45 protein-coding genes, 2 tRNA genes, 1 rRNA gene and 1 pseudogene (1 of these 49 running past the window's edge) are annotated in these 57,671 nt (G+C 63.2%); 30 read left to right on the top strand and 19 right to left on the bottom strand.

Annotated elements, in window-relative coordinates; genetic code table 11:
• The first annotated feature begins 9 nt into the window (after positions 1-9).
• Positions 10-123, top strand: a 5S ribosomal RNA gene (rrf, locus tag F3J19_RS25660).
• A gap of 160 nt (positions 124-283) precedes the next feature.
• Here rrf and F3J19_RS25665 read toward each other — a convergent pair.
• Both F3J19_RS25665 and F3J19_RS25670 read right to left on the bottom strand, forming a co-directional pair.
• Positions 284-502 (bottom strand): annotated as a pseudogene (locus F3J19_RS25665) (lipocalin family protein); the annotation flags it as partial.
• Between the two features lie 26 nt (positions 503-528).
• A complete protein-coding gene (locus tag F3J19_RS25670; RefSeq protein WP_167048021.1) occupies positions 529-987 on the bottom strand; it encodes a hypothetical protein in 459 nt (152 codons plus the stop codon).
• Between the two features lie 410 nt (positions 988-1,397).
• Between F3J19_RS25670 and F3J19_RS25675 the strand changes: the two genes are divergently transcribed.
• The 3 genes from F3J19_RS25675 (at position 1,398) to dhaK (ending at position 4,067) form a co-directional block, all read left to right on the top strand.
• A complete protein-coding gene (locus F3J19_RS25675; protein WP_167048023.1) occupies positions 1,398-1,571 on the top strand; it encodes a hypothetical protein in 174 nt (57 codons plus the stop codon).
• Between the two features lie 396 nt (positions 1,572-1,967).
• Positions 1,968-2,044, top strand: a tRNA-Val gene (locus F3J19_RS25680).
• A gap of 313 nt (positions 2,045-2,357) precedes the next feature.
• The gene (gene dhaK, locus F3J19_RS25685) at positions 2,358-4,067 is read left to right on the top strand and encodes a dihydroxyacetone kinase subunit DhaK (protein WP_167048027.1); all 1,710 of its coding nucleotides are present in this window, start codon (positions 2,358-2,360) and stop codon (positions 4,065-4,067) included.
• Positions 4,068-4,091: 24 nt separating this feature from the next.
• Here dhaK and F3J19_RS33020 read toward each other — a convergent pair whose 3' ends face one another.
• From F3J19_RS33020 to selD, 4 genes are all read right to left on the bottom strand, one after another.
• Complete coding sequence (locus F3J19_RS33020; protein ID WP_275692079.1) at positions 4,092-4,226, bottom strand: hypothetical protein; 135 nt, start codon at positions 4,224-4,226, stop codon at positions 4,092-4,094.
• A gap of 26 nt (positions 4,227-4,252) precedes the next feature.
• A complete protein-coding gene (locus F3J19_RS25690; RefSeq protein WP_167048030.1) occupies positions 4,253-5,308 on the bottom strand; it encodes a permease in 1,056 nt (351 codons plus the stop codon).
• A gap of 26 nt (positions 5,309-5,334) precedes the next feature.
• A complete protein-coding gene (gene mnmH / locus F3J19_RS25695) occupies positions 5,335-6,402 on the bottom strand; it encodes a tRNA 2-selenouridine(34) synthase MnmH (protein WP_167048033.1) in 1,068 nt (355 codons plus the stop codon).
• A 122-nt stretch (positions 6,403-6,524) separates the two neighbouring features.
• On the bottom strand, positions 6,525-7,583 hold the full coding sequence (selD, locus tag F3J19_RS25700; protein ID WP_167048036.1) for a selenide, water dikinase SelD: 1,059 nt from the start codon (positions 7,581-7,583) through the stop codon (positions 6,525-6,527).
• A 173-nt stretch (positions 7,584-7,756) separates the two neighbouring features.
• Here selD and fdnG point away from each other — a divergent pair, with 173 nt between their 5' ends.
• The 11 genes from fdnG (at position 7,757) to F3J19_RS25755 (ending at position 23,082) form a co-directional block, all read left to right on the top strand.
• Positions 7,757-10,825 (top strand): formate dehydrogenase-N subunit alpha, encoded by a 3,069-nt coding sequence (gene fdnG / locus F3J19_RS25705; protein ID WP_167048039.1) that lies wholly within the window; start codon positions 7,757-7,759, stop codon positions 10,823-10,825.
• A 9-nt stretch (positions 10,826-10,834) separates the two neighbouring features.
• Entirely contained in the window at positions 10,835-11,758 is a 924-nt protein-coding gene (gene fdxH / locus F3J19_RS25710; protein ID WP_167048042.1) for a formate dehydrogenase subunit beta, read from the top strand.
• Complete coding sequence (locus tag F3J19_RS25715) at positions 11,755-12,411, top strand: formate dehydrogenase subunit gamma (RefSeq protein ID WP_167048045.1); 657 nt, start codon at positions 11,755-11,757, stop codon at positions 12,409-12,411. Before fdxH ends, F3J19_RS25715 begins: the two co-directional genes overlap by 4 nt.
• A 167-nt stretch (positions 12,412-12,578) precedes the next feature.
• Positions 12,579-13,580, top strand: a complete 1,002-nt coding sequence (gene fdhE, locus F3J19_RS25720) for a formate dehydrogenase accessory protein FdhE (protein WP_167048048.1) — start codon at positions 12,579-12,581, stop codon at positions 13,578-13,580.
• Between the two features lie 86 nt (positions 13,581-13,666).
• Positions 13,667-15,109 (top strand): L-seryl-tRNA(Sec) selenium transferase, encoded by a 1,443-nt coding sequence (gene selA / locus F3J19_RS25725; RefSeq protein WP_345891066.1) that lies wholly within the window; start codon positions 13,667-13,669, stop codon positions 15,107-15,109.
• Entirely contained in the window at positions 15,106-17,019 is a 1,914-nt protein-coding gene (gene selB / locus F3J19_RS25730) for a selenocysteine-specific translation elongation factor (protein WP_167048053.1), read from the top strand. The genes selA and selB overlap by 4 nt, the downstream gene beginning before the upstream one ends.
• Before the next feature lie 59 nt (positions 17,020-17,078).
• Positions 17,079-17,174 (top strand) — tRNA-Sec (locus tag F3J19_RS25735).
• A 665-nt stretch (positions 17,175-17,839) separates the two neighbouring features.
• Positions 17,840-19,060, top strand: a complete 1,221-nt coding sequence (locus tag F3J19_RS25740) for a cupin (protein WP_167048056.1) — start codon at positions 17,840-17,842, stop codon at positions 19,058-19,060.
• Between the two features lie 76 nt (positions 19,061-19,136).
• Positions 19,137-20,690: an ethanolamine ammonia-lyase reactivating factor EutA gene (locus tag F3J19_RS25745; protein ID WP_167048059.1), complete on the top strand. Its 1,554-nt coding sequence runs from the start codon at positions 19,137-19,139 to the stop codon at positions 20,688-20,690.
• 193 nt (positions 20,691-20,883) lie between these two features.
• Positions 20,884-21,654, top strand: coding sequence for an alpha/beta fold hydrolase (locus F3J19_RS25750; protein WP_240159238.1), 771 nt, complete (start codon positions 20,884-20,886; stop codon positions 21,652-21,654).
• Positions 21,655-21,747: 93 nt separating this feature from the next.
• Positions 21,748-23,082, top strand: coding sequence for an MFS transporter (locus F3J19_RS25755; protein WP_167048065.1), 1,335 nt, complete (start codon positions 21,748-21,750; stop codon positions 23,080-23,082).
• Between the two features lie 445 nt (positions 23,083-23,527).
• Here F3J19_RS25755 and F3J19_RS25760 read toward each other — a convergent pair whose 3' ends face one another.
• Positions 23,528-23,872, bottom strand: coding sequence for a helix-turn-helix domain-containing protein (locus F3J19_RS25760; RefSeq protein ID WP_167048068.1), 345 nt, complete (start codon positions 23,870-23,872; stop codon positions 23,528-23,530).
• A gap of 152 nt (positions 23,873-24,024) precedes the next feature.
• Between F3J19_RS25760 and F3J19_RS25765 the strand changes: the two genes are divergently transcribed.
• Positions 24,025-24,657: a glutathione binding-like protein gene (locus F3J19_RS25765; RefSeq protein WP_167048071.1), complete on the top strand. Its 633-nt coding sequence runs from the start codon at positions 24,025-24,027 to the stop codon at positions 24,655-24,657.
• Positions 24,658-24,968: 311 nt separating this feature from the next.
• Positions 24,969-26,183, top strand: coding sequence for an MFS transporter (locus F3J19_RS25770; protein ID WP_167048074.1), 1,215 nt, complete (start codon positions 24,969-24,971; stop codon positions 26,181-26,183).
• A gap of 287 nt (positions 26,184-26,470) precedes the next feature.
• Here F3J19_RS25770 and F3J19_RS25775 read toward each other — a convergent pair whose 3' ends face one another.
• Both F3J19_RS25775 and F3J19_RS25780 read right to left on the bottom strand, forming a co-directional pair.
• Positions 26,471-27,022, bottom strand: a complete 552-nt coding sequence (locus F3J19_RS25775; protein WP_167048077.1) for a DUF4256 domain-containing protein — start codon at positions 27,020-27,022, stop codon at positions 26,471-26,473.
• Positions 27,023-27,141: 119 nt separating this feature from the next.
• Positions 27,142-28,587, bottom strand: coding sequence for a DEAD/DEAH box helicase (locus tag F3J19_RS25780; protein WP_167048080.1), 1,446 nt, complete (start codon positions 28,585-28,587; stop codon positions 27,142-27,144).
• 345 nt (positions 28,588-28,932) lie between these two features.
• On the opposite strand from F3J19_RS25780, the gene F3J19_RS25785 reads away from it, so the two are divergent.
• Positions 28,933-29,532 (top strand): hypothetical protein, encoded by a 600-nt coding sequence (locus F3J19_RS25785; RefSeq protein ID WP_167048083.1) that lies wholly within the window; start codon positions 28,933-28,935, stop codon positions 29,530-29,532.
• A 34-nt stretch (positions 29,533-29,566) separates the two neighbouring features.
• Here F3J19_RS25785 and F3J19_RS25790 read toward each other — a convergent pair whose 3' ends face one another.
• Positions 29,567-30,139, bottom strand: a complete 573-nt coding sequence (locus tag F3J19_RS25790) for a RidA family protein (protein WP_167048086.1) — start codon at positions 30,137-30,139, stop codon at positions 29,567-29,569.
• Between the two features lie 115 nt (positions 30,140-30,254).
• Here F3J19_RS25790 and F3J19_RS25795 point away from each other — a divergent pair, with 115 nt between their 5' ends.
• The 9 genes from F3J19_RS25795 (at position 30,255) to F3J19_RS25835 (ending at position 41,678) form a co-directional block, all read left to right on the top strand.
• On the top strand, positions 30,255-31,154 hold the full coding sequence (locus F3J19_RS25795; RefSeq protein WP_167048089.1) for a LysR family transcriptional regulator: 900 nt from the start codon (positions 30,255-30,257) through the stop codon (positions 31,152-31,154).
• A 309-nt stretch (positions 31,155-31,463) separates the two neighbouring features.
• Positions 31,464-33,455 carry a sigma-54-dependent Fis family transcriptional regulator gene (locus F3J19_RS25800; RefSeq protein WP_167048091.1) on the top strand — a complete coding sequence of 664 codons (1,992 nt, stop codon included), beginning with the start codon at positions 31,464-31,466 and terminating at the stop codon, positions 33,453-33,455.
• A 240-nt stretch (positions 33,456-33,695) separates the two neighbouring features.
• Positions 33,696-34,796, top strand: a complete 1,101-nt coding sequence (locus F3J19_RS25805) for an NAD(+)/NADH kinase (protein ID WP_167048244.1) — start codon at positions 33,696-33,698, stop codon at positions 34,794-34,796.
• A 14-nt stretch (positions 34,797-34,810) separates the two neighbouring features.
• The gene (locus tag F3J19_RS25810; RefSeq protein WP_167048094.1) at positions 34,811-35,812 is read left to right on the top strand and encodes a thiamine pyrophosphate-dependent dehydrogenase E1 component subunit alpha; all 1,002 of its coding nucleotides are present in this window, start codon (positions 34,811-34,813) and stop codon (positions 35,810-35,812) included.
• Between the two features lie 48 nt (positions 35,813-35,860).
• The gene (locus F3J19_RS25815; protein WP_167048097.1) at positions 35,861-36,877 is read left to right on the top strand and encodes an alpha-ketoacid dehydrogenase subunit beta; all 1,017 of its coding nucleotides are present in this window, start codon (positions 35,861-35,863) and stop codon (positions 36,875-36,877) included.
• The gene (locus F3J19_RS25820) at positions 36,877-37,989 is read left to right on the top strand and encodes an acetoin dehydrogenase dihydrolipoyllysine-residue acetyltransferase subunit (protein ID WP_167048100.1); all 1,113 of its coding nucleotides are present in this window, start codon (positions 36,877-36,879) and stop codon (positions 37,987-37,989) included. Before F3J19_RS25815 ends, F3J19_RS25820 begins: the two co-directional genes overlap by 1 nt.
• 175 nt (positions 37,990-38,164) lie before the next feature.
• Complete coding sequence (locus tag F3J19_RS25825; RefSeq protein WP_167048103.1) at positions 38,165-39,232, top strand: 2,3-butanediol dehydrogenase; 1,068 nt, start codon at positions 38,165-38,167, stop codon at positions 39,230-39,232.
• Positions 39,233-39,307: 75 nt separating this feature from the next.
• Positions 39,308-40,063: a lipoate--protein ligase family protein gene (locus tag F3J19_RS25830; RefSeq protein WP_167048106.1), complete on the top strand. Its 756-nt coding sequence runs from the start codon at positions 39,308-39,310 to the stop codon at positions 40,061-40,063.
• An 88-nt stretch (positions 40,064-40,151) separates the two neighbouring features.
• Positions 40,152-41,678, top strand: coding sequence for an aldehyde dehydrogenase family protein (locus F3J19_RS25835; RefSeq protein ID WP_167048109.1), 1,527 nt, complete (start codon positions 40,152-40,154; stop codon positions 41,676-41,678).
• 173 nt (positions 41,679-41,851) lie between these two features.
• Here the strand turns inward: F3J19_RS25835 and F3J19_RS25840 are convergent, their stop codons facing one another.
• From F3J19_RS25840 to F3J19_RS25880, 9 genes are all read right to left on the bottom strand, one after another.
• Positions 41,852-42,991, bottom strand: a complete 1,140-nt coding sequence (locus F3J19_RS25840) for a porin (protein WP_167048111.1) — start codon at positions 42,989-42,991, stop codon at positions 41,852-41,854.
• A 148-nt stretch (positions 42,992-43,139) separates the two neighbouring features.
• A complete protein-coding gene (aldA, locus tag F3J19_RS25845; RefSeq protein ID WP_167048113.1) occupies positions 43,140-44,576 on the bottom strand; it encodes an aldehyde dehydrogenase in 1,437 nt (478 codons plus the stop codon).
• Between the two features lie 75 nt (positions 44,577-44,651).
• Positions 44,652-45,944, bottom strand: coding sequence for an MFS transporter (locus F3J19_RS25850; RefSeq protein ID WP_167048115.1), 1,293 nt, complete (start codon positions 45,942-45,944; stop codon positions 44,652-44,654).
• Between the two features lie 63 nt (positions 45,945-46,007).
• Positions 46,008-47,171, bottom strand: coding sequence for a mandelate racemase/muconate lactonizing enzyme family protein (locus tag F3J19_RS25855; RefSeq protein ID WP_167048117.1), 1,164 nt, complete (start codon positions 47,169-47,171; stop codon positions 46,008-46,010).
• A complete protein-coding gene (locus F3J19_RS25860) occupies positions 47,168-48,052 on the bottom strand; it encodes a DeoR/GlpR family DNA-binding transcription regulator (RefSeq protein ID WP_167048119.1) in 885 nt (294 codons plus the stop codon). The genes F3J19_RS25855 and F3J19_RS25860 overlap by 4 nt, the downstream gene beginning before the upstream one ends.
• Before the next feature lie 143 nt (positions 48,053-48,195).
• Positions 48,196-48,624 (bottom strand): RidA family protein, encoded by a 429-nt coding sequence (locus F3J19_RS25865; protein WP_167048122.1) that lies wholly within the window; start codon positions 48,622-48,624, stop codon positions 48,196-48,198.
• Positions 48,625-48,671: 47 nt separating this feature from the next.
• Positions 48,672-50,312 carry a hydantoinase B/oxoprolinase family protein gene (locus F3J19_RS25870; RefSeq protein ID WP_167048125.1) on the bottom strand — a complete coding sequence of 547 codons (1,641 nt, stop codon included), beginning with the start codon at positions 50,310-50,312 and terminating at the stop codon, positions 48,672-48,674.
• Positions 50,309-52,363 carry a hydantoinase/oxoprolinase family protein gene (locus tag F3J19_RS25875; protein ID WP_167048128.1) on the bottom strand — a complete coding sequence of 685 codons (2,055 nt, stop codon included), beginning with the start codon at positions 52,361-52,363 and terminating at the stop codon, positions 50,309-50,311. The genes F3J19_RS25870 and F3J19_RS25875 overlap by 4 nt, the downstream gene beginning before the upstream one ends.
• Before the next feature lie 25 nt (positions 52,364-52,388).
• Positions 52,389-54,020, bottom strand: a complete 1,632-nt coding sequence (locus F3J19_RS25880) for an FAD-binding oxidoreductase (RefSeq protein ID WP_240159229.1) — start codon at positions 54,018-54,020, stop codon at positions 52,389-52,391.
• 591 nt (positions 54,021-54,611) lie between these two features.
• Between F3J19_RS25880 and F3J19_RS25885 the strand changes: the two genes are divergently transcribed.
• From F3J19_RS25885 to F3J19_RS25895, 3 genes are all read left to right on the top strand, one after another.
• Positions 54,612-55,556: a LysR family transcriptional regulator gene (locus tag F3J19_RS25885; RefSeq protein ID WP_167048131.1), complete on the top strand. Its 945-nt coding sequence runs from the start codon at positions 54,612-54,614 to the stop codon at positions 55,554-55,556.
• 76 nt (positions 55,557-55,632) lie between these two features.
• Positions 55,633-56,787, top strand: a complete 1,155-nt coding sequence (locus F3J19_RS25890; protein ID WP_167048135.1) for a mandelate racemase/muconate lactonizing enzyme family protein — start codon at positions 55,633-55,635, stop codon at positions 56,785-56,787.
• Between the two features lie 165 nt (positions 56,788-56,952).
• Positions 56,953-57,671, top strand: the 5' portion of a protein-coding gene (locus F3J19_RS25895) for a mandelate racemase/muconate lactonizing enzyme family protein (RefSeq protein WP_167048138.1). Its footprint extends 388 nt past the window's final position; only the first 719 of its 1,107 coding nucleotides appear in the window; the start codon lies at positions 56,953-56,955; its stop codon lies off the right edge, out of view.

A 57,671-nucleotide genomic window follows, 5' to 3' on the forward strand; every position in this document is an offset into this window, starting at 1 on the left:
CCCGTCATGCCTGATGACCATAGCGAGTCGGTCCCACCCCTTCCCATCCCGAACAGGACCGTGAAACGACTCCACGCCGATGATAGTGCGGATTGCCCGTGTGAAAGTAGGTAATCGTCAGGCTCCTCATGCTGTAACACGGACCCCGGCTTCTCACTCTGAGTGCCGGGGTCCGGCCGTTTACGGCGTCAGGGATACGCCGCCGGATCCCGAAGCCGCAGCGTTCGAACGGACCCGGGCGTCATGCCGCCCGCGTTCTCCACAATCCCCCGTCGCGCAGTCTTCAGTGCTGCCCAGCCCGCTGTGCGTCCGCGTAACCGGTCAGTTCGAGATACGCGCGGCCCATCTCCACGCCCTCACGGCTCACCCTCTCCGCACCTTCCCAGTACACCGCGCCGGTCGATTGCCGTGAGTCGAGTTCCTGATCGTCCATCAGCGGATCGAACTGCCACGTCAACGGACCTGTCCTGACCTTCATCGAGACCGGGTACGAAGCGCTTGTATTCAGAGTACCTCACGCAAAGCCGGCTAAGCTTGCTTGCGCGTTGGCTCAGATCGGCCAGCAATAAAACGATCGAGTCGTTCGCTTGCTTCCGCGATGGCCCAAAGCGGTGCTCGGTGCAGTTGTCGATCGTAATTCGTCGCGATCGACGAAAAAAGCGAGAATCCCGTGTCGTCGAGCTGCCATGTATCGTTTTCTCTGCCGGTGTCGAATACCGCTGCCGCCGTGCGATCCGCGGCGCAGAACTCTTCGTGGTTCATCGAACCGAAGCCGGCTTCTGCCAGATAACCGGTTAGCAGCATGATCTGCGTGAGCGTCTGCGCGTCGGTTTTGCTGCCGGCACCGCGCCGCAACGCGTCGAGCGACAGATGTACCCGCAACGCGAGATCGTCGGCGATCTGACGAGGCATGGGCAACAGCATGACTTTGGCATGCCGCGCGCGGGCGGCGCCTGTGTGGCGGGACAAGGGAATGCATTGTGCCATGAAGGTCTAATCAGTTTGCCTGAGCACATGCAATAACGGCGCGCTCCGAAAAAGATTGAGCCCTCACCACGCATACTTGGCAGAATCGTTTGCACAGCCCACAGCCCACAGCCCACAGCCCACAGCCCACAGCCCACAGCCCACAGCCCACAGCCCACAGCCCGCAGCCCGCAGCCCACAGCCCGCAGCCCGCAGCCCGCAGCCCGCAGCCCATAGCGCTCGCGCGTAGCGTCGATAACCCCGACCTGCTGCTCGACTACGGCGACAACGGCATGTCGGACGGCACGTACGACACGATAGTTTTGCTCGAAGAAAGGTTGCGAGAACCTCGAAGGCATCGCCAGTGGGCCGTTGTGCGATCCGCAGGCCGTCGTTGCGCTGATAGCGGCGGGCGTTGACAGCATGGCACCGTGACCATCGGCAACAAGCTCACGGGCGACGCGCGGAGGCTGCGCCCACCGCTCGCAGTGACGGGCATCGTGCGCGCGCTGACCGACGGCGAACACGCGATCAGCGCTCCAACCTGCACCGGGCCACGCGCGTTCATCGCGCCTGCCGAGCGATACGCGACACCGGCACCGTGAAGCTTGTCGTTACCGGGCACACACATGAATGAGCCAGGTGATCGCTGCATGTCTGAAAGCGGTCGATATCGATCCGCGTCGCGCGCGTTTCCTGCCGCTCAGATCACACAGGTATTGCAGCCCGGTTCTCGTGCCGATTGCCGCAGCACTCGTCGAATACGATCGCCGCCGCCTCACGCGTTCGGACTACGGCCTTTCATCCAGTTGGAGCCTATGCCACGGCCGGTTTATCCGCTCGATACGCAGACCGCGCGAACGTACCAATGCGTCACGCCTGTCGTTCAGGCGGCTCACCACGAACAGCACCACACACACGACGCAACGTACCGCGCGATAAATTGCGCGGAGGGCTTGTGCGGTGCGCAAGGAGTCTCTATAATTCGCGCCTCTCTCTAAAGGCTCGTAGCTCAGTTGGTTAGAGCACCACCTTGACATGGTGGGGGTCGTTGGTTCGAATCCAATCGAGCCTACCAACGCATCTGTGACGTAGACGAAAGCGGTTCCGCTTTCGTCTACGCTCCTGTCAATTCAGGCAGCAGCAGGCCTCGTAATCTTTCGGTAGTTTCTCGAATCCGCAGTACATCCCCCCGTTTTCTTTGCTTGCATGCGACTCGGCGCCAGCACAAGTAACGCATAGCGAGTACTTCGGTGCACCCGCACCAGCGCTTCACCGTATCGCGTCGTCTTGCGCCAATGCGCGGTACAGTTAGGCTTCGTGCTTTCGTCACCGACTCAACTGCCGTCCGCCTGCATGCGATGCCGGCAGCTTCACAGGGAGCTGACGCAATGAAGAAGCTCATCAACGACGTGTCCACCGTGGTCCCCGACATGCTCGACGGACTCGTGGCGCTCAATCCTCATCTTTCGCTCCTGCAGGGCGGCACGATCGTCGTGCGCGCCGATGCCGAAGCCGTGGCCGCGCGCGGCGAAGTCGCGTTGATCTCGGGTGGCGGCTCGGGTCACGAGCCCGCGCACGGCGGCTATGTGGGCCACGGCATGCTGAGCGCGGCGGTGGCCGGCGAGGTGTTCACGTCGCCGTCGACAGATGCCGTGCTCGACGCGATACGCGCGGTGGCCGGCCCCGCGGGCGTGTTGCTGATCGTGAAGAACTACACGGGCGACCGCTTCAACTTCGGCCTCGCCGCCGAGATTGCGCGCGCCGAGGGCATCCCCGTCGACATGGTGATCGTCGCCGACGACGTCGCGCTGACCGCGCGTGGCGATCACGCCGGCCGTCGCGGACTCGCGGGCACGGTGCTGGTTCACAAGATCGCCGGCGCGGCGGCCGCGCGCGGCATGCCGCTCGCCGAGGTCGCGCGGATCGCACGCGAGACGGCTGCGTCGCTCGGCACGATGGGCGTCGCGCTGACGCCATGCACAGTGCCGGCAGCGGGCAAGCCGGGCTTCGAGCTGGCCGACGGCGAAATCGAATGGGGCCTCGGCATTCACGGCGAACCGGGCGTCGCGCGCGGCATGCTCGAGCCGGCCGAGGCGATCGTCGGCAAGCTGCTTGCGAAGATCGTCGACGATCTTGTATTGCAGGCAGGCGAGCGCGTGACGCTGCTCGTGAACAACCTCGGCGGCACGCCGTCGAGCGAATTGAACGTGGTGGCCGGCGTCGCGTTGCGCGAGCTGGACAGGCGAGGCATCAAGGTCGAGCGCGCATGGGCCGGCACGTTCCTGAGCGCACTGGAAATGGCCGGCGTCTCGCTGACGCTGCTGCGCGTGGACGACGAGCGGCTTGCGTGGCTCGATGCGGCCGCGCACACGAGCGCATGGCCCGCGTTGAGCGGCCGCGTCGCGCAGGTGTCCGTACGATTCGCGCCCGCCGCGCCGCAACAGGCGAGCAGCGCGACGCTCGCGCGCGAGGCCACGCTGCGTCGGGTGATCGAAGCCGTTTGCGCGTGTCTGCTCGAAGCGGAGCCGACGCTGACCGAGATGGATCAGCGCGTCGGCGATGGCGATCTCGGCATCAGCCTCGCGCGCGGCGCCCGCGCCGTGCAGCACGAACTCGATTCGTATGCGGCGGAGTCGTCCCCGGGGGCCGTGTTGCGCGGCATGTCCGCGACGTTGCGGCGCGTGGTCGGCGGCACGTCGGGGCCGCTGTACGCGGTGATGCTGCTGCGTGCGGCGGCCGCGCTCGAATCGTCGGGCGCGCCTACGGCGCAGCAGTGGGCGGCGGCCTTCAGCGCGGGTGTCGATGGATTGATGGAACTGGGTGGCGCGAAGCCCGGCGACCGCACGATGGTCGATGCGCTCAAGCCCGCCGCCGATGCGTTGCACAGTGCGCTCGCGCAAGCGGCGACGACGGATGCTGCCTTGAACGCGGCTGTCGCCGCAGCGGCCGACGGTACTTCGCGCACCGCATCGATGCATCCGCGCCGCGGGCGTTCGAGCTATGTCGGCGAGCGCGCGCTCGGTTACGCGGACCCGGGCGCGCATGCAGTGGCGCTGTGGCTCGCCGCGATTCGCGAGGCGCTGGCCGGTCGAGCGTAGGGTGGGCGCAGACCGCAAACCCCCTTACGGCCGCAGCAGATCGAATCCCGCCAGCACCACGACGCCGCTCAACGCGATCAGCACCACCGAGTGCTGCCCGCTATACAGCAGCCCGGCAGCCGACCAGCAGGTCACGGCGAATGCGGCGATACGTTTCATCGTTCGGTAGAGCAGGCAACGTCGCTTCAGAACCCCAACGCCACGGCCAGCAAGCCACTCACGACACCGCACAGCGCGACCGCCACCGCGACCACGGTCAGCACGCGCTTCGGAAACGAGCGCGACAGCATTGCGAGCGACGGCACGCTGACGAGCGGCAGCGTCATCAGCAGCGCGCCGGCGGGGCCTGCCGCCATGCCGAACGACAGCATTGCCTGAATGATCGGCACTTCGCCGGCGGTCGGGATCACGAACAGCGTGCCGGCAATCGAGAGCGCGATGATCCACAGGAGGCTGTTGTCGATGTCCGGGCCGATGTGCGGAAACAGCCACGCGCGCGCCGCGCCGAGCACCAGCACGAGCACGATGTACTCGGGCACGAGGCGCAGCGTCATCCGGCCGAGAATCTTGATCCAGCGCGTGAACGCGGTGCCCGGATCATCGCGGTTGATCAGCTCGGCCACGGCCGCCTGCGACGCTTGCGCTTCCTGCGGCGTGACCATGCGGTTCACCAGATAGCCGAGGCCGAACACCATCACGAGGCCGAGCGCGAGGCGCAGGCCCATCCACTGCCAGCCGAGCACGAAGCCCATGAAAATCAGCGTGGCCGGATTGAGCGCGGTGTTGCCGAGCCAGAACGCGATCGCCGCGCCCGGCGCCGCCTCGCGCGCCCGCAAACCGGCGACCACCGGCGCCGCGCAGCACGTGCACATCATGCCCGGCAGCGACATCAGGCCGCCCTTCACGACGCTGCCGAAATCGGTGCGGCCGAGCGCGCGCGCGACCCACTGCGGCGGAATCAGCGCCTGCACCGCGGAGCCGAGCAAGAGGCCGAGCACCATGGCCTGCCAGATCGCCTTGCCGTAGGCGAGCGCGTAGTCGATCGCGGCTTGCCACGACGCGGCCGGCGCGTTCGCGGACGAGCCCATCAGGATCGACTTGCCGATCGAGTGCTGGCTCGCGGCGACGAACGCGCGGTTGTAGTACGGGAACCACTTCACATAGAAGAGGCCGATGACGGCGATCAGCAAAAAGACGATCCAGCCGAGCGCGACGCGAGGTTGCCGAAGGGTAGATTGCATGTGGGTCCAGAGGTCGTTCGTTTGGATTAGCCGGCGACGAGCGTTCGGCTTTCGAGCTGCGCGAGCAGCGTTTTTGCCTGCTCGACGACGTCGGCGTCGTTCGGGCGGAAATCGAGTGGCAGCGCGTTCGGCAACTGCTCGAAGTGCTGACCGCTGCTGCGCGCATAGGCGGGGTCGTAATGCCGTTCGATCAGTTCGCCCGCGAGTTCGGCGCGGCGGTTTTCGTCGACGAGCAGCAGCCAGCCCGTCACGCGCTCGCGGCTATGCAGGCCGATCAGCCGTTGCAACTGCGCCTTCAGGTACTCGGGATGGTCGAACAGGTGCGCGTAGTCGTGCAGCAGGAAGGCCGCGCGGTCCTCGCGGCTCGAACGCACCTCGACGCACGCGCCGCGATGGAACGTGTCGAGCAGCGCGAGCGGCAGCGTGATCGAGCCGATGCGGCGGCTTTCCGCCTCGACGAACACCGGCCGGCCCGGGTCGAAACCGCGCAGCGCGGTGACGAGCAGCGTGTCGAAGCGCTTTTGCGACGGCTGCGGCACGCCGGCCCACGCGCCGAGCAGCGAGCCGCGATGCGAGGCGAGCGCTTCGAGGTCGAGCGTCTGCGCGCCCGCCTGCGCGAGCGCCGACAGCAGACGCGTCTTGCCGCTGCCGGTCGGGCCGACCAGCGCGATGTAGCCGAAGGTTTGCGGCAGCGTGTCGAGCGTATCGAGCGTCGCGCGCCGGTAGCTCTTGTAGCCGCCGTCGAGTTGCCGCGCCGGCCAGCCGATCATGTTGAACAGCGTCGTGACCGAGCCCGAGCGCTTGCCGCCGCGCCAGCAGTAGATGAGCGGCCGCCAGCTGCGCGGGCGGTCCGCGAAGGTCGTTTCCAGGTGATGCGCGATGTTGCGCGCGACGAGCGCCGCGCCGAGCCGCGTGCCCTCGAAGGGCGAGACCTGCTTGTAGGTCGTGCCGACCAGCACGCGTTCCTCGTTGCTCAGCACCGGCGCGCTGATGGCGCCCGGAATATGGTCTTCCGCGAACTCGAGCGGGGTGCGTACGTCGACGATTTCATCGAAATCGCCGGCTTTGTCGAGCGTGACGAGAAGATTTTTCAAGGGAATAGGGACGAAGCGGACGGCGGGAAGAGCGAAATTATCGCATGGACGGCCCGGGCGGGCCGGGCCGCTCATCCGCTTCTGGCCGTTTCAGACCCGCTCCAGACCGCGTCAGAACCGTGTCAGACCACCTCGACGCGCGCGGCTCCGCTCACCATCTCGCCGATCACGCGCGCCTCGCCGAACCCGTCGGCGTGGAACAGCGCGAGCACTTCGTCGACCGCCTCGGGCGCGCACGACACCAGCAGCCCGCCCGACGTCTGCGGATCGGTCAGCAGCGCGCGGGCGGCTGGCGGCAGCGTCGCGGGCAGCATGACGTCTTGACCGTACGCGTCCCAGTTGCGGCCCGACGCACCGGTAAAGATGCCGGCTTCCGCGAGACTCGCGACGTGCGGCAGCCACGGCAGGTCCGCATAGCGCACGCGCGCGGTCAGCTGCGAGCCGCGCGCCAGTTCCAGCGTATGGCCGAGCAGGCCGAAGCCGGTGACGTCGGTCAGCGCATGCACGCCGTCGAGACGGGCCAGCTCCGCGCCCGGGCGGTTCAGCTGGGTGGTCGCGCCGAGCATCGCCGCGTAGCCGGCCGCGTCGAGCCGGTCTTTCTTGAGCGCGGCCGACAGAATGCCGACGCCGAGCGGCTTGCCGAGGATCAGCACGTCGCCGGCCCGGCCGCCCGCATTGCGCTTGACGCGCTTCGGATCGACGACGCCGAGCGCGACGAGGCCGTAGATCGGCTCGACCGAATCGATCGAATGGCCGCCCGCGAGCGGGATGCCGGCATCGGCGCAGACCGATTCGCCGCCTTTCAGCACGGCCGCGATCACGTCGTGCGGCAGCACGTTGATCGGCATGCCGACGATCGCCAGCGCCATGATCGGCTTGCCGCCCATCGCGTAGACGTCGGATAGCGCGTTGGTCGCGGCGATGCGGCCGAAGTCGTACGGATCGTCGACGATCGGCATGAAGAAGTCGGTGGTCGCGACGATCGCCTGCTCGTCGTTGAGCCGGTAGACGGCGGCGTCGTCGGCGGTGTCGTTGCCGACCAGCAGGTCGGGGAAGAACGGCAGCGGGGCGCTGCGTCTGAGCAGGTCGGCGAGCAGGCCGGGAGCGATCTTGCAGCCGCAGCCGCCGCCATGCGACAGGCTCGTGAGACGGGGCGGCTGGTTTGCTTGGGCTTGGGTCATGAGGGCGCGGGGTCCGGGGCTTCGAATCACCGCATTATGAAGCCTGTGCCGGCACCGTGCAGCGCCGCGGGGCGCCGGTTCTGCCCGCGCGGAGCGTGGCTGACGATCTCGCTGCAGGTCGCGAAACCGGCATCTATAATCAAATTTGTCCCCAAAAGAGCCGAGGCCATTCAATGACCCAGATGACCCGGCGACAATTCCTGAAGGTCTCCGCCACCACGCTTGCCGGATCGAGCCTCGCCCTGATGGGCTTCTCGCCGACCCCCGCGCTGGCCGAAGTCCGTCAGTACAAATTGTCGCGCACAACCGAAACCCGCAACACCTGCCCGTACTGCTCGGTGGGCTGCGGCATCCTCATGTACGGACTCGGCGACGGCGCGAAGAACGCGAAGTCGAGCATCATCCACATCGAGGGCGACCCCGACCATCCGGTCAATCGCGGCACGCTGTGCCCGAAGGGGGCGAGCCTGATCGATTTCATCCATAGCGAAAGCCGCCTGCATTACCCCGAGTACCGCGCGCCCGGCTCGAACGAGTGGAAACGCATGTCGTGGCAGGACGCGCTCGACCGCATCGCGAAGCTCATGAAGGAAGACCGCGACGCGAACTTCGTCGAGACGACCGCGGACGGCAAGAAGGTCAACCGCTGGCTGACCACCGGCATGCTGGCGGCATCGGCCGGCAGCAACGAAGTCGGTTATCTGACGCACAAGGCTGTCCGCAGCCTTGGCATGCTCGCATTCGACAATCAGGCGCGTGTCTGACATGGCCCGACGGTGGCAGGTCTTGCCCCGACGTTTGGCCGTGGAGCGATGACGAACCATTGGGTCGACATCAGAAACGCGGATGTGATTCTCGTGATGGGCGGCAATGCGGCCGAGGCGCACCCGTGCGGTTTCAAATGGGTCACCGAAGCCAAGGCGCACCGCAAGGCGCGTCTGATCGTGGTCGACCCGCGCTTTACGCGCACGGCTTCGGTCGCGGACTACTACGCGCCGATCCGTACCGGCTCGGACATTACGTTCCTCGGCGGGGTGATCAATTACCTGCTGACGAACGACAAGATTCAGCACGAGTACGTGAAGAACTACACGGACATGTCGTTCATCGTCCGTGAAGATTTCGCCTTCAACGACGGTCTCTATTCCGGCTACGATGCCGACAAGCGCAGCTACGACAAGACCTCGTGGGACTACGAGCGCGGCGCCGACGGCTTCGTCAAGGTCGATCCGACGCTGCAGGACCCGCGCTGCGTCTATCAGCTGATGAAGCAGCACTACTCGCGCTACACGCCCGAGCAGGTCGAGAAAATCTGCGGCACGCCGAAGGAAAAATTCCTGCACGTGTGCGAAATGCTCGCCTCGACGGCGGTGCCCGGACGCGCCGGCACGATCATGTACGCGCTCGGCTGGACGCATCACTCGGTCGGCTCGCAGATCATCCGCACCGGCGCGATGGTGCAATTGCTGCTTGGCAACATCGGCATCGCGGGCGGCGGCATGAACGCGCTGCGCGGCCACTCGAACATCCAGGGCCTGACGGACCTCGGCCTGATGTCGAACCTGCTGCCGGGCTACATGACGCTGCCGATGGAAGCGGAGCAGGACTTCGACGCCTATATCGCGAAGCGCGCCACGCAGCCGCTGCGGCCGAACCAGTTGAGCTACTGGCGCAACTATCGCGCGTTCCACGTCAGTTTCATGAAGTCGTGGTGGGGCGACAAGGCGAGCGCCGACAACAACTTCGGCTACGACTATCTGCCGAAGCTCGACAAGTCCTACGACATGCTGCAGGTCTTCGAGCTGATGAACCAGGGCAAGATGACTGGCTATATCGCGCAGGGCTTCAACCCGCTCGCGGCGGCGCCGAACAAGGCGAAGATCGGCGCGAGCCTGGCCAGGCTCAAGTGGCTCGTCATCATGGACCCGCTCGCGACCGAAACCTCCGAGTTCTGGAAGAACCACGGCGCGTTCAACGACGTCGATGCGGCGTCGATCCAGACCGAGGTGTTCCGTCTGCCGACCACCTGCTTCGCCGAAGAGCGCGGCTCGCTCGTCAGTTCGAGTCGCGTGCTGCAATGGCACTGGCAGGGCGCGGACGGCCCCGGCGAGGCGAAGAGCGATCTCGAGATCATGTCGGGGCTGTGGCTGCGCATCCGCGAGGCGTATCGCAAGGACGGCGGCAAGTATCCCGATCCGATCCTCAACATGAGCTGGCCGTATTCGAACCCGGAAAGCCCGACGCCCGAAGAACTCGCGATGGAGTTCAATGGCAAGGCGCTCGCCGACGTCACCGATCCGACGGATAAGACCAAGGTGCTCGCGAAGAAGGGCGAACAGCTCGCGGGCTTCGCCTTGCTGCGCGACGACGGCAGCACCGCGAGCGGCTGCTGGATCTTCTGCGGCTCGTGGACCCAGGCGGGCAACCAGATGGGCCGCCGCGACAACTCGGACCCGACCGGCATCGGCAATACGCTGAACTGGGCGTGGGCATGGCCCGCGAACCGGCGCGTGCTGTACAACCGCGCGTCGTGCGATGTGAACGGCAAGCCGTTCGATCCGACTCGCAAGCTGATCGCGTGGAACGGCAGCAGCTGGTCGGGTGCCGACGTGCCGGACTTCAAGATCGACGAGCCGCCTGAAAACGGCATGAATCCGTTCATCATGAATCCGGAAGGCGTCGCGCGGTTCTTCGCGCGCGACGGTCTCGTCGAGGGGCCGTTCCCCGAGCACTACGAGCCGTTCGAAACGCCGCTCGGCTACAACCCGCTGCATCCGGACAACAAGGCGGTCGTCAGCAATCCGGCGGCCCGAGTGTTCCCGGACGACCAGGCCGCGTTCGGCACGCACGAGAACTTCCCGCATACGGCGACGACCTACCGGCTCACCGAGCATTTCCATTACTGGACCAAGCACGCGCGCCTGAACTCGATCATCCAGCCGGAGCAGTTCGTGGAGATCGGCGAAGACCTCGCGAAGGAAGTCGGCGTGGTGGCCGGCGACCGCATCAAGGTGAGTTCGAACCGCGGGCATGTGATTGCCGTGGCGCTCGTCACGAAGCGCATCAAACCGCTGATGATCGAGGGGAAAAAGGTTCAGACAGTCGGCCTGCCGCTGCATTGGGGCTTCAAGGGGCTCACGAGGCCGGGCTATCTCGTCAATACGCTGACGCCTTCCGTGGGCGACGGGAATTCGCAGACACCGGAATTCAAGTCGTTCCTCGTCAAGGTCGAAAAGGCATAAGGAAAAGAGATGGCACTGCAATCACTAGACATCAGACGTATCTCGGCCACGACCGTGCCCGCGCCGCAGGTGCGCGAGCCGGTCACGGGCTCGGTCGCCAAGCTCATCGACGTGTCGAAGTGCATCGGCTGCAAGGCGTGTCAGACGGCCTGCATGGAGTGGAACGACCTGCGCGACGAGATCGGCCACAACGTGGGCGTCTACGACAATCCGGCCGACCTGAGCGAGCATTCGTGGACCGTCATGCGCTTTTCGGAACACGAGAACGACGCCGGCGATCTCGAATGGCTGATCCGCAAGGACGGCTGCATGCACTGCGAGGACCCAGGCTGCCTGAAGGCCTGTCCGTCGCCGGGCGCGATCGTGCAGTACACGAACGGCATTGTCGATTTCCACGAGGAAAACTGCATCGGCTGCGGCTACTGCATCACCGGCTGTCCGTTCAACGTGCCGCGTCTGTCGAAGAAGGATCACCGCGCGTACAAGTGCACGCTGTGCTCGGACCGCGTGGCGGTCGGCCAGGAGCCCGCGTGCGTGAAGACCTGCCCGACCGGCGCGATCATGTTCGGCACCAAGGAAGACATGAAGCAGCAGGCCGAGGATCGCATCGAGGACCTGAAAGACCGCGGTTTCCAGAACGCGGGCCTGTACGATCCGGCGGGCGTCGGCGGCACGCACGTGATGTACGTGCTGCATCATGCCGACCGGCCTTCGCTGTATCACGGCTTGCCGGACAATCCGCGCATCAGTCCGATGGTCAAGCTGTGGAAGGGTATCGCGAAGCCGCTCGCGCTGGCCGGCATGGCGCTCGCGGCGGTGGCCGGCTTCTTCCACTACACGCGCGTCGGGCCGAACGAGGTGAGCGAGGCCGACGAAGCCGAGGCCAGTCAGGAAGCCGATGAAGCACGCCGTTCGCAGGAGGACGCGCAATGAAACACTTCGAGCATACCGTGCTGACGGACGCGAAGGGCAACCGCCTGATCGTGCGCTACACGCCGAACGAGCGCACCAATCACTGGATCATCGCGATCGCGTTCGTGCTGCTTGCGCTGTCCGGCCTCGCGATGTTTCATCCGGCGATGTCGTTTCTGTATTTCGTGCTCGGCGGCGGGCAATGGACGCGAATTCTGCATCCGTTCATCGGCTGCGTGATGTTCCTCTCGTTCCTGATACTGGCGCTGCGTTTCTGGCATCACAACTATCTCGACCGGGCGGACATCCAGTGGATGCGGCAGATTGACGACGTGCTGAACAATCGCGAGGAAAAGCTCCCCGCGATCGGACGCTACAACGCTGGCCAGAAGCTGCTGTTCTTCGTGATGGTGGTCTGCCTCGTGCTGCTGCTCGCGAGTGGCATCGTGATCTGGCGGCGCTACTTCTCGCTCTATTTCCCGATCGGGGTGATCCGGCTCGCGGCGCTCGTGCATGCGGCGGCGGCGTTCGTGCTGATCGTCGGCATCATCGTGCATGTCTATGCGGCGCTGTGGGTCAAGGGCTCGATCGGCGCGATGACGCGCGGCACCGTCACGTATGGCTGGGCGCGCAAGCATCATCCGAACTGGTTCCGGGAAACGATCGGCAAGTGAGTGGCAAGTGAGTAGCCAACGCGTGGCCGACGAGCCGCGAATAAGCAACGGATAAACGCGGATAATCCGTCATCGAGGCGCGTTTCGCCGCGCCGTTCGCAGCGCACCGGGCCGCCGCTCCCCGTCGATGACGGGCGGCGGCCCTTCAGTTTTCAGAGGTCGACACCTTGGTTCAACGCATTCTCGAAGCCGGCGACATCGAATCGCTCGATCACACGGCGATCCCCCGCATCCGCATGCCCGAGCGGCTCGCCGTGTTCGCGCCGCGCGCCGCGCGTCTGCGGCAACTCGCGGCACTCAACAATCCGATCGCCGGCTATCTGCGCCTGATGGCCGTGCTCGCCGACGCGCAGCAGGCCGTGATCGCGACCTTCAAGGCGCAGCCGCCGAGCGCCGAGCTGATCGCGAGCGCGCAGCAGCATTCGATGCCGCTGATCCCGGCGTTTTCCGGCGTGCGCGATCCCGCGTGGCAGGACGTGCTGCGCCAGTTGCTCGACAAGGTCGAAGCGGCCGGTCCGCTCACGCCGCCGCTCGCCGCGCTGATCGCGCGGCTGCGCACGCTCGATGCCGCCGTGCTCGACACCCAGGCCGACGCGATCTTCGCGCAGCGCTTCGAGGACGTCGATCCGGCGAGCGCGCCGTTCATCATGGCCGCGCTGCAGGTCGTGTGGACCGACCTCGCCGCCGACATCGACAAACGCGCGGTGCCCTACGTCGAGACGCCGGGGCTGTGTCCCGTGTGCGGCTCGCATCCGGTCGCGAGCACGGTGCGCGTGGGCGGCGCCTACGACAACTACCGCTATCTGCAATGCGGGCTGTGCGCGACCGAGTGGCATATGGTGCGCGCCAAATGCTCGAATTGCGATTCGACCAGGGGCATCGCCTATCATGTGGTCGGCTCGCCCGATGCCGACGCGGCTGCACGCGAGGCCGAATCGAAACATGCCGCGCTGAAGGCGGAGTCGTGCGACGAATGCCATACTTACCGCAAGATCGGCTTTCTGGCGAAAGACTTCGACTTCGATCCGTTCGCGGACGATCTCGCAAGCCTCACGCTCGATCTGCTGATGGGCGCGGAAGGCTATCGGCGCGCGTCGCCGCATCCGTGGCTGTGGCCGGAGCAGAGCGCCGGCGCGGTCGAGCCGGACAGCGGCGCATCGGCGGAATAGGTAACGGCGAGGCAACAGCGAGGCAGCCGCCAGGCCGCAACCAGTCAGCAGCCTGGCGCAAGTTCAAAACGACACAAGGATTGCCCGTGAGCGATGTGAGCGGCTCGGAATTGCGCGCGCTGATGGCGCGCGTGCCGTCGGTGGAAAAGGTCATGGCGTCGGAGCCATTCGCGGCGCTCGTGAGCGAATACGGACGCACCCAGGTGCTCAACGCGCTGCGCGCCGCGCTCGATGCCTGGCGGCTGCACGCGCAATCGGGCCACGCGGCCGATAATCCGCCGGTCGGCGCGCTCGATACCGGGCAATTGCAGGGCACGGTCGAAGCGGCGCTGCGCGCGCGCAACGCGCCGCGTCTGCGCAGCGTGTTCAATCTCACCGGCACGGTGCTGCACACGAACCTCGGCCGCGCGCTGTTGCCCGACGAAGCGGTGCGCGCCGTGATGAGCGCGCTCACGCAGCCGGCGAATCTCGAATTCGATCTCGCCACCGGCAAGCGCGGCGACCGCGACGATCTGATCGACGAACTGATCTGCGAGCTGACCGGCGCCGAAGCCGCGACCGTGGTCAACAACAACGCGGCCGCGGTGCTGCTCACGCTGTCCGCGCTGGCGGCGAAGAAGGAAGTCGTGGTGTCGCGCGGCGAACTCGTCGAAATCGGCGGTGCGTTTCGCATTCCCGACATCATGAGCCGCGCGGGCGCGAAGCTGCGCGAAGTCGGCACGACGAACCGCACGCATCTGAAGGACTACGACGAAGCGATCAACGCACGCACCGCGCTGCTGATGAAAGTCCACGCGAGCAATTACGCGATCAGCGGCTTCACGAAGGAAGCCAGCCTCGCGGAAATCGCGCCGCTCGCGCATGCGCGCGGTCTCGCGGTCGCCGTCGATCTCGGCAGCGGCACGCTCGTCGATCTCAGCGAATGGGGCTTGCCGCGCGAGCCGACCGTGCGCGAGACCGTCGAGGCCGGCGCCGACGTCGTCACGTTCAGCGGCGACAAACTGCTCGGCGGCCCGCAAGCCGGGTTGATCGTCGGGCGGCGCGATCTGATCGCGAAGATCAAGAAGCATCCGCTAAAGCGCGCGCTGCGCGTCGGCAAGCTCACGCTCGCGGCGCTGGAACCGGTGTTGCAGCTGTATCGCGCGCCGGAGAAGCTGACCGAGCGGCTCACCACGCTGCGCCTGCTTACGCGGGCCGCCGACGAGATTCACGGCGCCGCGCAACGCGTGCAGCCGGCGTTGCAGCAGGCGCTCGGCGCGCGCTACACGGTGAGCGCCGAGCCGATGTTCAGCCAGATCGGCAGCGGCGCGTTGCCGGTCGACGTGCTGCCGAGCTATGGGCTCGTCGTCAGGCTGGCGGACGGCAAGCGCGGCGGCCGGCAACTGCTCGCGCTCGAAAAGCAGTTGCGCGAGATGGCGCGGCCGGTGATCGGCCGGATCGCGGACGACGCGTTGCGTCTCGATCTGCGCTGCCTCGAAGCGGGCGACGAGGCGCAACTGATCGCGCAACTGAAGGGCCAGCACGCATGATCGTCGGCACGGCGGGGCATATCGACCACGGCAAAACGAGTCTCGTGAAGGCGCTGACGGGCGTCGATACGGACCGCCTCAAGGAAGAAAAAGCGCGCGGCATTTCCATTGAACTCGGCTATGCATACGTGCCGCTCGAAAACGGCGACGTGCTCGGCCTGATCGACGTGCCGGGTCACGAAAAGCTCGTGCATACGATGACAGCCGGCGCGAGCGGCATCGACTTCGCGCTGCTCGTGATCGCCGCCGACGACGGCGTGATGCCGCAAACGCGCGAGCATCTCGCGATCGTCGAACTGCTCGGCATCAAGCGCGGCGCGATTGCGCTGACGAAGGTCGATCGCGTCGATGCGCAGCGTCTTCAGGACGCGCATGCGGAGGTGGCGGCGTTCGTCGGCGGCAGCGTGCTGCGCGATGCGCCCGTCTTCGACACCTGCGCGACGCGCGCGGACGACGCGGGCGTGGCCGCGCTGAATGCGTATCTGCGCGAGCAGGCCGCGGCATGGCGCATGAAGCGCGACGACGGGCTGTTCCGTCTCGCCGTCGATCGCGTGTTCACGCTGGCGGGGCAGGGCACGATCGTCACCGGGACCGTGGTGGCGGGCAGCGTGAGCGTCGGCGAGACGATGCTGCTCGCGCCGAAGAACGAGCCCGTGCGCGTGCGCAGCATTCACGCGCAGAATCGTCCCGCCGAAACCGGCCGCGCCGGCGAGCGCTGCGCGTTGAATCTCGCGGGCATCGAGAAGAGCGCGATCGATCGCGGCGACTGGATCGTCGATGCGCGTTTGTCGCAAGCGAGCGAGCGCATCGACGTGATGCTGACGCTGCTCGCCGACGCGCCGCATGCGCTCGAACATTGGACGCCGCTGCACGTGCATCTCGGCACGCAGCATCAGGTCGCGCACGTCGCGCTACTCGATGGCGACACGCTTGGCGCGGGACAGTGTGCGCGCGTGCAACTGGTGTTCGAGCGGCCGCTGTGCGCGGTGCCCGGTGATCGCTTCGTCGTGCGCAATGCGCAGGCTAATCGCACGGTGGGCGGCGGCCATGTACTCGATCCGTTCGCGCCCGCGCGCAAGCGGCGCGCGGCGGAACGGCTCGCGTGGCTCGATGCCATCGAAACGATGCTCGACACCGGCTCGCTCGATGCGCTGTTTGCGTGCGCGCCGCGCGGCCTGTCGCGCACGCTGCTCGAACGTCTGACGGGCAGGCCCACCGCCGCGCTCGCGTTGCCGGCCGATACGCGCACGATCGAATTGCCGGGGCACGATGCCTTGCTGTTTGCGGGCGCGGCATGGGACGCGCTTGCCGAACGATTGACGGGGGCGCTTGCGCAATATCACGAACGCTCGCCCGACGAACTCGGCCCGGACGTGTCGCGGTTGAGGCGTATCGCGGCGCCGCTCGCCGACGATGCGCTATGGCGCGCGCTGGTGGACGCCGCGGCGGCGCGTGGCGAGATCGTCAAACGCGGGCCGTGGCTGCATTTGCCCGGGCACACGGTGACGCTCGACGACGCCGATCGCGCGCTTGCCACCGCGCTGCTGCCCGAGATTGAGGCGGGGCGCTTCGATCCGCCGTGGGTGCGCGATCTCGCGAAGGCACACGGCGTGACCGAGGAGCGCATGCGTCAGTTGCTGCGCAAGCTCGCGCGGCAGGGCGAGCTGTTCCAGGTCGTGCACGATCTGTTCTATCACCAGGATGTGGTTCGCGAACTCGCTGCGATTGCGGCGGTTGAAGCGCGGAAAAACGCGGGCACGGTGGCGGCGGCACCGTTTCGCGACGTCACCGGACTCGGCAGAAAACGCGCGATCCAGCTTTTGGAGTTCTTCGACCGGGTTGGGTATACTCGCTTCCACCGTGGGTTGCACCTGCTGCGCACGGATAGCCGCTGGCTCGATATGCTTTGAGCGGCGGCGTGCAGTCGATCGATGCTTCATCATCGACTCGTCGTTTTGCAATCACCGAAGGAAGACATTCGTATCCGGTGGTGCGGCTGGGCTTCAAACCCAGTTGAGGGCGTCAGACGCTCTCAGGTCGGTTCGACTCCGGCTGTCTTCCGCCAGCAGGGCCTTTGGGGATAACCGAGCTTGGCTGCATGGCGCACGCACAACGCAAATTCCTCGATCTGCACGCGGAAAAAAACGAAATTACCTGGCTGCGCTGCAATACGTCGCCCAGATCCAGGACGTCGCACTCGAGGTGCAACCGCTCGCACCCCATTGCCGATACGCTTCATCAATGGATGACGCCGCAACGGGCACGTGCCAGTGAAGGTTCGGCAAGACACAGGTACTGATCGATAACAACGGGTGTAAAAACCTCAAGGATGTGCTCGCACGCTTGCCGACACATCCTGCTTCCCGTATCGATAAATTGTTGCCGCAGCGGTAGCGGGTAGCCGCATCCATCTAACTTGCACGTCGTCAATACGGAATTGCCGTGTGCCGACCATTCACCTTTCCGGCGCGCGGCATGAAATCCATGAGGATCACTGACATTCAACCCGGATATGAACTCGCCCGTCAAGGGAAGTGGGTAATGACAAGCCACGTGAGCCGTTTACGGAAAAACCCCGATGGAAAAATCTATACGTCGATCCGTCATTGACACCCGTTACGGTATCGTGATTCAATCATGTCGTTCCATATAAGCGTATGTCGTTCCTTATAAAGGAACAACTGAGGCGGTCTTTGCCTGAAAGATCAGCCCGTAAAAGGAGAGATAGCGATGCCGCATGAAAAAGACCTTGCCCACTGGCATGAACCCGCTGGACACAAGAAAGCCGGTTTTGGCGAGTTCAAGAAGCAACCGACGCCCTATGACATTTTCATGGAAAGCGAAGGTGTTCCGGTCTTCCGTGACATCGGTATCAAGGACGTGCGCGATCTGCCGATGGTGGAATGGAAGCGTAAGGGCGGCCGTGGCCACTACATCCAGCTGCTGGGCACAGAAACGAAGTGGGGCTGCTATGTGGTTGAAGTGCCCGCAGGCGGTGCACTGAACCCCGAAAAGCACATGTTCGAAGAAATCTACTGGGTGGTCGAAGGCCGCGGCACCACCGAGGTTTGGCTCGAAGGCGAAGGCCGCAAGCACGTCTTCGAATGGCAAGCCGGTTCGATGTTCTCGATTCCGATGAACGCATGGTTCCGCATCGTCGACGGCTCGAACTCGGGCGCGATCCTGCTCGCCGGCAACACGGCACCGAATGTGATGAACCAGATCAACAACGTCGAAGCGGTGTTTAACAACCCGTTCGTGTTCCGTGATCGCTTCAGCGCAGACGAAGACTTCTACAAGCCGCGCGACGAGATCGAAACGGATCCGGTCCGCGGTCTTGCCCGTCGTCGTACCAACCTGATTACCGATGCGGTTAACTGCGATCTGCCGCTGGACAACCGTCGTTCGCCGGGCTATCGCCGCGTTGAGCCGTTTATGACGGAAAACTGCTTCTATTTCTGGATCGGCCAGCACGAACAGGGCCGCTACTCGAAGGCCCACGCTCACACGTCGGCAGCAATCCTCATCTGCCTGAAGGGCGAAGGCTATACGTACACGTGGCCGGAAGAATGCGGCGAAAACCCGTGGGCCGACGGTCACGCAGACAAGGTTCGTCGCCTCGACTACGGTTACGGCGGTATGGTTACCGCGGCGCCGGGCGGCGCACGCTGGTACCACCAGCACTTCAGCACGTCCAGGGAGCCGTTCCGTCTGACGGCATGGTTTGGGCCGCACAACCCGGGCCGCGATCCGGGTGCCCCGGGTTCGAAGCACAACGACTACACGGCTCAGGACGTCGGTTCTGGCGGCACGGCTATCCCTTACTGGATGGAAGATCCGTACATTCGTCAAGAGTACGAAGCACGCCTCACGAAGAACGGGGTCCAAAGTCGTATGGATTCGTCGTGGTACGTCAAGCCGGAAAAGAATGTCGGTGACTCGGTGGTCTAACGCGTTCGCGTAGTTAGTCCATAGGGCTGTGTTCTTTCGGGGACACAGCCCTAACTTTTATGTATTGGAGACAAGCATGAACAGTGAGACGCAAGAAGGTCGCATCTTCTTTACCGATACCGGCCGGAGCCTGGAGGAAGAAGACGAAATCGAACTAACCAGCGTGGGCATCGACGTCGGGTCCTCCACTTCCCACATGGTCGTTTCGCGCATCGTTCTCGAACGCACGACCACGCGTTACATCGTTGCGGAACGTACGATTCTTCACGAATCGGATATCTTGCTTACACCCTATACCGACGACCTGACTATCGATGAGGCCCGGCTGGGTGCGTTCATTGATGAGCAATACCAGAAGGCAGGGGTCACGCCCGAACAGATTGATACCGGCGCCCTGATCCTCACCGGGTTGGCGGTCCGCCGTCGTAACGCACGCGCAATCGCGGATCTGTTTGCCGCGCAGGCGGGCAAATTCGTTTCGGTCTCGGCTGGCGACGGCCTCGAATCCATGCTGGCGGCATTCGGTTCCGGCGCGGTCTTGCGAGCACTGCGTCAAGGCACCCGTCTCCTCCACCTGGATATTGGCGGCGGGACCACGAAGATCGCTATCTGTGAAGAAGGCGAGGTCAAAAGCGTTACCGCTATCGACATCGGCGCCCGCATCATTACCCTCGACGAAAAAGGCCGAATTGCTCGTGTCGAAGCCGCAGGCGAGCGTTTTGCCCGCGAGCTTGGCGCCACGCTGACCGTGGGTGATCCTCCGCTTCCAGGTGTACTGGAGGCCATCGTTGACCGCATGGCCGAGCGCCTGTGTGACGCGTCGATGAAAAACGGCGCGGAACTCGATCCGGCAACTGCTTCATTGCTGCGTCTCCCGCCACTGGCAGGCGCTCGGGTCCCCGATCTCGTCACGTTCTCCGGTGGTGTTTCGGAATACGTTTACGGCCGCGAAACGCGGGTATTCGGTGACTTGGGCTTGATGTTGGCCGCCGCTGTTCGCAAGCGCATCGAAGCCTCGGGAGCCGAAATCAAGGAAACGGATGAGGGTATCCGGGCTACGGTCGTCGGCGCCTCGCAATACACGGTTCAAGTGAGCGGCAGCACAGTTTACGTCGAACCGCAGTCGGTGCTTCCCTTGCGCAATCTCCCGGTGGTGGTTCTCGATCTGGATCTTGAGCCGGATCAACTCGACCCCAAGGACATCGAAAAGGCAGTGACGACAGCGCTCGAGCGGATGGACCTGCAGGAGGACACGAAATGCGTCGCTCTCTTCTACCGGTTTGCCGGGACGGCATTCTATCGCCGGATGGACGCGTTTGTTGTCGGTGTCATGAACGCCATGCGCATGCGGATCGAAGCCGGGCAACCTATCGTCCTGGTCGGAGAGGGCGATGTCGGCGGCTTGATCGGTATCCACTTCAAGCGGGAACGTGGTCTCCCGGTGCCTATCGTTTCCATTGACGGGATCTCGCTCAAGGAATTCGATTTCGTCGACATCGGCGAACTGCTTCCCACGGCCTCAGCGGCACCTGTGGTGATCAAATCCCTGGTGTTCCCGGCGTCAAGCGGCTTGGGCCAAACCGCATTCGAACCCGTGACCGAAATCGCAACCGAAGCCGCGGCCGAATAGGGGACTAGCGATGCCCTATCTGCGCGATCTTTATCCCCCGAGCACGGCTCGCGAATCCGGTTGGATGGATGTCAGTGGAGGTCATCGCGTTTTCTGGGAGGCTCATGGCAATCCCACGGGTATTCCCTTGCTGCATCTATGCGGGGGCCCTGGTGGTTTTCCTGGCCGCCAGGATTCCCGGTTCTTTAACCCCATGGGTTATCGAATTGTGCTCATTCACCCACGTGGGGCCGGTCGTTCTACGCCTGCGGCCAGCGTAGAACATAACACGATGGCCGATCAGATCTCCGATATCGAGCAGCTACGCACCCTGCTTGGTGTTGAACGCTGGATTGTTTCCGGCGCATCCTGGGGGACTACCGTGGCCTTGGTCTATGCGCAAACCCACCGGCAAAGAGTCCGTGCTCTGCTGCTGCGCGGCGTTTTTCTTTGCACCGAAAACGAACTGGAGTGGCTTTACGGAGGGGGCGCCGGTCGCCTGCATCCTGAGGCCTGGGCACGGTTTTCCGGGTGGACCCGGGCCGCAGGGCATCAAGATCTTTTACAGGCCTACGGAGAGGCTTTGAATTGCGGCATCCCCGAAGAGGAATACGAGGCGGCTTATGAGTGGTGCGCCTGGGAAAATCATTTGGCCGGATTTCGGGATCAGGAGCGCGACACGGAGCCGCAAACGAAAGCGCAGGAATTGGCGATGGCTCGCATCTCCGTGCACTACTTCCTGAATGAAGGATTTTTATCACCTCATCAGCTAGTCAGTCATGCAGGTCAATTGCACGACATTCCCGGTACGTTAATTCATGGTAGCTGTGACGAGGTTACCCCTATAGGCGTATACCCTTTAATGCAGGCGTGGAGAACGTCAGTGTTTCACCTTGTGGATGGCGGAACCCATGTAAGCAGTGACCATCCAGGAATGATCGATTGCATTATTCGCAACTCAAGTGAGTTGATGAGTTTGAAATAGGTGGCAGGTAACTCCCCATTCCTTAAGTATCGTGTACATCACATACTCCGTCACTCGTGTATGCACTACGCTGGCAGCTGGAGATCATCGATAATGGATTACGAAGTAAATTCACAAACGATTCGCATCACTGAGTTTGTCGACGAACAAAAGATTGGCCCATTCATCTGGACAGTCGTATTCATTGGCTTTCTATGCCAACTTTGTGACGGCTATGATCTTTCGGCCGCCGCATTTACGGCGATTGGTATCGCCAGCGAGTTCGGGATCGAGAAACACGCCTTGGCCCCTCTGTTCAGTGCCGGTCTCTTCGGTATGCTGTTTGGTGCCCTGGGTTTCGGCTACATCGGCGACCGCTGGGGCCGGCGTGTGGCTATCCTCTCTGCGGCACTGCTTTGTAGTACGTTTACCCTGCTTAGCGCGACTGCCGAATCCTTTTCTACACTGATCGTTTTCCGCTTCTTCACCGGCGTTGCTCTCGGAGGCCTGCCTGCAAATACAGTGGCTCTGACAGCCGAATACGCACCGCAGCGTAAGCGCGCGTTGTTGATCACGATGATGTTTGTGGGTATGACTTTTGGCGGTGCTCTGCCGGGCCAGCTAGGAAGCATCATTCACCCTACGCAATGGCGCCTGATTTTCACCATCGGTGGTGTGGCTCCGCTGGTAACCGCAGTCCTGGCGTACTTCTTCCTGCCTGAGTCGATCAAGTTCCTGGTCGTACGTAACCCGCACGATCCGCAGATCGTGAAGCTTGCGCGCCGGATCCGTCCGGAGTTGAACATCCCGGTCGAGCCGAGATTTCAGATCCATCACCTTGCGGAAAAGAAATTCCACGTCAGCCAACTCTTTGAAGGCAATCTGCGCATCATCACTCCACTCATTTGGGTGATGTCGGTCACGAACCTGTTCGCGAACTTCTTCATGAACAGTTGGATGCCGACCCTTCTGCATTCGCTGGGCCTGAACCCGCACCAGGCCGAACACGCTGCCTCCATGTACTACCTGGGTGGTGTTCTCGGGGGCCTTCTGATGTCGTTGATGCTTGATCGAGGGCGTCTTTGGGTCGTGCCGCTGTATATGGCGCTCGGAGCCGTGGCGGCCCTGTTCCTGGGGCAGCAAACGCACTTCGTTACGCTCGCCCTTGGCGTGTTCGGTATCGGTCTCTTCATCCTGGGTACGCAGTCGGGTACGAATGCTCTGATGGCCGTTTGCTACCCAACTCAGATTCGCGCTTCGGGTACGGGTTGGGCACACGGTCTGGGACGCTTTGGCGCAATTGCAGGTCCCTTGACCGGCGGCGAACTGATCCGCATGCACGTGCACATGGCACAGATCTTTTGGGCGCCGGCAATCATGTCGGTCATCGGTTGCGTGGCCACGATTTGGCTCTCGCGTGTGGCACGGCATCGCTTCCCGAAGAAGTAACCGAAGACTGTAGTCGTTCCCCGGGGTTTTGTGGAGTTGCCCCTGTAACTCAGGACACACGGACACCGTTAGATGGATGACGCCGCTGTACGCTGAGGAAAGCGAATGCTCTTTGCCGATCCATCGCCGACGGTTGAGTCGTCGCGGTTCCAACGGCAGGTTTCAGAGTGGAACGGCCCTACAGCGCCTTCGTCCATGGACTCGTATTCGGTCGAAGCCGACAGTCGCCGATTGGACACAGCACGGCCGCTGTGGGTCACATTGCGGCCATTCGCAAACCGGTGCCTGTGAACGTTTGCTATCTCTATCGATGAATGAGTCTCACCGACCCGAGCGGCGAGTGGACATGTAAAGACAGGCGCTTGAAATGCGCGCGATAACGTCCACTCGGAACGCCATGTCGGCATTCGCGCGAGCTTGTGTCGACCAACCAGCCGCATCCAGCTTAGCGGTCTGCATTGGCGTTGCCAGAGATGTTTCTCCCCTTCAACCACAGCCCAAACTCCTTCAGTACCGCCACTACGGGTTCCAGGCGCTGGCCATCTTCCGTCAGCGTGTACTCCACACGCACAGGGGAAGTCGGGAAAACAGTACGCCGAACGAGCCCGGCATCTTCAAGCGCGCGTAGGTCTAGCGTCAGCATCCGTTGCGAGATTTGCGGGACATCACGGCGTAAATCGTTGAATCGCTTCGGGCCATCTATCAAATACGAGGCAATCAGCAAGCGCCATCGACCACCGATCAGGCGCATTGACTCCTCGACAGAACAGCCAGACAGGTTCTCTTTCATGTTGGTCTCGAAACAGTCATCTAGGTATATTTTTTGTACCTAGATGACACTTTACTGCCTTCTTCCATTTTTAAACCTGATTCTTACAATCATGGCTGTTCGCCTTGGCGCCGAGTGCGACACATGTCATCTAACGAATCGAGGACTGACTTATGAAGCTGTATTACATACCAGCCGCATGTTCGCTGTCGCCACACATCGTCGCCAGGGAGTTGGGGCTGGAAATCCAGTTGATAAAAGTCGACTACAAGACACATCGCACCGAGGACGATCGTGACTTCTACGAGATGAGCCCTTTCGGCTATGTTCCGCTGCTGGAACTGGACGACGGTACAACCCTGCGCGAGGGGCCCGCGATTGTTCAGTATCTTGCAGATTTGAAACCGGATGCGAATCTTGCTCCTGCAAACGGCATTGTTGATCGATATCGATTGCAGGAGTGGTTGAGCTTTCTGACATCTGAGATTCACAAAGGCTTTATCCCGTTGCTTTACGCGCGGCTGGCTGGTCAGTACGGCGTCGAGACCGCGAAGCCCAGGTTGGAAAGCCGGTATGCGTGGTTAAACGAACATCTGGCAGGCAACAACTACCTCATGGGCGGCACGTACACTGTCGCCGATGCTTACCTCTATGCGCTCACGCAATGGGGTCAGGCCGCGTGGTTAGAACCCACTTACAACGCGAACATCTCATACGATGGACTGGACAATCTCAAGGGTTGGTATCAGCGAATGCGTCAGCGGCCCGCTGTCAGGAGCGCGCTGGATTTCGAAGGGTTGAAGTAGCCGTCCGCGGTCCAGGCTCGACTGAGCGTCGAGCCTCGGAATGCTGGTTTTCGAACGGACAGTCTTCACGGTCGGGGGAGTGTCCGCGGGACACGCAGGCCCGGCCGTCTGAGATGAGTATTCGAGTAGCACTTCGTGGCCGGTTGCACGCGTTCAGTGTTCGACCTCGTAAGCTATTGGTCACATACATTCGCCTGGGTCAGTGGTAACTCTTTGACTTCTTGGTTACCAAGCGCAACCCGCCACTATCAGCCACCCGCGAGCAATGCGACGTAGCCACCCATATCACCCTAATCTGGAGCCAGTAGTTCATGCAGACCGAATCGCCAATCCGCGTCCTTCGCCTGATTCCTCGCACCGTGTGGGTTCTGGGCTGTGTCAGCCTGCTGATGGATGTCTCCTCCGAGATCATCCATAGTCTGTTACCTATGTTCCTGATGGTTGGCCTCGGGGCGAACGCCGCCACGATCGGCGTCATCGAGGGTATCGCGGAAGCCACGGCACCCGTCGTCAAGGTGTTCTCCGGAACGCTGAGCGACTATCTCGGCAACCGCAAATGGCTGGCGGTGACGGGGTACGGACTCGGCGCACTCAGCAAGCCGCTGTTTGCGATTGCGCCGACAATCGGCATCGTCGTGACCGCACGGATTATCGACCGGGTTGGCAAGGGAGTGAGAGGCGCGCCACGGGATGCCCTGGTGGCTGACGTGACCCCCGTGCACCTGCGCGGTGCCGCGTATGGATTGAGGCAGTCGCTCGACACCGTGGGTGCGTTTCTCGGGCCGCTGCTTGCCGTTGTCGTCATGCTGACGTGGGCGGACAACTTCCGGCTCGCTTTCTGGCTCGCCGTCATCCCGGGATGGCTCGCTGTCGCACTGCTGACGTTCGGAATCGCAGAGCCTGCACACGCACTCGGCACGAAGCGCGTCAACCCGATTCACTGGGATAGCCTGAGGCAGTTGGATCGGACCTACTGGTGGGTCGTCCTGGTTGGCGGTGTGTTCGCGCTGGCGCGTTTCAGCGAAGCGTTCCTGGTGTTGCGCGCGATGCACAGCGGTGTCCCCGTTGCGCTCGTTCCTCTCGTGATGGTCGCGATGAACGTCGTTTATTCTCTCTCCGCTTATCCGTTCGGCAAGCTGGCGGATACGACGAGCCATACGAGGCTGATGGTTGCGGGCTTGTTCGTACTGGTTGTCGCCGACGTTGTACTCGCCGGCAGTGCCCATTGGGGGGCCGTGCTGACTGGAGTCGCGCTTTGGGGCTTGCATATGGGAATGACGCAGGGACTGCTAGCGACGATGGTGGCCCATGCTGCGCCTCCCGGTCTACGAGGTACGGCCTTCGGTTTTTTCAATCTCCTGAGCGGTATCGTGACGCTCGCCTCCAGTGTCATTGCCGGCATCCTGTGGGATGGACTCGGCGCGCCGACTACGTTTTATGCGGGAGCGGCGTTCAGTGTTCTGACTGCGGCACTGCTTCTGTGCAAGTCACGGCCGTCGGAAGCGGCGCGCAGTGGTTTGCAGTAGCGCAGGCACGGAACAACGCGTAGGAGGCAGGTTGCTGTACCGTCGGCCCGTTTGGAGCATTCGATCGGGGTAGCAAGATCGTTGACGACACAGGGCTGCGCCTCTGCTTTATGGCGGCGAAGTCTGAGGGGTAGTCTTTGGAAGGACACGCTCACAATGCGGCCATTGCGGCCGTCGGCACGATCGCGGACCATGGGCCGCTATGGGTTGCTCTGCAGTCGTTAGACCGCTCACTACTTATGGATGAAAAGGGAGAACTCAGCCATTGGGTTTTGCTGATCCCCGTGCTAGACCCGCAATATGCCGCGAAAACCCCTCGCTGCGTAGTACGACTGTGCGCCATTGTGATACACGAAAACCGTGTCATAGCGCCTGTCACAGAACAGCGCTCCGCCAAGTTTCCTGATTTCCGGCGGCGTCGCAACCCAACTGGAAGTCTTGGCATCAAAGCAGCCGAGTTTTTGCAGATCGCGGTACTGCGCCTCCGACAGCAACTCGATTCCCATTGCTGCCACCGTGTCCAGGACATTACCCGCTGGTTTGTTCTCCTTTCTGGAATCCAGCGCTTCACGATCAAAGCAAAAGCTTCTCCGGCCGCCGGGACTTTCAGCGGAACAATCACAGAATATGATCTGTCCGGTTTTCTCGTCGTGACCAATGACATCTGGCTCACCACCCGTGGCTTCCATCTCGTGAAGCGACCGCAATTTTTTTGGATCTGACGTCATCCGCGATTGAACCTGCGTCCACTCGATGTCTTTGTGACGGCTCAGATTTTTCTCGAAGCGGGCTTTAAGTGTGGAAATCAGGGATTCACTCTGCTTCTTCGTCAGGCTCATGGAACCTCTCCTCAAGACTCACTACTGACTTTCGATTACGTACGAATGCTGCCTGGGTACCCAACCAGTAGTAGACGGACTCGTCGGTCCATCTACGGTTAATAGTGCGGACAAGCATATCAGGGTTGGCGTTTACCGCGGCCACCAGCAGGTTTGCCAGCCGGCTTACGTGAACTCGCAATTGGCTTGCCGGCGGATTTGCTGCGCGGCTTCTGCACGCTGAACGGGCTACCGCTAGACAAAGCTGTGCCTTTACCCGCGGCCACAGCACGTTGCGCCGCAGGCTTGTGCCTGTTTTCGCCACTTTGCGGGTGCGGCTTTTTGCCGGGCACCTGCGTTGCGCCCGGCGCGGCGAACGGCACCTTGGGCTTCTTCGGCTTTTTCGGTTTCCTGATGATCTGCCCCGTCGCGCTAGTTTGCGGCACGCGGTGTTCAGCTTCAAAACCGGGCTCTTCCTCACGGCGCAGCGTTTGCCGGATCAGCGCTTCAATCGCGGCCAGCTGCGGCGCTTCATCGGCACACACAAGGGACACCGCCACGCCGCTGGCACCTGCACGGCCGGTGCGGCCAATACGGTGCACATAGTCTTGCGCCACGATCGGCAGATCAACGTTGATCACCAGCGGCAGATCGTCGATATCGAGCCCGCGCGCAGCCACATCGGTGGCGACCAGCATCTGTACTTCGCCTGTCTTGAAGCGCTCCAGCGCACGCAGGCGCGCGGGTTGCGGTTTATCGCCGTGGATGGTGTCGACCGCATAGCCCGCGTCATCCAGCATGGCCGCCAGGTAATCCACGCCATTGCGGGTTTTGACGAACACCAGCGCGTGCTCCCAGTTGTTCTCGGCCACAAGGTGCATGAACAGGTCAGGCTTGTTCTTTTTGTCCACCGTCACCACCCACTGCCTGATCTTGCTGGCCGTGGCATTGGGCGGGCTGACGCTGATATCGACCGGGCCGCGCAGAATACCCGCCGCCATGGCGCGGATATCCTCGGTAAACGTGGCGGAGAACAGCAGGGTCTGGCGCTGGGCCGGCAACGCTGCGAAGACGGCGTTGAGTTCGCGCGCAAAGCCCAGATCCAGCATGCGGTCGGCTTCATCCAGCACCAGCGTTTGTACCTGATCAAACTGCACTGCGTTCTGGCGATGGAGATCCAGCAAACGGCCCGGCGTGGCAACGAGCACATCCACGCCTTTGCGCAACTTCATCATTTGCGGGTTGATACTCACGCCGCCATAGGCGGCCAGAAATCGCAAATCGAGGCCTTTGCCGTAACCGACGAAGCTTTGCAGCACCTGTTCGGCCAGTTCACGTGTGGGCACCAGCACCAGAACGCGCGCGCGGTTGCTGGACACCGCCGGGCCGTGTTGCACCAGCCGCTGCAACAGCGGAAGCGCAAAACCCGCCGTTTTGCCGGTGCCGGTCTGTGCCGCCGCCATGACGTCCTTGCCACTGAGCACGGCAGGAATCGCCTTGACCTGCACCGGCGTAGGTGTCCGGTAATTGAGGTCCTGCACATTACGCAGCAAGTGATCGATCAGGCCAAGCGAGGCAAATGACATGGGCGTATTCCGGGCTGAAACTGTAATTCTAGCGGTTGTGTTGAGTGGCAATGGATGAATTGAATGTCTGGGCGTTTCGTGGCCACAGAGTCGATCAATGGATGGCGGTCGGAATCCCGCATGCGACGAATAAATCCTGGCGATCCTATGCAGTCGCCCGAAACCGGGCCGGCATGCGACCGCTCGCCGCGCCGTTGCGTCAAATCTCCGTGTGTTCTGTCATTTCAAGCGCAAGCCATTGCGGAGAATAGGCCTGCTAGAATCACCGGGCCTGATTATTTCGCTATATATAGCTTGCGTCGCCGCATGCCCAGAGGGCGATCGCAAGCGCGAATGGAGAGTGCAATGCCGTTGAGTCTGAATACCCAGGACACCCATTGGCGCATCCATGAACTGGTGTGGGGCGGATTCCACGCCCTTGATGACATCGAGGCGATCATCACGGATGAATATCTCGATCCCGACGACCTTAACGCCGACGACTTGGTCTGGGTGAAATCCGAGGTGGCCCAGGCGACAGCCGCCAAGCGCGCCATGGAAGCCGAATGGTCAAACCCTACCGAATACGACCGCCTGGAGAAAGTGTTCCAGGCGCTTCGGGTTGAACACTTCATCGCCCTGCATTGCGCGGGCAATACCAACCAGGAAGGGAAAGACGATGCGCGGGAGGTGTGGAAGGCCGCGGGCGGCCCAGGCTCCGGGCTGCTAGGCTACTGTTTCTATCACAGCCAGGACGTAGATCGCGCTGTTGATACCGGCCATCTTTACCTGTCTTTCAGCGGCGTCGGCCCGACTCCGCAGGCCCGTGACGAGCATACCCTGCTGCTCTCGCGTCGCCTGATCGAACTCCTGCGGGAGGCGGGCTTCGCTACTCACTGGAGCGGTTCGATTGAAGAGCGAATCGACATCGACCTGGGGCAGTGGCGCAAACGTAGCCCGCAATAGAGCCGGCTCTCGCCGACGCTATTCCGCTGGTCACTCAGATGACACGCGCGACGAATTTAATCTCGATCAGCTGACCGACGAACGCCAGGCGCGGCGTTGCCAGCATCGTACTCGTCACGATCGGCATGTTGCTGCCGTAAGCCTGCCGTCGAATGTCGCCCGCCACGGCAAAGGCCGTGTCCACGTCGAGAACCAGGAGCGTTTCCTCGACCACATTTGCCATCGTGAAGCCGAGCAGTTTCAGCACCTTGGTCGCATTCGCGTAGGCCTGGCGCATCTGCAGGCCCATGTTGGAGAAATCGACGACTTTACCGTTGGCATCGACCGGCGCCGGGGCGACCAGCTTGCCCGTATCGTCATGGCTGAGCTGACCCGATACGTAGATCGTGTCGCCGACGCGAATCGCCTGCACGTAGCCGTAGCTCGCTTCCCAGGGCACCCCCAGGTTCACCCATTGCTTATCGGGGCAGGTTGCGGCCGAGGCCGTCGTGGCCAACAGGCCGGACGCCGTTGCTGTTGCTGCTGCTGCTGAAGTCGCGAGGAATCTGCGACGCCCCGAAGTCAGGTCGAGGGCGCTGCCGTTCGCGGGTGCCGTTTTATTGCTCATGCCGTACTCCTTGCTTGACGTGATGGGATGGGGCTTTCACGATGCACACTCTATAAATTCTGCCGCGCTAGATAAACAGCAGGCAGCCTGATGGTTTGTCCACGAGAGAGAGACAATGGATCGTTTCCACGAGATGAAAGTCTTCACGACGGTCGTCGATACGGGCAGCTTCGCCGGCGCGGCCGATTCGATGGCACTTTCAAAGCAGACCGTTTCAAAGCGGGTCGGCGAGCTGGAGAAGCGCCTGGGCGTGCGCCTTCTCCATCGCACCACGCGCCGGCTTTCGATCACCTCGGAGGGCGAGACCTTTCTCGCCCGATGCCGTGCGCTGCTGGCCGGCGTCGATGAGGCCGAGGCCGAACTCACCGCGCATCACGGTGCGGCGTCCGGGCGGTTGAAGGTCAACGTGCCCATGACGTTCGGCCTGTCTCATCTGGCGCCGCTATGGGGGCGCTTCACCGCCGACAACCCGGATGTGATGCTCGAGGTGACGCTGACCGATCACGTCGTCGACCTCGTCGACGAAGGCTTCGACATGGCCGTGCGTATCGCGCGCATACCCTCCAGCTCACTGGTCGGTCGCAAGCTCGCGTCGACGCGCATGATCCTCTGCGCCTCGCCGGTCTATCTCCAGGCGCGAGGCCGGCCTCTTCATCCCTCGGACCTGCAGCGGCACGACATCATTGCCTATAACCTGTTTTCTCTTGGCGACCAATGGGAGTTCGAGAATGCCGGCGAGATCGTGACGACACGTGTCCTGCCGCGTGTGCGCACGAACAGCGGCGATACCTGCCTTGCCATGGCGCGTCAGCACCGGGGGATCGTCCTGCTGCCCAGTTTCCTGGTCGACGGTGTCATGACGAGCGGGGAACTGGTCGAGGTGCTGCCCGAGCACCGATCCATCGAGTTGGGCGTGTTTGCCCTGTATCCCTCGCGCAAGTTCGTCCCGGCCAAGGTGCGGCAACTGGTCGAGTATCTCGCCGAGTCGTTTCGCGACTCTCCGTGGCGGAACTAATCCTGCTGCTCGCTCACGCTGGCTTGCAGGCCGTCGTGCCGCCGGATTTGCACAATCCGGAGGCAGTCGGATACATTATCGAGTCGGGTACCGTTGAATTCGAAATCTGCCGGGCCCGTCTGCAGGCACAGCCCATGGCGCCTCGCGACCGCATTTCAATTTCAAAAAATGGCGGCTCCGACCCTATGGCCGCCCGGCGATGTATTGCACGGTGATGTGCCCGGAGGCACCGCCCGGCACGTTGAGCCAGCGTGGCAGGCTGGCCGGTACCGGCGCACCCGGCATCAGGCGCGTAGTAAGGAGACAGCGATGGACCAGCGGCAACGCGAGCACATCGAGACAGTAGTCCTGACGACTACCGGCGAGTCGTCAGGCGTCGCGCGCGCGCACGATGCCATCATCCAGAGTTCGTGGCGGCGTTGCGTGCATCAGTACGGTCTTGATCCGGCCCGCATGCAGGAAGCGCGCATTCTGCCGCAGATGCGCTTGCGCGAACATCAGCAACGCATCGACGATTTCACGCGGATTGCCCGTCATGGCCTCGAAACCCTGTACGGCCAGGTAGGGGGCATGGGCTACGTGGTGCTGCTGACGGATGCCGACGGCGTCACCGTCGACTACCTCGGCAATGCCAATACGGACGCCGCGCTACGACGCGCCGGCCTTTATCTGGGCGCCGAATGGAGCGAAAACGGTGCGGGCACCTGTGCGGTCGGTACGGCGCTGGCGACGGGTCAGGCCCTGACCGTACATCAGGCCGATCATTTCGATGCGACCCATATTCCGCTGACCTGCACCGCGGCGCCGCTGTTCGATTCGTATGGTCAGCTCAATGCGATTCTCGACATCTCCGCGCTGAGTTCGCCGCAGGCGAAGTACAGCCAGATGCTTGCGCTGCAACTGGTACGCATGTACGCCAATCAGATCGAGGACGCCTATTTCTTGCGCCGGCACAGGCAGGACTGGATGCTCAAGCTCAGCCCGGCGTCCGAGTTCCTCGACGTCAACCCGGAGTACCTGATCGCCCTCGACGCCGATGGCCGGATCTCGGGCCATAACCGTCGCGCCCAGCAAATGCTGATTGCCGAGCCCGGTGTCGAGGCGAGGGGGCTGTCGCTGATCGGCCTGCGCTTCGAGGCGTTGTTCGAGGCGCGTCAGGAGGACCTGGGCCGCTTCGTCTACTCGCGGCCCAGTGAGCAGCGCGTCGTGCGGCTGAGCCATAGCGGAAAACGGCTCTACCTGAGCGTGATGCCGCCGGTGCTGCGTTTGCAGCATGGAATGCCGGACAGCGCAGCGCTGCCGCTGCCCCCCGAACTGGAGGCCCTATGCGGTGGCGATGCGATGTTGCAGCAGCAATTGCAGCGTGCCGCCAAGCTGGTCGATTCGCGCATCAACCTGCTCATCAACGGCGAGACCGGCAGCGGCAAGGAGTTTTTTGCCAAGGCGCTGCATCGAGCCAGTTCACGCCGCAATGGTCCATTTATCGCGGTCAATTGCGCGGCGATTCCCGAAACGCTGATCGAGAGCGAGTTGTTCGGGCATCTGCCCAACAGTTTCTCGGGCGCCGGTTCCAGGCCCAAGCGCGGCCTGATCGAGGCGGCAAACGGCGGTACGCTGTTCCTCGACGAGATTGGCGACATGCCGCGCGAGTTGCAGTCGCGTCTGCTGCGGGTGCTGTCCGAGGGCGAGGTGCTGGCGATCGGCGCTTCGCGTCCGGTGCCCGTCGATGTGCGAGTCATTTCGGCCACTCACCACTCGCTCGATCAGCTGATCAGCAGCGGGCGGTTTCGCGAGGATCTGTACTACCGTCTCAACGGTGCGCGCTTTGTGCTGCCGCCGCTGCGCGAGCGCAGCGATCTGGACTGGCTCGTGCAGAAGCTGCTTGCCGTACCGGAGCGCGAGTCCGGTTTCACGATCTCGGACGCGGCGCGCGAGCGGCTGCATCGTCATCGCTGGCCGGGCAATTTGCGCGAACTGCGCAACGCGCTCGAATATGCGCGCGTGGTTTGCAGTCATGGCCACATCGAAGTGGATGACCTGCCCGAAGGTATCGGCGAGGCAGCCGTGGCGGCGCGCGAGGCTGCCGGCGTGGCGACGCATTCGGCCGCGGCGTTGGAACCCGCCGTTCTGCCGCCCGAGGGCATGCTGCTCATGCAGTACCTGCGCGCGTCCGGCTGGAACCTGAGCGCCGTTGCCCGCCAGATCGGCATTAGCCGCATGACCCTGTACCGCCGCATGGCGCGCTATGGCATCCAGTCGCCCAACCGCAGCGACACGGATGCCGGCGAGAGCCGGCGCTAACGGCACGGCCCGCGTTTCACCGATACGACTGTCCACCACGATGCAGTTGCCGCTGTGACACCTGTCTCGTCGGCACGCTCCAGCTCGGCGCTTCACGTCGATTCGCGTCCCTTCATGCCCCTTCGCGTCCCTATTCCCGGGGGTATTCCCGTAGATTTTCCGCCCATCCCGGGGGATGCGGCATTGGCATAGTCGTTGCGGTATTTACGCCTGTCAGAACACGCACATCAGGAGACAGGCATGCGCGAACCTTGTCCGGTTCGTCCGCCGCGGGTTGGCATCATTGCCAATCCCATTTCGGCACGCGACATCCGCCGGGTCATCGCCAACGCGAACAGCCTGCAACTGGCCGATCGCGTCAATATCGTGCTGCGGCTGCTGGCCGCGCTGGCCGCCGGTGGGGTTGGCCGCGTGCTGATGATGCCGGACCGCGAGGGGCTGCGGGTCATGCTGCAGCGGCATCTGGCGCGCTCGCAAGGGCCCGATGCCGCGCTGGCGGCCGTCGAGTACCTGGACATGCCGGTCACCGGCAGCGTGGACGACACGCTGCGCGCCGCGCACATGATGCGCGAGGCGGGCGTTGCCGCCATCGTGGTGCTCGGCGGTGACGGCACGCATCGCGCCGTGGTTCGCGAGTGCGGTGATGTACCGATCGTCGGGATCTCCACGGGTACCAACAATGCCTTTCCCGACATGCGCGAACCCACCATCACCGGCCTCGCGACCGGCCTGTTCGCCAGCGGACGGATTCCAGCCTCGTGCGCGCTCGCGAGCAACAAGCGCCTGGACGTGACGATTCGCGAGCCGAACGGAGCAGTACGGCGCGATATCGCGCTGGTGGACGCGGTCATCTCCCGCGAGCAATACATCGGCGCGCGCGCCGTATGGAAGACCGACACGCTGGCCGCGGTCTACGTGTCGTACGCGAGTCCGCAGGCAATCGGCCTGTCCGCCATCGCCGGCCTGATCGAGCCGATCGGCCGGGACGAATCCGGCGGCCTCGCCGTCGAGCTCGCCAGCCCGGGCCATGGCGCGTTCGAGTTGATTGCGCCGATCGCGCCCGGCCTGTTGCAGCCGGTGCCGATCGCCGCCTGGCACCGCCTCGAACATGCCGTGCCGCAGCGTGTGCGGCAGCGCGCCGGCATCGTCGCGCTCGACGGCGAGCGCGAGCTGACCTTCGGTCCGCACGATGAAGTCTTCGTGACCCTGCACGAGAACGCCTTTCACAGCATCGACGTGGCCGCCTGCATGAGCTATGCGGCGGACGCGCAACTGATGCGCAGCGCCGCGGGCGCGAGCCTGCCCGTTGCCGGATTCCGCCCCCTCACTCCCCAAACCTGAAACAGGAGACAGACATGGACGCAGACATCGCAGCAGGGCAGGCCCGCTTGCCGCTCGACAAGGAGACGCTGCTCGCGGTCTACCGCAAGATGCGCACGATCCGCGAGTTCGAAGAGCGGCTGCACGTCGACTTCGGCCGCGGCGACATTCCCGGCTTCGTCCACCTCTATGCCGGCGAGGAAGCGACCGGGGTCGGCATTCTGCACCACCTGGGCGACGGCGACCGCATTGCAAGCACGCACCGCGGCCACGGCCATTGCATCGCCAAGGGCGTGGACCCGGTGGCGATGATGAAGGAGATCTACGGCCGCAAGGGGGGCTCCTGCAACGGCAAGGGCGGCTCGATGCACATCGCGGACCTGTCGAAGGGAATGATGGGCGCCAACGGCATTCTCGGCGCCGGCGCGCCGCTGATCTGCGGCGCGGCGCTGGCCGCCAGGTTCCGCGGCAAAGGCGAGGTCGGCATCACGTTCTGCGGCGACGGCGCGTCGAATCAGGGCACGGTTCTCGAAAGCCTGAACCTGGCCGCCGTCTGGAATTTGCCGGTGATCTTCGTGATCGAGAACAACGGCTATGCCGAATCGACCGCGCGCGAATACGGCACGGCCGTGGATAGCTATGTCGATCGCGCGGCCGGCTTCGGCATTCCGGGCGTGACGGTGGACGGCACCGACTTCTTCGCGGTGCACGAGGCCGCGGGCGAAGTGATCCGGCGCGCGCGCGAGGGCGGCGGGCCATCGCTGCTCGAATGCAAGACAGTGCGCTTCTACGGCCACTTCGAAGGCGATGCGCAGACCTATCGCGCACCCGGCGAACTCGACGAGATTCGCGGCAATAAGGACTGCATCAGGAAGTTCGCGCAGGTGGTGACGCGCGCGGAGGTGATTGCGCGCGATGAGCTGGAGGCGATTGATCGCGAGGTCGCGGCGCTGATCGAGCATTCGGTCGTGGAGGCCAAGGCGGCGCCGCTGCCGGGCCCCGAGGACCTGCTCGCGGACGTCTACGTCAGCTATTGAAAGCACTTTGCGACGACCGATCCCATCATTCAATCAGGAGACTTGACCATGGCCCGCAAACTGAGCATGAAGCTGGCGATCAACGAGGCGATCGACCAGGAGATGACCCGCGACCCGAGCGTCATCATGTTGGGCGAGGACATCGTCGGCGGTGCCGGCGCGAATGGCGAAAAGGACGCGTGGGGCGGCGTGCTCGGCGTGACCAAGGGCTTGTACGCCAAGCACGGCGATCGCCTGCTCGACACGCCGCTGTCCGAGTCCGCCTACATAGGCGCGGCGATCGGCGCGGCCGCGTGCGGCATGCGGCCGATCGCCGAGCTGATGTTCATCGACTTCATGGGCGTGTGCTTCGACCAGATCTACAACCAGGCCGCGAAGTTTCGCTACATGTTCGGCGGCAAGGCCGAAACGCCGGTCGTGATCCGCGCGATGGTCGGCGCCGGCTTTCGGGCCGCCGCCCAGCACAGCCAGATGCTGACGCCGTTGTTCACGCACATCCCCGGCCTCAAGGTGGTGTGCCCGTCCACGCCCTACGACACCAAGGGGCTGCTGATCCAGGCCATCCGCGACAACGATCCGGTGATCTTCTGCGAGCACAAGAACCTGTACGGCTTCGAAGGCGAAGTGCCGGAGAACTCGTATACGGTCCCCTTCGGCGAGGCCAACATCGTGCGCGACGGCAAGCACGTATCGATCGTCACCTACGGCCTGATGGTGCATCGTGCATTGGAAGCCGCCGCGACGCTGGCCAGGGAAGGCATCGAGGCCGAGATCGTCGATTTGCGCACGCTGTCGCCGCTCGATATCGACACCGTGCTGGAAACGGTCGAGAACACCGGCCGTCTGGTGGTGGTGGACGAGGCCAGCCCGCGCTGCAATATCGCCACCGACATTTCGGCGCAGGTCGCGCAGCGCGCGTTCGGCGCGCTCAAGGCCGGCATCGAGATGGTCTGCCCGCCGCATACGCCGGTGCCGTTCTCGCCCGCGCTGGAAGACCTGTACATCCCGAGCGCCGCGCAGATCGCGGAGGCGGCGCGCCGCACGATGCAAGGAGGGAAGAACTGATGGCTGCGATAACCCCGATCGTGATGCCCAAGTGGGGGCTCGAGATGCGCGAAGGCACCGTGCAGGACTGGCTGGTCCGGGAAGGCGAGCGCATCGAAGTCGGCACGGCGCTGGTCGACGTGGATACCGACAAGATTTCCAACGCGGTGGAAGCCGCCGATGCCGGACTGCTGCGCCGCATCGTCGCGCAAAGCGGCGAGACGTTGCCGGTCAAGGCGCTGCTCGGCGTGCTGGCGGAGCCGGACGTGAGCGATGCGGACATCGACGCCTACGTCGCCGCGTTCGAGGTGCCGGCCGCCGACAGCGACGACGAAGACGCCGGCCCGGCATTCGACTATGCGGAGGTGGACGGCATTCGCGTGCGCTACGCGCGTCGCGGGCCGGCGTCGGGCACGCCGGTGCTCTTTATCCACGGCTTCGGCGGCGACCTGAACAACTGGCTGTTCAACCTCGACGCGGTGGCCGAGAAGCATCCGGTGATCGCGCTGGACCTGCCGGCGCACGGGCAGTCCGCGATCAAGCTGGCCGGCACCACGCTCAAGGCGCAGGCGGCTTTCGTCGGCAAGTTCATGGAGGCCATCGGCGCGACGTCGGCGCACCTGGTCGGCCACTCGATGGGTGGCGGCGTCGCCGCGCAGATCGCCGTGGACGCGCCGCAGAAGGCGGCCTCGCTGGCGCTGATCGACAGCGCCGGCTTCGGCGACGAGGTCAACGCCGGCTATACCGACGGCTTCGTGCGTACCGATTCGCGCCGCGAACTCAAGCCCGTGGCCGAGCTGCTGTTCGCCGACCCCGCGCTGGTGAGCCGCCAGCTGCTGGACGACCTGCTCAAGTACAAGCGCCTGGACGGCGTGACCGAAGCGCTCGGCGCGCTGGGTACTCAACTGTTCGGCGGCGGCAGGCAGAGCGAACAGCCCGGCAAGGCGCTAGGCAGCTTCGGCAAGCCGGTGCTGGTGATCTGGGGCCGCGAGGATCAGGTCATTCCGAGCAGCCATGCCAGGGCCGCGCCCGCCGGCGCGACGGTGGAACTGCTGGACGGCGCCGGCCATATGCCGCAGATGGAGAAGGCCAACGAGGTGAATGCACTGCTGCGCCGGCATCTGAACCCGTGAAGCAGGCCGGCGTGCGTTGGCGACGACGCTCCTTCCGAATGCCGTGCCGGGCACGGCATCTCAAGGCAAGCCAGCCGATCTCCAGGACGCCTCGATCCTGTGGCGCAGGCGCAGCAGGAGGCGAGGCGTCCTGGATCACCTCATGTCATGCGGAACCAACCAGGGAATCCGAACCATGAAAGCAGCACGTTTTTACGATCGCGGCGACATCCGCATCGAAGACATCCCCGAGCCTGTCGTGGCGCCGGGCACCGTTGGCATCGACGTGGCCTGGTGCGGTATCTGCGGCACGGATCTGCACGAATTCATGGAGGGGCCGATTTTCATTCCGCCTTGCGGCCATCCGCATCCGATCTCCGGGGAGTCCGCGCCCATCACCATGGGGCATGAGTTTTCCGGCGTGGTGTATGCCGTGGGTGACGGCGTGACCGATATCGAAGTCGGCCAGCATGTGGTGGTGGAGCCCTACATCGTGGCCGACGACGTGCCGACCGGGCCGGGCGACAAGTATCACCTGTCGAAGAACATGAATTTCATCGGCCTGGGGGGCCGTGGCGGCGGCCTGTCCGAAAAGATTGCGGTCAAACGCCGCTGGGTGCATCCGGTTTCCAACGCTATTCCGCTCGATCAGGCGGCGCTGATCGAACCCTTGTCGGTGGGGCACCATGCCTTCACCCGCAGCGGCGCCAAGGCTGGCGATGTCGCGCTGGTCGGCGGCGCGGGCCCGATTGGTCTGTTGCTGTCGGCGATTCTGAAAGCCAAGGGTCTGCGCGTCATCGTGACGGAGCTGAGTGCGGCGCGCAAGGAAAAAGCCCGCGAATCCGGCGTTGCCGATTACATCCTGGACCCGACCGAAGGGGAGGTGGTCGCGGAAGTCATGAAGATCAGGGGCGGTAAGGGTGTGGACGTGGCGTTCGAATGCTCCAGCGTGAACAAGGTGCTGGACACGCTGGTGGCCGCGACCGCTGCGTCCGGCGTGGTGGTGATCGTGTCGATCTGGAGCCATCCGGCCACGATCAACGTGCACAGCATGGTCATGAAGGAACTGGACGTGCGCGGCACGATCGCGTATTGCAACGACCATCAGGAAACCATCAAGCTGGTCGAGGACGGCAAGATCGATCTGGCGCCGTTCATCACCCAGCGCATTCAGTTAGACGAACTGATTTCGCAAGGATTCGAGACCCTGATCCACAACAATGAATCGGCTGTGAAAATCATCGTTCAGCCCAGATTGAAGTGAGTCGGTGCTTCTCTGCGAGAAGGGCATATCTGCCGATCTGAGCTTTTGCGAGTTTTCGTGAGCCTTCGTGAGCCTATGCCATTTGACATCGTCGACTTCGATGCCGATGCCGCGGACCCCCTCGTCGCGGAGACGGCGCTGCTGCAGCTGGCCGAGACGGGCCGGTGCGTCGCGCACCTGTGGCAGGCCCCGCTGTCGCTGGTGGTGCCGCGCAGTTATCGGCGCTTCGCCGCTCTGGAGAGCGCTCGCGCCGAATTCGCGCGGCACGGGTGCCCGGTTTTTCTGCGCATGTCGGGCGGCGGGCTGGTACCGCAGGGGCCCGGCATTCTCAACCTGAGCCTGGCCTACCTGGTGCGGGGCACCGTGGGCGCGCTTTCCGACGGGGTGTATCGGCATCTATGCGAAATCCTGCGCGAGGCGCTCGGCATGTTGGGGCTTCAGACACATTGGCAGGCGGTGCAAGGCTCATTCTGCGACGGACGCTTCAACCTGGCCTGGGGGCCGCCGGACGATGCACGAAAGCTTGCCGGTACCGCGCAATACTGGCGCGGAGTGCGCTCGGACGCGGGTTCGCATGCGTCGCGGCATGCCGTGTTGGCCCATGCGGTGTTGCTGGTCAGCGCCGATCCGGAGGAGATCAACCAGCGGGCCAATGCTTTCGAGCAGGCCATCGAAAGCGGACGGCGCTATGACGCGCGGCGTGTGGTCAGCGTACAGGAGGCGCTTTCCCGAACCGGTGTGGTGCCGTCCGATGGGCTGATCGACTCGGTCATGTCGGCGCTGCGCGCGAGCGTGATGGCGACGCCGCCGCCCGTCGATAAAGGCGATTAAATGCAGTCCCGCTTTCCTGTGCCAACCGTCCAATGGAGACACGTGATATGGCATCCGTCAAATCAGCATCATCAACCGGAGACACACCATGAATCCCTTTGATTTGAAGCAACTCGGCCTCGACGTCGACTATCCGTATCGCCGGCAGTACGACAACTACATCGGCGGTCGATGGGTGCCGCCTGCCAACGGCGAATACTTCGAGAACGTGTCGCCGATTAACGGCCAGCCGTTCTGCCGCGTACCGCGCTCGCGCGGCGAGGACGTCGAATTGGCGCTCGATGCGGCGCATGCGGCGCGGCGCAAATGGGGCAAGACGTCCGCGGCGGAGCGCTCGAACCTGCTGCTCGCCGCCGCCGACCGGATGGAGAAGAACCTGAAGCTGCTCGCGGTCGCGGAGACGATCGACAACGGCAAACCGCTGCGCGAGACCATGGCTGCCGACCTCCCGCTCGCGGTCGACCACTTCCGCTATTTCGCCGGCTGCATCCGCGCGCAGGAAGGCGGGATCTCCGAGATCGACGACAACACGGTCGCATATCACTTCCACGAGCCGCTCGGCGTCGTCGGCCAGATCATTCCGTGGAATTTTCCGCTGCTAATGGCGGCCTGGAAGCTTGCGCCGGCGCTCGCCGCCGGCTGCTGCGTCGTGATGAAGCCGGCCGAGCAGACGCCCGCCTCGGTGCTCGTGCTCATGGAACTGATTGGCGAGCTGTTCCCGCCGGGCGTGATCAACATCGTGAACGGCTTCGGCAGGGAAGCGGGCGAACGGCTGGCAACCAGCAAGCGGATCGCGAAGATCGCGTTTACCGGGTCGACGCCGGTGGGCAAACACATCCTGCGTGCAGCGGCCGACAATCTGATTCCGTCGACGGTCGAACTCGGCGGCAAGAGCCCGAATATCTTCTTCGCCGACGTGCTGGATCAGGACGATGCGTTCCTCGACAAAGCGCTCGAAGGACTCGCGATGTTCGCGCTGAATCAGGGCGAAGTGTGTACGTGTCCGTCGCGCGTGCTGATTCAGGAGTCGATCTACGAGCGCTTCATCGAGAAGGCAATCGCGCGCGTCGAGCGTATCAAGGCCGGCCATCCGCTCGATATGCAGACGATGATCGGCGCGCAGGCGTCGCAGCAGCAGCTCGACAAGATCCTCTCGTACATCGACATCGGCCGCGACGAGGGCGCGCAGTGCCTGACGGGCGGCGAGCGCACCGCGCCCGTCGCGGAACTCGGCACCGGCTTCTATGTGAAGCCGACCATGCTGCTCGGCAACAACCGGATGCGCGTGTTCCAGGAGGAGATCTTCGGGCCGGTCGCGTCGGTGATGACGTTCAAGGACGAGCAGGATGCGATCGAACTGGCGAACGACACGTTCTATGGTCTCGGCGCGGGCGTGTGGACGCGCAACGGCACGCGCGCGTATCGCATGGGCCGCGAGATCGAGGCGGGCCGCGTGTGGACGAACTGCTATCACCTGTATCCGGCGCATGCGGCGTTCGGCGGCTACAAGCAGTCGGGCATCGGGCGCGAGACGCACAGGGCCGCGCTGTCGAACTACCAGCAGACGAAGTGCCTGCTCGTCAGCTATCAGGCGGATGCGCTCGGGTTCTTCTGATCGCGCGGGTTCCTGCGTGAGGAGGAGGCCGGAGCGTCGTGGTGAGAGTGGCGCTCCGGCGAGGGTGTGCCTGGTTCGAATCGGCATCGATGAGTTTCACCGATGCCGTTGCGTCTCGCCCGCGCGAACGGTTCGAAGCCAGATAGCGGATGCGAGCGCGAGCCCCATGCGCTCTAGAAGCTGTGGCGGATGCCCACGCGCACCACGACCTGGTTAGGCGTGTCCGATGGCGTGATGTTGTTGTTGGCCGCCACGGCCTCGGTACCCACCGAGTTCGTCCCGCTCGCGTGCTGCCATACGCCGCTCACGTAAAGCAGCGTGCGCTTTGAAAGCAGATAGGTCGAGCCCAGGTTCAACTGGCCGTAATGCGCGTCGCCTGCCCACGTGTAGCTGTAGGCGGCGCCGAGCAGCAGCGCCGGCGTCACGTTGAAGGTGTAGTTGCCTTCCAGCGTGTCGAAGTGCGCGTTGCCGCCGAGTGGTGTCGTCGTGGTAACGACGGCATCGTGGAACTGTGCGTTCGTGTACAACAGCCCAAAGTTCGATGCGCCGAACTGGTACTTCGCCCCACCGCCCGCGATCTGTAGCGAAGATGCGCTCGCATAGCCGCGGTAGATCGGCGTCGTCAGCGGATTCGCGAATGCCTCGTTCGCGACCGGCGGCGCGCTCGCGTTCCACACTGCCGTCGCCGGATTGTTCACCTTGATGTAGGCCGCCGCTACGGAAAGCGGTCCATTGCCATAGGTGAGCGAGAAGTTGACGACCTGATTGCGGCCCATCGATCCCGCGACGTTGCCGAATGCGTAGGCCGCACCGAACTGGAAGCCCGCGAGTGTCGGCGAAAGATACTTGACCGCGTTGTTGAGGTTGAAGTCGCCCCATACGTTGTCGACGTCGCCGGCGTGCGCGCCGAGGCCGCCCGCAAATTTACCCGCCGCCGACAGCGGTACAAGGCTTTCAAACAGCAGGTCGTACTGTTTGCCGAGCCGGATCTGTCCGTACTGGTCGCTGCCCACGCCAACGTAGGCCATCCGCCCGAACAGAGCGCCGTTATTGCCGAGCGCGCCGTTGCTCGGATTGAAGCCGTTTTCCAGCTTGAAAAAGGCATGCAGTCCGCCGCCCAGATCTTCGGTGCCGGTGAGCCCCCACTTGCTGCTGCCGAGACCGCCTTGCGACATGGCCCACGACGATTTGCCGCCCTGATTGTTCGTGTACTGGAGGCCCTCGTCCACGACGCCATATAGCGTGACGGAGCTTTGCGCGTGTGCGAGACTCGCAGCCGCCCCGCATGCCAACATCATCACGACCTTTTTCATTGATTTCCTCCAAATCTTGATACGGTTGTTAGAAACGCTTTTATTCGTTATCCGGAATAAACTGACGGGGCACGTGCTGCGTGTGCTGTTTCGAGCATGTGTTTGCCAGCGGATAGCCCCTCGCGGGCGCTATCCCACTGGCGCCGCTTTATGCCTGCATGTAGACGGCGTGCGTGTGCGTGTACTCGTACAGACCATGCTTGCCGTCCGCACCGCCAATACCCGAGCGGCGCACGCCCGCGTGAAAGCCTTGCATCGCTTCGAAATTCTCGCGATTGACATAGGTTTCGCCAAAATCGAGTTCACGGCTCGCCTGCATTGCATGCGAGAGGCTGCGCGTGTAGATCGAGGATGTCAGCCCGTAAGCTGAATCGTTCGCCAGGGCGATCGCCTCGTCGAGTCCGTCGACGATCTGGATCGGCAGCACCGGCCCGAAGATTTCCTCGCGCATGATGTTCATGTCGGCGCGGCAATCGACTAGTACGGTCGGTTGATAGTGATAGCCCGACGCGCGCTCGGCGATTGCGCCGCCGGTGGTTGCCGTCGCGCCCTGCGCTATAGCCGTGCGGACCTTCGCTGTTACGTTCTCCAGCGCGCGGGCATTGATGAGCGGGCCCATGTCGAGCCCGTTATCCTTGCCGGGATCGCCATAGCGTGTCGCCGCCATCGCGGACGTGATCCTGTCGATGAACGCCGGGGCCACGGCGCGCTCCACGTAGACGCGTTCCGCGCAGTTGCACACCTGCCCCGTGTTGATGACGCGCGATGCGTGAATCGCCTTGACCGCGAGATCGAGGTCCGCGTCGGCCAGCACAATGGCCGGTGCCTTGCCGCCTAGTTCCAGGTTGACCTTGGTGAGGTTGCCCGCGGCCGCCGCCATGATTTTCGCGCCCGTCGGTACGCTGCCGGTAAAGCTCACCATGTCGATGCGATCGCTCGCAGCGAGTGCGGCGCCGACCTCGCCCGCGCCGCTCACCACGTTGAAGACGCCCGGCGGCAAATCGGTTTCGGCGACGAGTCGCGCGAATTCGAAGCAGTTGTTCGGCGTTTCCTCGCTCGGCTTGATGACGATGGTGTTGCCGGTCAGGAGCGCCGGCGCCATTTTTCGCGCAATGAGGAAGAACGGAAAGTTCCACGGCAGGATGCCCGCGACGACCCCCATGGGTTTGCGGAACAGGAATATGTTTTCACCCGGACGGTCGCTCGTGACAATCTCGCCTTCGATGCGGCGCGCCCACTCAGCCATGTAGTCGAGATAGTCGGCGGTGAAATTCACTTCGACTTCGGCAAGGCCGAGAATCTTGCCCTGCTCGAGCATGATGGTGCGCGCAAGGTGTGGCGCGTGCTCGCGTACTTTGGTTGCGATCCGCCGCAGAAAGCTCGCGCGATCGAGCGGCGTGCGCTTCGCCCAGGCGGGCTGGGCGCGGCGAGCGGCGTCCACGGCTAGCGCCACTTGTGCGGCGTTAGCCACCGGTACGCGCGAGAGCAGGGCGCCATCTGCGGGATTGACGACATCGAGATGTTCATTAGCCGGCACGAAGGCGCCGTCGATGTAGTGTTGATGGGTCGGCACGGCAGGACTCATGTTGTCTCCATAAATAATTAGAGGTACATATTGTTGAGAATATTGCGGCAGATGTATAAAACCTCTGCAACGAACTCACTTGAAATTCTTGTCCAGTTCCGAAATCTTCAATCCGAGCGTTTCGCTCAGTGCCCAGAGTGCCGCGCTCGACAGTACCGCGCACGCGACCGCGACGACCATCATCGACCAGCCGAGGCCGTGCTGTTTTGCCATGAAGCCGATCAGCATCGGACCGAACGACGCGATACCACGCCCGACGTTGTAGGCGAAGCCGATCCCCGCGCCGCGCACCGCGCCCGGAAACTGCTCGGACAGGATCGCGCCGAGCCCGCCGGCGCATGACGAGATGCTCGCGCCGACCAGGAACACCAGCACATAGCCGGTCGTGAGCGATTGGACCGGCAGGTAGAGAAAGGCGGCGATCGCAATCATCGAAAAGAGGATCGTTGCGGTTTGCGTCGGGCGGCGGCCGAAGCGGTCGTGAAACCAGCCGACTGACACATACCCGATGAAGCCGCCGAGAATCTGGATGAGCATGAACGTCGTCGTGCCGGCAACGTGCAGGCCGCGTTCGGTCCCGAGATAGAGCGGCAGGAATGTGACGATCGAATAGTAGGTGCCGTGACCGCCGACCATGAAAATCGTCGAGAACATCGTCACGCGGCGCAGATCGCGATGAAAGAGGCGTCCGATCGAGGCGAGCGCCGCTTGCTCCGAGCGGCCATTTCCCGATCGGCGTTCATGAATGCCGCGCCGTGCAACGAAGATCGCAATCGCCGGCAGGAGGCCGAGCACGAAGAGCCAGCGCCACGCGACGTCGGCCGGCATGATCGAGAACATCACGAAGTAGGCAATCGTCGACAACGCCCAGCCGATCGCATACGCGCTTTGCATCACCGCCATCATCCGGCCGCGGCGCTCGTCGGCGGTGTACTCCGACAGCAACGCGACACCCACGGGCCACTCCGCGCCGAAGCACAGTCCTTCGAGCGTTCGCCACAGCACCAGCTGCGTGGCATTCTGCGCGGTTGCAGTCAACGCGGTGAATATGCTGAAGCCGACTACCACCCACACCAGCACGCGAACGCGTCCGTAGCGATCCGCGAACGCGCCGCCGAACAGCCCGCCGATGGCCGATGCGACGAGGCTTGCCGTCGAAATCGTGCCGCCCACGCCGACTGAGAGATGCAGTGTCGTCAGGATTGCGCCGAGCGCGAGCGCAAACATCGTGTGATCGAAACCATCGAGTCCCCATCCGAGCGCCGACGCTATCACCACGCGGCGCTGTTGCGAACCCGCTATCCGTGTGAGATCGGTTGGTGACGGCTGGAATTGCAGTGATTGATGTATCGCATGCGGATCTTTCATTGTCTCTCTCCAGGTTATCTATTCGGTTGTCTTGTACTTCGACCGGGTTGCCGCCGCGGCCGCTCAGCGCGATGGGCCGCCGATGCGTTCACACAGGAATGGCGCGAGTGCGTCGCGATTGAGTTCGGCGCCGAGCCCGGGTCCTTCGGGCGGACTCAGGTAGCCCTCCTTGACCGACGCCTCCGGCGCATCGCGCACCGTGTCGATGTAGCCGTCGTGAAAGCGGAAATACGGATACAGCTCGAGCATCGATATATTCGGCAGGTTGATCGCCAGATGCCGGGCGACCTGGGTCGCGAGCGGACTGCCGCACACATGCGGCGCGACGCGCATTCCGAATGCTTCGGCCATGGCGGCGATCTTCTTGGTTTCCATGATGCCGCCCGTGTTGCACGGGTCCGGCTGGACGATGTCGACCGCGCGCGTCTCGATGAGCGCACGCATCTGGTGGCGTCCATAGTTGCGTTCGCCCGCTGCGAGCGGAATCGACGTGCGCGCGGCGACCCACGCCATGGCATCGGCATCGGACGGGTCAGTGGGTTCTTCGACGAACTGAATGTCGTACGGCTCGAAGCGGTTGCACAGCCTCGCTGCTTCGGCGGCGCTCAGTCCGCCGCTCAAATCGAGCATCAGGTCGACATCCGGACCGATCGCTTCGCGTACCGCTTTCACGCGTGCTACCGCGAGATCGGCCTGCTCGCGTGTAATGGAGCGCTGGCTGACGTGGCGCATGTTCACGCCAAGCATCTGGCCGAGCGGATAGAACTTGAGCGCTGTGTAGCCGTCGGCGAGCGGACGCTCGGTGGCCCGGGCGAATTCGTCGGGTGTCTGCGCGGCTTCGTACCAGCCGTTTGCATAGCAGCGAATGCGATCATTGACTGCGCCGCCGAGCAATTGATAGACCGGCAGGCCGCACGCGCGACCCTTGATGTCCCAAAGCGCCTGCTCCAGTGCGCTCAACGCAGCGAACACGATGGTGCCGCCGCCCTTGGCCCAGAACGTATGGTCGTATACGTGTGTCGAAAATGCTTCGATACGAGCGGGATCACGGCCGATCAGATCGGGTGCGAGATCCTTCAGCATGCCTGCGGCGGCATGGGCGCCGCGTCCGTAGGCCACGCCCGCTTCGCCGATGCCGTTAATCCCTTCGTCGGTGCTGACCTCGACGATGATCGGATGCAGCTTGCCGCTGCGAGCGAGATAGATATCGACTTGCGTGATCTTCATGGCGGACCGGGTGGGGAATCACCGGCGAGGTCGGACGCCGCGTCGTCGAGCTGCACGCGCGTCACCTTCACGCCCAACTGCCGGTATTGCTGGAACTCGTTGTCCGCAAGACCGTCGTCGGTGATGATTTCGTTGATGTCGGCAACGTCTGCGATACCGTGGATCGCACGTCCCGCGAACCGGCTGCTGTCGATCATGAGCGTGGTCTTGCTCGCGGCGCGGATCATCGCCCGCTTGAGCGTGACCAGTTCAAGGGACGTGTCCGACACGCATTCGTAGTCGACCGCTTGCGCCGACAGAAAGCACTGGTCGACCCGCATGTCATGCAAAAACGACATGCCCGGCTCGCCGAGCAGCGTGTACGCGCGCGGCCGGCACTGGCCGCCCGGTACGATCAGCTTTACGTGCGGCTTGCGCGTCAGCAGGCTCGCGACCATCAGATCGCAGGTCACCACGGTCAACGAGATGTCGAGTTCGCCGACCACTTGCGCAAACTCGTGCATCGTCGAACCGGTATCGATAAGAATGCTCTGGTCCTCGGAGAGCCGTTTCGCCGCTTCCACCGCGATCGCGCGTTTCTCTTCCGACGCCGTGTAGCGCGCTTCGTCGACGCTCGGCTCGTAGGTCGAGCGCTGGCGGATACGCACTGCGCCGCCGTGCGTACGCCGGACCACGCCACGCGCGGCGAGCGCGTCGAGATCGCGCCGGATGGTCGACACCGATGCATTGAACAGGCGCGACAATTCCTGATTCGACCCGCCGACGTTCTGCTCGAACCAGTCGATCATGCGTTGCTGACGCTCTGCCTGAATCATGTCCTCCGGCATGCCGTCGGACTGCGTTTCAGGCTCCTTTTTGCCGTTGGCCGTCATCTTCGTCATCTTCCTTTCTCCTGAAGCATCGCCTAAAGTCCTCGGAGGATACACGAAGTGATAACGCGAACTGGCCGGCCAGGCGAGGCCAGTGCGCGCCGCTTTCCGGCCCCCGCGCAAGCTGCTCGCGGAACGCCGGGCCGGGACATCCGTTACAGGCTTACGCGCATTTTCTCGGTGCGCGCCGCGCCTGCGCCGCGATACGCGGTGACTTCGATTTCGACCAGATATTCCGTGCCCGCGAGCGGCGTCGCGGTGATGGTCGCGGCCGGATCGATGTCCTTGAATTTCTCCGAGACGACCGCCATCACGGCTTCCTTATGGTCGAGGTTCGGTATCGCGATACGCGAGCGCACCACGTCGGCGAGACTCGCGCCGACCGCCTTCAGCGCACCTTCGATGTTGGCGAAGCATTGCAGCGTCTGCTCGGCCGGGTCCTTCGAGATTTCACGCGTGCGGTAGTGACGGCCCGCGGTGTTCGCGACCAACACCCAGTTGTCGACCACCACGGCGCGCGAGTAGCTGTTTTTGTCTTCGTACACGCTGCCTGACTTCAGTTTCTGCACCTGTAGCTCAGCCATCTAAAAAGTCTCCATGAAGGGAAGGTTGCTTCGAAGAGCGATACGGATCACTGCGTCTGTAGTGCGAGTTCGCCATACTCGCGCCGCGCGAACGCATCGGAAATGCGCTGCTCGACGAGATCGCGCCGCAGGTCTTCGGGCTTGCGTGCTTGCGGCGGACCGTAGCCGCCGCCGCCCGGCGTCAGGATCTCGACGATGTCGCCGCGCTTCAGCGGCGTCGTTTTGCCCGCCAGCGGCGCGCCGTTGACGCTGCACGACGAGCCTTGCGCCGCGCCGCCGCCTTCGAGGCCCCACGGTTGCGAGCCCAGCCGCGACGTCTCGACGTTGATCTGGCAAGCGCGTTCGGCGCGATACACGCGGCGCAGCCCCATGCCGCCGCGCCAGGTGCCGGCGCCTGCCGAATCGTTGACGAGTTCGTAGCGCAGCAGCGTCAGCGGATATTCCTGTTCGAGTGCCTCGACGGGGAGGTTCGACGTGTTGGTCAGATGCACGTGAATGCCGCTCAGGCCGTCGGCGGTGGGCCGCGCGCCGCCGCCGCCGCCGATCGTCTCCAGATAGACCCAGAGTTCGCCGTTATCGGTGCTGCCGCTGAACACCGCCGCGGCGCAGCAGCCGTTGCCGGCCGCCATCACCTTGTTCGGCAGCGCCTGCGCGAGTGCGCCGTAGATCATGTCCGACACGCGCTGGCATGCGGACAGCCGGCTGTTGACCGCCGCCGGATGCTCGCAGTTGAGCAGCGACCCTTTCGGTGCCTCGACGCTGATCGGCCGCGCGAGACCCGCATTCGGCAGGATGGTCGGATCGATGATCGCCTTCACCGCGTAGTAGCAGGTAGCCAGCAGGCCGGTGTAGATGACATTCAGCGCGTTGCGCATCTGCGGCGGCGCGTCGAAGGCAAGATGCATCGAGTCGCCCTTGATGGTGATGGCCACACTCAGGTCGAGCGAGCCTTCGAAGTGCAGGCTGTCGAAGCGGTCGGTGAAGCGATAGGTGCCGTCGGGAATCGCCGCGATGCCGGCGCGCATCTTGCGCTCGGCGTAGTCCTGCAGTGCCTCGCCGGCGCGCAGGATGCGCTCGGTGCCGTATTTCCCGCACAATGCCTGCAGGCGCTGCACGCCGACGCGGTTGGCAGCCATCTGCGCGCGCAGATCCGACAGCCGTTCGTGCGGCACCTGGCAGTTCAGCAGGATCAGTTCCTGCACATCCTTCTGCAATACGCCTTCGCGATAAAGCCTGACAGGCGGGATACGCAGGCCTTCCTGATAGATGTGCGCGTGGCCGCGATCGGCGAAGTCGGCGTGGTGCGCGGTGTTGATCGCCCACGTAATCAACTGGTCTTCGAAGAACACCGGCTCGGCAAGCACGATGTCCGGCAGGTGCGTGCCGCCGCCTTCGTACGCATCGTTGCCGATGAACACGTCGCCCGGACGGATGTCCGCGAGCGGAAAGCGCTTCATGATGTGCGGCACGGTCTCGAGAAAGCTACCCAGGTGCATCGGGATGTGCTCGGCCTGGCACAGCGTGTTCCCCGAACGGTCGAAGATCGCGGTCGAGCAGTCGCGGCGTTCCTTGATGTTGGTCGAGTAGCTCGAGCGCACCAGCGCTTCGCCCATTTCCTCGGTGATCGACGCGAGCGCGCTGCCAACGACTTCCACCGTGATCGGATCGATAGACAGGGTCGTGTTCATTTCTGCATTTCCAGAATCAGATTCAGATAGGGGTCGACGCTCGCGCGCATGTTCGGCAGCACAACGGTCGTGGCGTCCATCTGCTCGACGATGGCCGGGCCCGTGAAGGTATTGCCCGACGCGAGCTTGTCGCGGCTGTAGACCGGACAATCGACGAATGCCGCGGCCTCGGCCATGTAGACCTCGCGCCGGCCGATCTGCGCATGGCTCGCATCCGGACCCACCGCCGGCGCGGGCGTGAACTGCGCCTTGGCGACACGCCCGACGGCCTCGACACGCAGTGTGACGAGCTGGATCGTTTCGCCCTCGGCAACGAAGCCGAAGCGCTGCCGGTGTGCGTTTTCGAAGCCGCTCGCGAGCAGGTCGAGCGTGGCCTGGGTGATCAGTCCCGGCGGCACCGGCACCGATAGCTCGTAGTTCTGGCCGTGATAGCGCATGTCGGCGGTGCGTGTGATCGACTGGCGATCGGACTCGATGCCTTCGCGTGCAAACCAGCCCTGAGCCTGCGTGTCGAGTTCCGCATAGCCGGCTTCGAGCGCATCGAGCGACGCCGCGTCGAGCCGCCGCACGCGCGACAGGGCGAAGTCGGCGCGCAGGTCGGTGAGCAGCAGACCGAGTGCACACAACGCACCCGGCGTGAGCGGCACGATGATGCGCGTCATGTCGAGTTCCTGCGCGAGACGCGCCGCGTGCAGCGGTCCGGCGCCGCCGAATGCCATCAGCGTGTAGTCGCGCGGGTCGTGGCCGCGCTGCACGCTGATTACGCGAATCGCCTTGGCCATGTTCGCGGTCACCACCGAGACGATGCCCTGCGCGGTCTCCATCACGCCGATGCCGAGCTGATCCGCGAGCTTCTGCATCGCATCGAGCGCGAGGTCGCGGCGCACCTTCATGCGTCCGCCGAGAATCTCGACTGGATTGAGCGTCTGCAGCACGATGTTCGCGTCGGTCACGGTCGGCTCGCTGTTGCCGCGGCCATAGCAGACCGGGCCGGGGTCGGCGCCGGCGCTGCGCGGGCCGACTTTCAGCAGGCCGCCGCTGTCCACATAAGCGATCGAGCCGCCGCCCGCACCCACCGTATGGATGTCGAGCATCGGCGCCTTGATCGGATAGCCGTGCACATTCGCTTCGCCGGTCAGCGCGCACTGGCCGCCTTGCAGCAGCGCGACGTCGCTGCTCGTGCCGCCCACGTCGAACGTGATCAGATTCGGAAAGCCCGCGAGATTGCCGATTTCCTGCGCCGCGACCACACCCGTGCTCGGCCCGGAGAGGACCGTGCGCACCGGCAGTTCGGCGGCCGTGTCGAAGCCGATGACGCCGCCGTTGGATTGCGTGAGTTGTGGCGCGACGCGCAAACCCAGATCCTCGAAGCGATGCTGGAGGCGCTGGATATACTTCTTCATGATCGGGCCGAGATACGCGTTGACGACCGTGGTCGACAACCGTTCGTATTCGCGGAATTCCGGCGCGATCTGATGGGATGCGCAAATGAACACATCGGGCAGGATCTCGCGAACGATTTCCAGCGCACGGCGCTCGTGCTTCGTGTTCAGGAATCCGTACAGAAAGCAGACGGCGACCGCCTTGACATCCTCGTCGGCCATCTTGCGCGCGGCGGCGCGCAGACCTTCTTCGTCGAGTTCCAGTTCGATTTCGCCGTTCGCGCGCAGCCGCTCCTTGACTTCGAGACGCAAATCTCGCGTGACGAGAGCTTGCGGTTTTTCCGCGTACATGTCGTACAGACTCGGGCGCTTCTGACGGCCGATTTCGAGCAGATCGCGAAAGCCGTCGGTGACGACGAGGCCGGTCTTCACGCCGCGCAGTTCGATCAGCGCATTGGTCGCGACGGTCGTGCCGTGGCCGAGAAAGCCGATATCCTGTGCCTGCGCGTCAACGGTTCCAAGCCCCTCGGTCACGCCGTTGGCGATGCCGAGCGAAGGGTCGGCCGGCGTCGACGGTACTTTCCATATCTGCACGCGGCCACTCGCATCGTCGAACATGCAGACGTCGGTGAAGGTGCCGCCTGAATCAACTCCTATTCGCCAAGCCATGTGATTGCTTCCTGAGTCAGAGAGGTTAAGCCGCCATCAAACCGGCAGCTGAAAAACGCGCGAATCGTTCGAAGCGGAACGGCGCCGGATCGACCAGCGGCGTTTCGTTCGTCACCAGTTGCGCCATCAGCTTGCCGGCGCCGGGGCCGAGGCCGAAGCCGTGCCCGGAAAACCCGGTTGCGATGAAGAAGCCGGGCAGTGCGGCGAGAGGTCCAATGATCGGCACCGCATCGGGCGTCACATCGATCATGCCGCCCCACATCTGCAGGATGCGGGCGTTCGCAAATGCCGGGAATGCCTTGGCCAGGTTCGCGAGGCCGTTGCGGATCACCGCCTCGGACGGTTTGGGATCGAGGATGCGATGCTTCTCGAACGGCGTGATCGCATCGAGTGCCCACTGGCGCGGCGTACGCCACTCGTCGATGAACTGCCTGTCGAGACGCAGCTTCAGATCGGCGCGGTTGCGGCGGAAACGCGACCAGTATTCCGGGAAGAGCCGGAAGCTGTCCGGCACGATCGGCACTAGCGTCGAGTTGCGCATGGCGATCGTGTAGCCGCCGTCGAGCCGCTGGCGGAACGAGAAGTTGTCGGCACCGACAGGCATCGCGGTGGGGCCGTTGACGTCGCTGATGCGCGCGGCGCTGCCGAGCACCTTGAGTTGCGGCAACTCGAGGCCGAACGAGCCCGCGAACAGGCGCGACCACGCGCCGCCCGCCAGCACGACCGACGAGCAGCGGATCTCGCCGTGCTCGGTGACCACACCGCTCACGCGCCCCGCTTCGCGCTGGATGCCGCGCACCGCACAACGCGTCGCGATATGCGCTCCCGCTCTTTGCGCGGCATGCGCGATCGCGGGTGCCGCCATCAGCGGCTCCGCTCGTCCGTCGGTTGCCGTGTGCATTCCGCCCGCGAATGTGGTGGAACAGCCGGGGACATATTGCGCGAGATCGTTCTTCCCGAACAGCACCGTATCGATGCCGTATTCCCTGGCGTGCCCGATCCATTCGCGGTACTCGGCCATCTGCGCTTCGTTGCGGCACAGATAGGTGATGCCGGTCTGACGCAGGCCGGTTTCGGCGCCGTACTTCGGCTTGAGTTCGTGCCACAGTCGCAGGCTCTCGATCGACAGCGGAATTTCCGCCGGATCACGGCCCATCTGACGTACCCAGCCCCAGTTGCGCGCCGATTGTTCCGCACCGATCAGTCCTTTCTCGCAGACGACGACGCGCACGTTCTGCTGCGCGAGATACAGCGCCGTGCACACACCGATGATGCCGCCGCCGATGATGACGACCTCGGCCTCGGTGGGCAGTGGTGTTGCGCTGTTGGCGATCGGGTCTGGAATGATCCTGCTCATGGGGTTCCTGTGTTTTTGCGAATGCGATGGAAAGCGAGTGCTGGCGGCTACAGCGTGTCCTCGGATCGGCAATCGACGGGCAGTTCCTCGATCGCCAAACCGGTGCCGCGGTTTGCGCCGCAGACCTGCACGACGGAACCGGCCACGCGACGCGGGGATGGCGGGTTCGGCGACAGGGATTGAGAAAACATCGGTGATCGTTTTAGGTTGATTGTGGAAGAATGTGAGATATCTTATGAACGTTTGTGATTGATTAAAAATAAGTATTTTCCCTGTGACGGTCCTGGGGAATTCCCGCATTAGCGCAAGAATTCCGGGTATTCCCTGCAAAAAATAATTCATGCAAGCGAACGACTGGTCTTTTTTGAGATGTGAAAGTGTCTCTTCGTTAATGGAAGATTGTGATCGATTTTGTTGGGTGGAAGGATTTTCTGTGGAAAAACTTCATAATCTATCGTGAGGCGGTCAGATATGGCGATGCCCGCACGTTCGCAACGGAATTCGAGTCGTGGCTTTGCGACAAATCAAAGATCGGATTAGCCGGCAACTTTGAGGCGTGACATCGCCGACCGCTACCTCGTACATGGATAGTGTGAGGGAGCGTTGAGGAAGCCTGAGTTATTTTCGGAGTTCAGTCGTATCGAAAGACGCGGTCAAACGACGAAGCTTTTGCGTCATCCTGTAGCAGGCGGCGATCCGTAACAGAGGGGGTCAAATCCGGTGGGACGTTGCGGGCGGGTCGTGCGAGTCGGCTGTCTTCCGCCAGTTGGGCCTCACGCGCTATTCCGGATACTTTCTTGGGGCAAGGCACGGAAACGGCTCGCCGGATGCCGCGCCATATAATCGATACATCTCAACCACCAGCGGATCAGCCAGGCTGACAACGTAAGCATGAAAACGCTCGAGATGTTGCGTGCCCTCGATCTGGAATCCGCTCGTCTCTTCCTCATCGCCTATGAGGAGGGGAGTCTCACGCGAGCGGCCGAACGCAGCAACATTGCAGTCTCGGCCGTCACCAAACGCCTCCAGGAGCTCGAATACGTCTTCGGCGTATCGCTGTTCAACCGGCACGCGCGAGGCGTTACGCCGACGCCCGCCGGCGACGAATTCGCGAGACAGGTTCGCCTGCTGACACAGCGCCTGAATGAAACCGCCAGTGCGATGAGAGAGTTCTCGGAGGGAATTCGCGGACGTGTGCGGGTGGCCTCCAGTCAGTCGGCGATCGTCGGTGGCCTCGCCGCCTTCGCCGGCAGGTTTATCCAGGCAAACCCGGAAATTGCCGTGGATGTGCACGAAATCCACGGCTGGTCACTCGTTTCTGAAATCGAAAGTGGCCGCGCCGATCTCGCCCTCAGTCTTTCGGTATTCGACGTGCCGTCGTCGATCGCGAAAGTGCCGTACAAGGAAACCAGTCTGGTCGTGGCCGTACCGAAAGACCATCCGCTCGCCACACGCCAATGGGTCAGGTTCGAGAACCTGATCGACTTCGAGCACGTCACGCTCGGGCCGAAAAGCGCGCTTTGTTCGTTCCTGGTCAATCAGGCAGCCAGTCTCGGGCATGAGCTGAAGTACCGCGCGGTCTCCTCTTTCGATGTCATGCGCTCGATGATCGCTGCCGGCCTTGGCATCGGCATTCTTTCGGAAATCATGGCCATTCCCTTTGCGGGAAATCCGGACGTGCGCTGCATTGCCCTGCGGGAAGAATGGGCACCGCGAAGCATCCAGATTTACTACCGCGAAGATCTCATTCCCCCGTCGGCCCGCCTGTTTCTGAAAGAGTTGCTGATTTCTGCAGGCCACCGTTCTCCATCGGTGAAAGCTGGTTTGAGGAAATAGAAATATCTCGTCCCTGCTCTCCTCCTATACTGCTTTGCAATTGAAAATCTGTTTTGTATAGGTGGAGAACAAATAGATGAAGATTGCAAGCGTCACACCGATTTTCGCCGATCGCTTTCTGTATGTGAAAGTCACAACCGAGGACGGACTGACAGGAATCGGCGAATCCGGCGCATGGGGCCAATATGAAGCCAGTGCGGCAGCCATGGTCAAGTGCGGAGAGTATCTCGTTGGACGAGACGCGCGCCAGATCGAACACCACTGGAATGTATTGCAACGCGCGAATCATTTCACCGGCATGGCTATCATGGGCGCGATCTCCGCAATCGACATCGCCCTGTGGGACATCAAGGGAAAAGCACTCGGCGTTCCGGTCTACGAATTGATCGGTGGCCAGATGCGGCATAAGGTGCGTCTTTACGGACATGTGAAAGCGCGCACCAAAGCGGAGATGCTCGACGAAGCGCTGCTGCGCAAAGAGCAGGGATTCACCGCGCTAGGCCATCTCAACCCGTTCCTCGATGAGGATTACGATCGATATTTCCGCCCTCATGCGAAGAAGATGGAAGAGGCCGTGGGTGTCGTTCGGGAACTTCGCGAAGCGCTTGGTCCCGACGTCGATCTCTGTATCGAGCTGCACCGGCGGCTCAATCCCGCCGAAGCCGTCACCTTTGCGCGCAGTATCGAGCCGTACTTCCCGATGTTCTTCGAAGATCCGCTGAAACCGACCGGCGTGGATGCGATGTCCTGGGTCGCGGATCACATTCCGGTGCCGATTGCCACCGGCGAGCGCTTCTTCAACATGCACCTGTTCCAGTCGATTGTCGCGCGGCGCGGCGTGCAATTCCTGCGCCCATCGATAGGTCTCTGCGGCGGCATCACGGGAGCGAAAAAGATTGCGGCTCTGGCCGAGGTCAACGACATGGAAGTCGTACCGCATAACCCTCTGTCGCCGCTTAATCTGGTCGCCGAATTGCATCTTGACGCGACGATTCCGAATTTCGCCATTCAGGAATATCCGTCGTCGTCAAAGAACCTGCATGGGACGACCCAACTGCCTGGCCGCGAAATGTTTACCGATTTCCCGGAGCCGAGCAGCGGATTTCTCGATATCCCGACCGCACCCGGACTCGGTATCGACTTCGTCCCCGATATCGAGAAGCGCTTTCCGAAGGTCAATCGACCGCTCGACATGCGTCCTCATCTCGATGGATCGGTCATCGAACAGTAAGGACCTTTCGTCATGGGCCAGCCCGCGCTGGCCAGGACGAGCGAGGTCGCGAGTCTATGTTCGATCGCAACGTCTAAGCGCGGCGTGTCATTCATGTCCGCCCTGCCTGATCGGGGAAACGTCGATGCCTCGCAAGCTCACGTTTCCCGCTTAAACAGAGCCCCCATGAAGATCAAAAGCGTTTCGGTTATCGCCCTCGAGATCCCGCTCGCGCGCAGTTTTGGCGGGAGCAAATACCGTGTCGACAAGCGGTGCACGATCATCACGCGGATGGAGACCGACACCGGGCTCGTTAGCGAAGTGTATAACGGCGACAACCGGACACATATGCGCGACGTGGTGGACATCATCGAGAAAGAATTGACGCCGATGCTGATTGGCGAGGACGTTTTTGCCGTCGAGCGCCTCTGGCAAAAAATGTTCAAGGCGGCCGAATGGAATCGCGACCGCAAGCTGGTCATGGAAGCGATTGCCTGCATGGACAGCGCGATCTGGGACCTTCTCGGTAAGGCCGCGGGCGTCAATGTATGCCGATTACTCGGAGGCTATCGCCAGGCGTTGCCGCTTATCTGCATCGGCGGCTACTACGAGGAAGGCAAGACGCTCCGGGATCTTGGCGACGAAATGGAACGGCTTCGCGAAGCCGGACTGGCCGGATGCAAGGTCAAGGTCGGTGGCCTGTCCGCCGAGGAAGACGCCAAACGGGTGGAAGCCGCGCGCAAGGGCGGCGGCGACGAGTTCTGGATCGCGGTCGACGCGAATCGCGGCTGGCCTGTTTCCGAAGCGGTCAAGTTCGCCCGCCTCGTCGAGCAATACAACATCGCGTGGTTCGAGGAGCCGTGTCTTTGGTACGACGACGCCAGCATGATGGCCGAAGTGCGCCG

This window comes from Burkholderia sp. Ax-1724, from assembly GCF_011752995.1.
Lineage (GTDB): Bacteria > Pseudomonadota > Gammaproteobacteria > Burkholderiales > Burkholderiaceae > Paraburkholderia.

What these genes read in the sequence shown, in the direction of transcription:
- fdxH (WP_167048042.1), top strand. Translation starts at nt 10,835, where the DNA reads ATGGCACTGCAATCACTAGACATCAGACGTATCTCGGCCACGACCGTG.
- F3J19_RS25835 (WP_167048109.1), top strand. Translation starts at nt 40,152, where the DNA reads ATGAATCCCTTTGATTTGAAGCAACTCGGCCTCGACGTCGACTATCCG.
- F3J19_RS25830 (WP_167048106.1), top strand. Translation starts at nt 39,308, where the DNA reads ATGCCATTTGACATCGTCGACTTCGATGCCGATGCCGCGGACCCCCTC.
- F3J19_RS25790 (WP_167048086.1), bottom strand. Translation starts at nt 30,139, where the DNA reads ATGAGCAATAAAACGGCACCCGCGAACGGCAGCGCCCTCGACCTGACT.
- F3J19_RS25840 (WP_167048111.1), bottom strand. Translation starts at nt 42,991, where the DNA reads ATGAAAAAGGTCGTGATGATGTTGGCATGCGGGGCGGCTGCGAGTCTC.
- F3J19_RS25785 (WP_167048083.1), top strand. Translation starts at nt 28,933, where the DNA reads ATGCCGTTGAGTCTGAATACCCAGGACACCCATTGGCGCATCCATGAA.
- F3J19_RS25800 (WP_167048091.1), top strand. Translation starts at nt 31,464, where the DNA reads ATGGACCAGCGGCAACGCGAGCACATCGAGACAGTAGTCCTGACGACT.
- F3J19_RS25745 (WP_167048059.1), top strand. Translation starts at nt 19,137, where the DNA reads ATGAACAGTGAGACGCAAGAAGGTCGCATCTTCTTTACCGATACCGGC.
- F3J19_RS25770 (WP_167048074.1), top strand. Translation starts at nt 24,969, where the DNA reads ATGCAGACCGAATCGCCAATCCGCGTCCTTCGCCTGATTCCTCGCACC.
- F3J19_RS25890 (WP_167048135.1), top strand. Translation starts at nt 55,633, where the DNA reads ATGAAGATTGCAAGCGTCACACCGATTTTCGCCGATCGCTTTCTGTAT.
- F3J19_RS25825 (WP_167048103.1), top strand. Translation starts at nt 38,165, where the DNA reads ATGAAAGCAGCACGTTTTTACGATCGCGGCGACATCCGCATCGAAGAC.
- F3J19_RS25875 (WP_167048128.1), bottom strand. Translation starts at nt 52,363, where the DNA reads ATGGCTTGGCGAATAGGAGTTGATTCAGGCGGCACCTTCACCGACGTC.
- F3J19_RS25690 (WP_167048030.1), bottom strand. Translation starts at nt 5,308, where the DNA reads ATGCAATCTACCCTTCGGCAACCTCGCGTCGCGCTCGGCTGGATCGTC.
- F3J19_RS25765 (WP_167048071.1), top strand. Translation starts at nt 24,025, where the DNA reads ATGAAGCTGTATTACATACCAGCCGCATGTTCGCTGTCGCCACACATC.
- F3J19_RS25715 (WP_167048045.1), top strand. Translation starts at nt 11,755, where the DNA reads ATGAAACACTTCGAGCATACCGTGCTGACGGACGCGAAGGGCAACCGC.
- F3J19_RS25780 (WP_167048080.1), bottom strand. Translation starts at nt 28,587, where the DNA reads ATGTCATTTGCCTCGCTTGGCCTGATCGATCACTTGCTGCGTAATGTG.
- F3J19_RS25880 (WP_240159229.1), bottom strand. Translation starts at nt 54,020, where the DNA reads ATGCGGGAATTCCCCAGGACCGTCACAGGGAAAATACTTATTTTTAAT.
- F3J19_RS25850 (WP_167048115.1), bottom strand. Translation starts at nt 45,944, where the DNA reads ATGAAAGATCCGCATGCGATACATCAATCACTGCAATTCCAGCCGTCA.
- F3J19_RS25885 (WP_167048131.1), top strand. Translation starts at nt 54,612, where the DNA reads ATGAAAACGCTCGAGATGTTGCGTGCCCTCGATCTGGAATCCGCTCGT.
- dhaK (WP_167048027.1), top strand. Translation starts at nt 2,358, where the DNA reads ATGAAGAAGCTCATCAACGACGTGTCCACCGTGGTCCCCGACATGCTC.
- aldA (WP_167048113.1), bottom strand. Translation starts at nt 44,576, where the DNA reads ATGAGTCCTGCCGTGCCGACCCATCAACACTACATCGACGGCGCCTTC.
- F3J19_RS25870 (WP_167048125.1), bottom strand. Translation starts at nt 50,312, where the DNA reads ATGAACACGACCCTGTCTATCGATCCGATCACGGTGGAAGTCGTTGGC.
- F3J19_RS25760 (WP_167048068.1), bottom strand. Translation starts at nt 23,872, where the DNA reads ATGAAAGAGAACCTGTCTGGCTGTTCTGTCGAGGAGTCAATGCGCCTG.
- F3J19_RS25750 (WP_240159238.1), top strand. Translation starts at nt 20,884, where the DNA reads ATGGGTTATCGAATTGTGCTCATTCACCCACGTGGGGCCGGTCGTTCT.
- F3J19_RS25740 (WP_167048056.1), top strand. Translation starts at nt 17,840, where the DNA reads ATGCCGCATGAAAAAGACCTTGCCCACTGGCATGAACCCGCTGGACAC.
- F3J19_RS25810 (WP_167048094.1), top strand. Translation starts at nt 34,811, where the DNA reads ATGGACGCAGACATCGCAGCAGGGCAGGCCCGCTTGCCGCTCGACAAG.
- F3J19_RS25860 (WP_167048119.1), bottom strand. Translation starts at nt 48,052, where the DNA reads ATGACGAAGATGACGGCCAACGGCAAAAAGGAGCCTGAAACGCAGTCC.
- F3J19_RS25670 (WP_167048021.1), bottom strand. Translation starts at nt 987, where the DNA reads ATGGCACAATGCATTCCCTTGTCCCGCCACACAGGCGCCGCCCGCGCG.
- F3J19_RS25795 (WP_167048089.1), top strand. Translation starts at nt 30,255, where the DNA reads ATGGATCGTTTCCACGAGATGAAAGTCTTCACGACGGTCGTCGATACG.
- F3J19_RS25855 (WP_167048117.1), bottom strand. Translation starts at nt 47,171, where the DNA reads ATGAAGATCACGCAAGTCGATATCTATCTCGCTCGCAGCGGCAAGCTG.
- F3J19_RS25815 (WP_167048097.1), top strand. Translation starts at nt 35,861, where the DNA reads ATGGCCCGCAAACTGAGCATGAAGCTGGCGATCAACGAGGCGATCGAC.
- F3J19_RS25805 (WP_167048244.1), top strand. Translation starts at nt 33,696, where the DNA reads ATGCGCGAACCTTGTCCGGTTCGTCCGCCGCGGGTTGGCATCATTGCC.
- F3J19_RS25775 (WP_167048077.1), bottom strand. Translation starts at nt 27,022, where the DNA reads ATGAGCCTGACGAAGAAGCAGAGTGAATCCCTGATTTCCACACTTAAA.
- selB (WP_167048053.1), top strand. Translation starts at nt 15,106, where the DNA reads ATGATCGTCGGCACGGCGGGGCATATCGACCACGGCAAAACGAGTCTC.
- F3J19_RS25820 (WP_167048100.1), top strand. Translation starts at nt 36,877, where the DNA reads ATGGCTGCGATAACCCCGATCGTGATGCCCAAGTGGGGGCTCGAGATG.
- selD (WP_167048036.1), bottom strand. Translation starts at nt 7,583, where the DNA reads ATGACCCAAGCCCAAGCAAACCAGCCGCCCCGTCTCACGAGCCTGTCG.
- F3J19_RS33020 (WP_275692079.1), bottom strand. Translation starts at nt 4,226, where the DNA reads ATGAAACGTATCGCCGCATTCGCCGTGACCTGCTGGTCGGCTGCCGGG.
- F3J19_RS25755 (WP_167048065.1), top strand. Translation starts at nt 21,748, where the DNA reads ATGGATTACGAAGTAAATTCACAAACGATTCGCATCACTGAGTTTGTC.
- F3J19_RS25865 (WP_167048122.1), bottom strand. Translation starts at nt 48,624, where the DNA reads ATGGCTGAGCTACAGGTGCAGAAACTGAAGTCAGGCAGCGTGTACGAA.